We start from the raw sequence: 57,671 nt of genomic DNA, 5'->3' as shown, positions 1-57,671 counted from the left end.
AAAGCAGCCCTGGCCAGGGTGCAGGATCGGCTCAAGGCCACACGAGCCGACGTCGGATGGGTGCGGCCGGAGAACCTCCACCTTACGCTCAAATTTCTGGGGCAGGTCGAGGAGGGTCGTCTCGGTGTCATCGGGGAGGCGATCGCTGTAGCGGCTACCGGGTGTGGTCCGATTCGCCTGGTCTTTGAGGGTCTCGGCGCCTTTCCCCATCCGCGTGCGGCCCGGGTCGTCTGGATCGGGCTCTCCCACGGCGCGGAGGCGCTGGCAAAGCTTCAGACGAGGATTGAGACGGGGCTCGAGTCGCTCGGATTTGCACGGGAGGAGCGACCGTTCACCGCGCATCTTACGCTGGGTCGTGTACGGAGCCCCGCGCACCGAGAGCAGTTGGCTAGCGCGCTCACTGGGGCGCCAACCGAGACGCTGGGCGAGATGGCGCTCGACCGGATCGAGCTGATGAAGAGCGACCTGCACGTGGCGGGCGCACGCTACTCTATCCTGCAAAGCTTTTCGCTCGGCTGAGATCTCTTCCAACAGCGCAGTCCCGTACACGTCCCGTATAAAAGGTGCTTCCCAGTTCTCACCCTGATGGGGTACAATCTAGCGCTTTACCGTCCTTGAAAAGAACGTAACCAATGCTGGGGATAGGGGAAGCAAAGACGATGTCAACACAACCAATGACAGTACAGATCATCGATCAGATCAAGCCGATGATCTTCGATCTCGCCACCCGCTACAGGAAGACCCTTCGCGGCTGCCGCTATGTGGACATTCGCGTACAGGTCGATGAAGGACAATCGGCCGCAGCAGAGAATGGTGGGAGTAAACATAGCACCAGGGACTATGGCTTTGCGGTCGGTATCCGCGCTCTGTCCGGTAACGGGATGGTCGCGCCGGGCTATTTCGGGCAATCGCTCGGAATAGCCGACATAGATCGACTAGCGCAGGTCGTGAAGGGCGGGCTCCGTCATGCGCATCATCGGGCACTGGCCAACGCCGAGCGCAAGAGCGCAACACGGGAGGCGTTCAGTCCTCTGGGGGATACCCTGATCAGCACTACCCTCGCGCCCATCGAGATTCATCAGGATATCGTTCCGGCGCGCTTTGAGGTCGATCCCCTCTCCGTCCCCTTAGACGAGATCGTCGCCATGACGACCGAGATCTCCAAAAGCACGCTTGCGCTCGACCCTCATGTCAAGTATACGTTCATCTCGGCCTTTACCCTGTTGAGCCGGGAGTTGCTGTGTAGCTCTGAGGGTGCCAACATCGACCAGTGCTTTGCTCTGACTCAGGGCACGTGTTTCATCGTGACCGACGGCAAATCCGGCACGCAGGAGCTGTACGATTACATGGGCCACCAGCGCGGGTGGGAGGTGTTAACCAAAGGCGTGCAAGAGGAGTTCATCCAATTTCCGGATTTCCGGACCTTTTGTATGAACCTCACGGGTGACGCGGTGAGCCTGTGCAATGCCAGGCCGCTCAAGGCCACTGACCGCGAGATGGTGGTTGTCACCGACCCCCACTACAACACCCTGACGGTCCACGAGATTGTCGGCCACCCGGCCGAGCTGGATCGCGCGTTGAAGATGGAGGCTTCTTACGCCGGCCGAAGCTGGCTTTTCCGGGACCTCCAGGAACATCAGATGGGCAAACCGATCGCTTCTCCCCTCGTCTCAGCCTTCTCCGACCCCTCTCTTCCCGGGTACGGCCATTATAAGTATGATCACGAAGGTACATCAGGGAGAAAGGTTATGCACATCGACCACGGGATCTTCACCGGCTTCATGAACAGCCGCCAGACCGCTGCCATCCTGGGTATCCCGCCGAACGGGTCGTACACGGCTACTGACGCCTCGATGGTTCCTTTGATCAGGATGTCAAATACGGTGTTCAGTCCTGGCGAACGGGACCCCCATGAGATTATCAGGGAGATCCCCCATGGCTACTACCTCGTAGGGCACCGGACTCCCTCGATCGCTGAATCGCGCGAAAACTTCCGAATCTCCGCGATGAAGGTCTATGAGATCAAGCATGGGCAGATCGGAGAGTTGTTCTGTAACGGCGGGATCATGGCCGATACGAAGGACTACTTGATGAAGGTGGATGCGGTAGGGAACGACTTCCGTCTCTACCCGATCCCCAATTGCGGCAAGGGCCAGCCGATGCAGACCAAGCGGCTCGGTAATGGGGGCCCCACCATGCGCAGCCGCGCCATCCTCACCGGAGCTTGAAAGGGTAGAGGGTATAGGGTAGAGGAAAAGCATGGCCGGTGGGTTCTAACCGCTAAACCGCTAAACCCTTGTTGTGTTCCAGGAGACTTACCGATGATCTCAACCGCTGAACTTGCTAAGGCTGTGACGCAAGCCTTGGAGTATCTAGGGTCAGCCGAGCAGGTGGCCGAGGCCGAGGTCTTTGCGTCAAGTAACGGTAACCTCTTAGCCCGGCTGAACTATACCTCGCACATCCCATGCAATGGCGTCGAAGAGCCGAAATCAAGTGAATCGTACGGCCTTGGAATTGCGGCGGTTTTCAAGACAGAGGCCGGTGTTACGATCGGGTTTGGCAGCGAACCGAGCGATCTAAGCCTCGATGGGGTAAAAAGAGCCCTCGGGAAGGCCAGGCGCGGCGCCGTCGTCGATCCCGAATTCTCGTCGCTGCCGAGAGCCACGGGTGAGCGGCGAAGGCTCCGCCGCTACCACGACCCTAAACTGATGAAGATTCGGGACGAGGATCTGGTTGAGGTCGGCTGGAAGGTTTTGCAGGGGGGACTAAAGACCTTTGCGGCTTCTCCTCAACTTGCCGAACTGGCGGGCGGTAAGGGCCAGATCAGTGCATTAGGCCTCATTGTAGGTGGCGATGTGACCATCCAGCAGGAGCGGATCGCCATCGCCTCGACCGCCATGCCCGAGGTCCAGACCGACGAATCGACCCTGATCATGGCCTTCATCACCGCAATGGTCGAGGCCAAGGCCTCCAAGGGCAGCGGCTGCTCCGCCGGCACCCGCCTGGACCAGTTTACTGACGGCGCCGGTGTAGAAGCCGCACACAACGCTCTCGCGGCGATTGGCGGAGAGCGGATCAAGGGTGGGGAGTATACGGTAATCTTCGGGCGTCAGCCTGTGGCCGACCTCCTGAACAATCTGATCCTGCCTTCTCTCAGCCTCAGCACCTTCTACAGCGATAGCTCTCCGTTCATGGGACGGCTCGGGAAGCGAGTCGCATCGAAGCATCTCACCCTCTACGACCATGGCAATAAGCGTGGGTTGATGGGCAGCAAGGGGATCACCTGCGAAGGACTACCGACCGGGAAAACACGCCTGATCCAGCGGGGCAGATTGGTAGGGCTGCTCACCAACTATTACGAACAGCAGCGTATAGTAAGAGATCCCAGGGGTACAGAGAAGCTGGGGGTGGACCCGAACCAGCACGGCAGCGCAATCGTGCCGCGGAACGGTTTCCGATCCTGGGCTGGTGGCGGTCGACAGTTCGGTGTCCAAACCGCAGTCGCCTCAACCAATGCTGTCGTACAGGGTGGAGACCAAAGCCTCGATGAGCTCATCGCCACCGTAAAGAACGGCCTACTCATCGGGCGGATCTGGTATACGTATCCTATCAACGGGTTACGGGCCGGCGACTTCACCTGCACAGTGGTTGGTGACTCGTACATCATTAAGGACGGACGGATCACGACGCCGCTGAAACCCAATACGGTACGGATCAACGATAATATCCACACGATTCTCTCTAATATCATCGCGATCGGTAAGGATGTAAGGGAAACCTTGGTCTGGGCGGCAGACGAGGTCATCTATACGCCCGAGATCGCCGTTCGAGGCGTCAAGCTCGACGAGATCGCCTCCTTCATGGAGCAGCTCTGAGTACGTCTATAGCGGCTATTGCGTCTATAGCGTCTATAGCGTCTATAGCGTACGACGCAATGACGCAATGAACGCAATGACGCAATGAACGCGATGACGCGAAGCCGGATGGTAAAAGAGTTGCCAAAAGCTATTCTCTTCGATTTCGGGGGAACCCTTGATGCCGACGGAGTCGCCTGGAAAGATAGATTCTATCCGTTCTATCTCGCCGAGCATATGGAGATAGAGCGGGATCGATACGATCAAGCCTACTATGTTGGCGATGATGCTCTGGTGGCGCGGGGATTCTCGGACTACTCGTTTCGAGAGAGCCTCCTGTTCCAGGTCACGGGCGTACTGGAGGCGTTGAATATGGCCGATGCGAGGGTAGCGTCGCGTCTGTGCGACAGGTTTCTTCAGGACTCACTGGATAAGATCCGTTCTAACCTGACGATCCTGCGGGAGCTGTCAGTACGATTTCGACTCGGCATCATCTCGAACTTCTATGGCAATCTCGAACGCGTCTGTCTTGAGAGTGGGCTGACCCCGCTCATGAGTGTAATGGTTGATTCGGCGCGCGTCGGGTTCACCAAGCCGGACCCTAGGATCTTTCAGGCCGCGCTGATGCAGTTACAACTCGATCCACGAGAGGCGGTATTTGTCGGCGACTCATTGCCTCGAGACATGGAAGGGGCGAAAGGTCTCGGGATGCCCCATATCTGGCTGGTATCAGACCACTCCGGTGCTGCCGTACCCTGTTGCCCGGGTGACCCTATGATCAGGTCGCTAGCAGATCTTCGGGAGATACTCCTGTGAACGCGCCCACAACCCTGATAGGGGGCATCATTGCGGCCGGGGAAGGTTCCCGGTTGAAACGGGACGGCTTGAGGATGCCGAAGCCGATGGTGCCGGTCGCAGGTATCCCGTTGATCGAGCGGGTGATGAGCAATTTTGTGAAGGTCGGTATCACGCAGCTACGGATCATCTTCAATGAGGACGACCGGGAGTGCGCCACATTCATTCAGGAGCGTTTCCCGAATCTCGACGTCCAATGCATCGTGAAAACTACACGCTCATCGTACGAAAGCTTCTGGGAGGTTGGTGGGCGATCCGGTCCAGGCCCCATCCTCATGTCTACCGTGGACTGGATCTGTCCGGAACCGGCCTTCCGCCGATTCGTCGATCAGGCCCGGCGCTGCAGTCAGGCTTCCGTCGTTTTGGCCGTGACGCCATTCGTGGCCGACGAGAAGCCTCTCTGGGTGACCCTCGATCCTTCCGGGCGCGTAACGGGAATAGGGGGTGACTCGGGTGACGTCGTAACCGCCGGACTCTACCTTGTGCCCGGCTCAATCTTTGCCGAAGCCCCTCACCCGTCTACACTGGATCGGCTTCGTGACTTCCTGATCTGGATGGTTGATCGCGGGATCCCGGTCTATGGGGTGGTCATTGACCAGGTCATCGACGTCGATCGCGCCGAGGATCTTCACCTGGCCGAAACTCTTGTACAAGAACATGAAAAGACAGGGTCTACCCTACACCCTCTACCCTCTACCCTGTTTTAAAAGCGGAGGCAGTACCTCATGATGCCGTACCTTTGGGGGATTTATCGTGAACAGCAGCACTCGCCGGGTCGGGAATTCGATGATGCTGAGATCCTGAGGCTCGTGGCCAAACATGTCGAAGCGGCCGGCTACCAGGTACACCTCAAGACGCCGGAGGAGCTCGGAGTAGCCGATCCTTCGACTGGGCTTCGGCCAGACCCTTTGCCGTCGCTTGTATTTTTAATGTGCGAGCGGGTCGAAACCCTACGTTCTCTTGAGCCGATTGAGATGCAAGCTATCCCACATGTCAATCCTCTTCAGGCCGTGCTGAACACCTATCGGGACCGAATGATTCCACTTCTCGCCGCCTCAGCGATTCCGATCCCGAGGAGCCAGGTCATATCGAGCAACTCGTTCAACCCTGATCATCCTTCGCCACAGCTTCCGACAGGCTCTTTCCCGATCTGGGTCAAGCGAGCCGATGTCCACAATACCCAATCCGGGGATGTTGAACTCGTATCATCTTTGGAGGATCTCCGGAGGGTTCTGGCAGCGCTCTACGGCAGGGGAATCTCCCACGTGGTGCTGCAGCAGCACATTCCGGGAGATTTGATCAAGTTCTACGGGATCGGAAAGTCTCTTACAGGCCATCGGAAGGACACATGGTTTAAGTGGTTCTATCACCGGGATCAGGATCTGGCTCGGTATCCCTTTTCGGAGGAGGCATTACAGACCGTTACCCAGCAGGCGGCTTCCACCATCGGGCTTGAGGTGTACGGAGGTGATGCCATCATCACGCCTACCGGGGAGTTCTTCCTCATCGACATTAATGCGTGGCCTTCGTTTGCGTTGTTTCGCGAGGAAGCTGCTCCCCAGATCGCTACGTGGTTGCTACGTCGCCTCAGACAAGGAGCGCTCCTATGAAGCGAAATATTCCTGGAAAGCGGTCCAGGGCGATCTTCACCCGTGAGGCGCGCCATATGGCACCGGGTCTACAGTCGATTGCGCTGTATTCCGGGCTGGCGATGGCGAGAGGGGAAGGGTGTACCCTCATCGATGAGGACGGCAATCGATATCTCGATTTCATGGCTGGGATCGGTGTGGGGAGCATCGGGTATACGCACCCGCACTACGTCGAGGCGATGAAGGCCCAGATCGAGCGGCTGACGTTCGGTAGCTTCACCACTGAGAACCGGGCCCGGTTTCTTGCGCTGCTAGCATCGGTCACGCCGAAAGGGCTCAAGCGGATCCAGATGTATTCCAGCGGGGCGGAGGCGGTCGAGGCTGCCTTCCGACTCGCCAAGTCGGCGACTAAGAAGTTTGAGTTTGTCGGGTTCTGGGGCGGGTTCCACGGCAAGACCGGCGGGGTCCTTGGGCTGTTGGGGGATGACTTCAAGAAGCAGATGGGACCCTTCATGCCTGGCCTCTACAGCGCCCCGTACGCCAACTGCTATCGCTGTCCCTTGAAGCTCCGTTATCCCGACTGCGGTATTGCCTGCGCTGATTTCCTGCGCCAAGTGATCCAGTATCAGACCCAGGGCGAGATCGCTGCGATCATCGTGGAACCGATCCAGGGGACTGCCGGAAATGTAATTCCGCCCCAGGGGTTTTTGAGCGCGGTACAGACGATTGCCAAGGAGAATGATGCCCTGCTGATCGCCGACGAGATGCTCACAGGCTTCGGCCGCACCGGATCGATGTGGGGGTGCGATCACGAGCCGATTGTACCGGACGTGATGACGGTCGGCAAGGGGATGGGAGGCGGGTTCCCTGTCAGCGGGGTGATTTCGACACAAGAGCTGATGGCGAGCAAGCCCTTTGGTAATCCGAGCGGAAGCTCCTCAAGCTATGGAGGCAATCCGCTAGCCGCAACAGCGGGGCTGGCTACCCTCGAGGTAATCGTTAAGGATCGGCTTGTGGCGAATGCCAAGCGTGTCGGCGCGGTCATGCTGAAACGGCTGGAAGTGATGAAGGAGAAATACCCGTTTGTGGGCGACGTGCGGGGCAGAGGGCTCTTGCTGGGCATCGAACTGGTCAAGGATAGGCAGACCAAGGAGCCGCTTCCGAAGCCAATGACGCAAAGGTTGTTTCAGGCCTGCCTCCGAAGGGGACTACTCGCGATGTGCTATTCCTACAATATCCGGATCAATCCGCCGCTTCTCGTCACCGAGGCGCAGGCATTGGAAGGCCTGGCTATTCTCGATGAGGCCTTTGCCGAATTAGAAAAGACAGGGTATAGGGGATGAAGACAGGGTATAGGGTGGAGGGTAAAGGGGACAGGGTATAGGGTGTGCGTATAAGGGTATAGGGATGAGGCAAATCATCGACTTTTTCCCTAAACCCTAAACCCTGTACCCTAAACCCTGCTTTAAGAGATGTTGAGAGGCGCCATCATCGGCCTGGGAAATGTAGCGGTAAATGGGCATCTGCCCGGATGGGAGGGGTGCGAGCAGGCCCAGATCGTTGCCGCCGCTGATGCCATCGAGCCGCGGCTCGTCGAGGCCAGAGGGCGTCTTCCAAAGGCGAGGCTCTACACTGAGGTCGAGGCGCTGCTTGCCTCCGAGCCCCTCGATTTTATCGATATCTGCACGCCCCCCGGAACCCACGCATCTATCACCCATCTGGCCCTCCAGCGGGGACTCCATGTCTTATGTGAAAAGCCTCTCGTGCTCTCTCCCGATGAGCTGCGACTCGTGAGGCGTGCGCAAGTAGAAAGCGGGCGAGTCCTGCATACCGTCCATAACTGGCTGTACGCGCCGATCATCAAAAAGGCAACGGACTTAATCCTGGAGGGGCAGATCGGGACAGTGCGGCACATAAGCTGGCAGGTACTCCGTCGTGAACCATCAATCTCGGTTGGGCCTGTCCTGAGCGGTTCGACTGAGCTCACCATAGGCTCCGTCGAGGGCTGTCCTGAGCCCAGTCAAGGTGGAGCAGCGCACGGCAACTGGCGGCTCGATCCGGCTATGGCGGGTGGCGGAATCCTGCTTGACCACGGTTGGCACGCCCTGTACATCATCCTACGCTGGCTTTGTCAAGACCCGAGGACGATATCCGCCACGCTCGAGAAGCGAGTGCATCCAGAATGGCCCGTTGAGGATACGGCGACCGTTCAGGTGAACTTTCCTGAGGCAGTGGCCGATATCTTTCTGACGTGGGCCGCGTCTTCACGTGGCAATAGCGCTGTGATCGAGGGGACCCGTGGGGCCATCCGGATAGAGGATGGCACCCTGATTCTAAAAAGCGACGGGGACGAGCAGGACTGGACATTCGAACAGCCGCTCTCGCAGGGCTCCCACCATCCGGAGTGGTTCTGCCAGGTGAGGGACGAGTTTCTACAGGAGATTTCGGACACTGAGCGGAGCGGAGAGAACCTCGCCATGGCGTCGCACTGCGTACAACTTCTGCACCGTGCCAAGGAATCGCACGCCAGAGGGGGCCAGCATTTGTCCGTGTAGGGGCAGGGCTTGCCCTGCCCAGAGGGCGCAGCAAGCGGCGCCCTTACATTGCAGTGTGATAACTACAAGGTGTTTAGGCTGAAGGCTGAAGGCTGAAGGTTCTAAATTATCTCGCAAGGCACGAATCGAGCCATTCAAGACCTTTTCGGAGTTTTGTATGATCACGCATGACTTTCCCCTAAAAGCCTTCAGCCTTCAGCCTATCTACCTGAGTAGTTACGCAGTGTGAACGTATGGTCATGAAGGGAGCCACGGTCCTGATCATGATGACGAAGGGCTCGGGAGAGATCTCCCCGGATACCGTTGTAGCCGGGATCCCGTTGCTTCGGCGTATGGTGATGGTCGCCTCCCGAGCGGGCTGCCATGAGATTCTAGTGGTGGATACCGGTTGGCCAGGACTCACGAGGCTCTTGACAGGAACGCGGGCAGTACTGCTTCCTCCAGAGAAGCTCACCGACCTGCCTGTGCGTTGCACTCAGACGGGCCACCCGCACTCCAGCCGTATCCTGGTACTCGCCTCTGACCTTCTCCTGCGCCCATCGCTGCTCACGCATCTCACCGAGATGCCGTTACGCGCTGAGACGATGCATGTCCCAGCCAGCGGAATCGCTGCCGTTGAGACGGCTGACCCCAAGGTCCTTCTGTCAATGATTGGGCGTGCTGACGATGATCTGTCTGTGTTCTCCGGACTGGAGCGGACCTACCAAAGAGTGGGCGCTCTCATAGACGGTGCCGGCTGGGTCCGGGTCTCGAACCGGGCGGATCTTCGTAGTGCCGAGCGGTGGCTCCTGCGCGGTCTGGTCAAAGATACGGAAGGCTTCATGTCGAGGCATTTCGAGCGAAAGATTTCACTGGCAGTCACCCGATGCCTCGTACGCACGGACATCACCCCGAACCAGATGACAGCCGTAAGCGTGGCGATAGGTCTATTGGGGGCCCTGTTCTTTCTCTCGTCCATACCAGCGTATCAACTGACCGGCGCGCTCCTGTTCCTCTTGCATTCGATCCTGGACGGCTGCGATGGGGAGATCGCCAGGCTCAAGTATCTGGAGTCTCGCCTGGGCGGCATCCTGGACTTCTGGGGAGATAATGTTGTACACTCGGTAGTCTTTGTCTGCATCGGCTTGGGATGGCAGATGGCCATCAAGGCTCCTGCCCCCTTGGTCTTAGCGGTTTCCGCGGTGATCGGCACCCTCCTGTCAGCCGGTCTCGTCTACCGACAGACCATGCGGAACAAGGTCTCAGAGGGGCCGCTCTTTACCTCCGTCACCAACTCCGAGGCCCCATCCCGCCTTATCACTCTTGCCGATGCCCTCGCAAAGCGGGATTTCATCTACCTTGTCGTCATCCTATCGGCACTAGGAAAGGCTCATTGGTTTTTGGTTCTGGCCGCCTTCGGTGCGCCGCTCTTTTTCTTCATATTGCTGTGGACCTCACGCAGGGAAAGGGTAAAGGCATGAGCGAAAAGAGTTCTCTCTATCCGGAACTGATCAGGGCGATCAAGCCGGCCACAGGTACGCTTGGGGTGCTGCTCCCGGGGTTGGGTGCGGTGGCCACTACCCTTATCGCAGGGGTCCACCTGATCAACAAAGGTCTTGCCCAACCGCACGGTTCCCTCACGCAGATGCAGCGGATGCGCCTGGGCAAGCGGACCAACCCTCGGTTTGCCCTGATCAAGGAGGTGGTCCCCCTCACTAATCTTAACGATCTGGTCTTCGGTGGCTGGGACATCTTTCCTGAGAACGCCTATCAGATCGCATGCCATGCCGGGGTTCTGTCCAGGGAGTTGCTGGACCAGGTCAAAGACCAACTGGAATCCGTCAGGCCGTGGCCAGCGGTCTTCGAGCAGGCCTATGTGCGGAGGTTGTCGGGGCCGCACCTTAAAGCCGGCCCGACCAAGAAACACCTGGCGGATATGCTGATCGAAGATATCGAGGCCTTCCGTCGGAGAGAGGGGGTCCAGCGTGTCGTGATGGTCTGGTGTGGATCAACAGAGGTCTTCATGCAGCCGTCCCCCGTGCACGAGACGATCGAGGCCTTTGAAGCTGGCCTCAAGGCGAACGCCCCGGAAATCTCCCCGTGCATGATCTATACCTATGCCGCTATCTCGGCTGGCGTGCCCTTTGCGAATGGCTCACCCAACCTGGCTGTGGATATCCCGGCGCTGGTAGAGTACGCTCACAAAAGGCACGTCCCGATCGCCGGGAAGGACTTCAAGACGGGCCAGACCTTTCTGAAAACCGTGGTCGCGCCAGGGCTGAAGGCCAAGATGCTGGGGCTGACCGGCTGGTTTTCCACCAACATCCTGGGGAACCGGGACGGCGAGGTGCTGGATGATCAGGGATCGTTCAGAACCAAGGAGGTGAGCAAGAGCTCGGTGCTGGGCGCGATCCTGCAGCCGGAGCTCTATCCGGATCTGTATGGCAAGGTGTTCCACAAGGTCCGCATTGAATATTATCCGCCGCGGGGCGATGCTAAAGAGGGGTGGGATAACATCGACATCTTCGGTTGGCTCGGTCAGCCGATGCAGATCAAGATCAACTTCCTCTGTCGGGACTCCATCCTGGCAGCGCCGGTAGCCCTTGATCTGGCACTGTTTCTGGACCTGGCCCAACGGGCCGGATTATCGGGCATTCAGGAGTGGCTCTCGTTCTACTTCAAGTCTCCGATGGCCCGAGTGGACCTGCAGCCGGAGCATGACCTGTTCATCCAACATCTAAAGCTGACAAATACCTTGCGCATCCTGGTCGGGGAAGAGGTACTTGACCACTCCGGGCTTGATTACTACGAATCCGGAGATGCCTATCGAGCAGGCATGGGCGGGGCTTGAGCCTGTCCTGAGCTTCGTCGAAGGGGGCCGCACTACCTCGATCCCTTCTTTGCCGCCGGCACGACCGTGGAGGTGATCGATGTATCGGAACACCAACCCCGCCGGATCCCCTCGGGAGACATGGCGTGAACTCATCAAGACAGTCTGAGACGCGGATCCTCTTGCTCTGTCCGACGTGTCAGCGGGACAGGCGGCTCGTCTCGCTCAGTGAGGACCGGCAGGTCATCGAGCGCATCCTTCGCCATCTCGGAGTGTGGCAACAGGGTGTGCGCGTCTCTTCAGCAAGAGCATCGCCTGAGATGGCGGACAGGGTCATCGAACCCTGGCTCGATGACCCTGTCCGGATGACGACACTGAACCGGTGATGATGGACGCGAACGGATTAGACCATCGCGACAGGAGCGGTCTGCCGACGTGCGGCCCTGCTCGCAGCACGCCGGGTCCGCGTCGGTATTCAGATCGGCCTCGGCGCCGCAACACGCGTGATCCCACTTTAAGCTTGACTCTCCAACATGATTCCCACACACTTTCCCCCATGAGTGCGCTTCTTCCTGCGGCCTCCACGGGCGCGTGCCCGTACCGCCCGAAAAGCGATTTCTTATCAATTTGTTTTGCGAAACCTTCGGCACGCCGCCGCTATGCAACCGCATGAGCCCGTGAAAAAGAGACAACCATTGATATAGGTCAATATCAGGTCTCCGAAAAAGTGCAGGGTCAAAATAGAAATGCGGAGGAGATGCCACAAGGTGCTCCCCTGTAAGGCGCGCAGCGAAGTCCGACGCAAAGAGTGGACGAGAACCCGTAAAGTGTTCGTACGCAATATGGAAAAAATCTTGCGCAAGCAAGCAAGCAAGCCTGACGTCCGCCGCGTCGGTCGCGGCCTCGCGATGAAGCTGGTGGATGAGCTCGTTCCGCCCACTCGCAACCCGTACGTAAATACGAGCGAAGAAAACAAGAAACGCGCGACGAACGGGCTCGTCCGGGCATGCGCAACGACTGCGGCCGGTTTCGGATTCATCGCCCTGCTTGGCTGGATACTGGAGTTTCCCCTTCTCACCAGCCTGGGGCCGGGCTGGATTCCGATGGCGCCGAGCACCGCGCTGCTGTTCCTGCTTTTTGGCGCCGCGGTGTTCTTCTGCGCCGGCACGCCACTTGGCCGCGGCGCGTATCGTATCGGCATGGCCATTGGCTCGGCCGGCGCGCTGGTCGCCCTGCTGTTGCTGGTCCTGTCTCTGCTCGGCATGGCGCTGCCGGCAGAGCGCCTCGGCTTCGCCATCGCGCAAACCTTGAACGGCGCGCCGGTCGGGCATATGTCGCCGCTGACGGCGCTGTGCTTCGTGCTGGCGGGCGGGTCGCTGCTCGCCTCACTCGGCTCGTCGCCCGATCGGCCGTGGAAGGCGACGACGGGTTTTGTGCTGGCCTGCCTTGTCATTTTGGCCAGCACCGTATTCCTGCTCAGCTATCTCTTCGGGACGCCCGTGCTCTATGGCGGGAAATTCATTCCGCCCGCTCTCACGACCAGTCTGGCTTTCGCGGCGCTCGGCGCGGGGCTGTATTTGCTCACCGCATTGCGAAGCGGGGCCGCCGGCGAGGGCGACGCGGCAAGCCAGCGCGCTTCGCGTTCGGTGGTGCTGGTGATGATGTTCGTCGCCGCAGGACTCATCGCCGCCGGGTATCTGTATTTCCAGCGCCACGATCAGGATGTTCGCAGGGACGCCGAGCAGAAGTTGACCGCCATAGCAGAACTCAAACGCAGCGAACTGGTGGCGTATCGCAAGGAGCGCCTGGCCGATGCTTCCATTTTTAGCCGGAACGCCGACTTCGCGGCGCTCGTGCAGCGCGCCCTCGATCATCCGGGCGACGCGCAAGCCCGGGCTGGATTGCGCGCGTGGCTGGACAAATTCGCGGCGAACCCGCATTACGACCGCGTCGTGCTGCTGGACGCGCAAGGCGCCGTGCGCATGTCCGCGCCGGATTCCAGCGTGCCCATCAGCGCCACGGTAGCGCGGCGCGCGGCCGAACTGCTGCGCTCGGGCGAGGTGGGGTTGCAGGATTTCTACCGCAACGAGCATGACCAGCGGATCTACCTGACGCTGCTGGTGCCGATTGTCGAGGCATCGGCCAGCCGCCGGGCGCTGGGAACCCTGCTGCTGCAAATGGATCCGGCGACGTATCTCTACCCGTACATCAGGCGTTGGCCGGTCCCCGATCGCAGCTCGGAAACCCTGCTGGTACGCCGCGACGGCGACGACGTGCTGTTCCTGAATGAACTGAGGTTCCGCGACAACACCGCGCTGTCGCTGCGCATTCCCGCGTCAAACACCGAAACGCCCTCGGTGATGGCTGTGCTGGGGCGCGAAGGCATCGTCGCGGGCGCGGACTACCGCGGGGTGCCGGTGCTCGCCAGCGTTCTCAAGGTGCCGGACTCGCCCTGGCTGCTGGTTGCCAAAACGGATATCGCGGAGGTGTTGGCGCCGGGGCAGGAAGTGCTGTGGCTGACGACCGGCCTGGTCGCCGTCCTGCTCCTTGGCGGCATTGCAGTGGTGGCGCTGATCTCGCGCCAGCAGCGCGCGCTGGCCGCCGAGGTCGCCGCGCGCAGAAGAGCGCTCGCTATCACAGCCCGCGACCTGGCGCGCTCCAACGCCGACCTGGAGCAGTTCGCCTACGTCGCCTCGCACGACCTGCAGGAGCCGCTGCGCATGGTGGTCGGCTACGTTCAACTTCTGGACAAGCGCCTCGCCGGCAAGCTCGATGCCGACACGCGCGAATTCATGGCCTTCGCGGTGGACGGGGCGCTGCGCATGCAGGCCCTGATCCAGGGCATTCTGGCCTATTCGCGCGTCAGCACCCGGGGCGCGACGCTGGACCCCGTGGATAGCGCGGCTGCGCTCAAGGGGGCGCTCGATCTGCTCGCCACCCGGATCGCCGAAACCGGCGCCGAAATAGATGCGCAGCCGCTGCCCAGGGTGATGGCGGACCGCACGCAACTCGCGCAGTTGTTCCAGAACCTGATCGGCAACGCGCTCAAGTTCTGCAAGGACCGGGCGCCGCGGGTGCGCGTGGCAGCGGCGCGCGAGGCCGGGTGGTGGCGCTTCTCGGTCACGGACAACGGCATCGGTATCGCGCCCGAGTACCGCGCGCAGCTTTTCGTGATTTTCAAACGATTGCACACGCGGCGCGAGTATCCGGGGACCGGCATCGGCCTCGCGATCTGCAAGCGCATCGTCGAGCGCCATGGCGGGGACATCGGCATCGAGTCCGCGCCCGATGGCGGCGCGCTGTTCTGGTTCACGCTTCCTGAGGAGAAAATTCAGGAGGCAGGAGGCAGGAGGCAGTAGTCAGGAGTCAGGAGTCAGGAGGCAGGAGTCAGGAGTCAGGAGTCAGGAGGCAGGAGTCAGGAGTCAGGAGGCTGAATTCTGAATTCTGAATTCTGGATTCAAAATTGAGGAGTCAGCATGAGGTCGCCGGCGACGCGCTTTGAGGACTTGGTGGTGTGGCAAAAGGCCCACCAGTTTGTACTTGCGGCCTATCGTTTGTCCTGGACATTCCCGCGAACTGAGGCCTATGGTCTGTCGTCTCAATTTCGACGCGCGGCCGTCTCCGTTGCGGCAAACATTGCGGAAGGATTCAAGAAACGCGGAACAGAAGACAAACTCCGCTTTTACAACATCGCACAAGGTTCCCTCGAAGAATCCCGATACTATTTGATTCTCACCATGGACCTTGATTACGGCGATGTTTCCAAATTGATACCGTTGCTTGAAGAAGTCAGCAAACTGCTTGAAGCCTATTCGCGCACCATCCGGAATTCTGACTCCTGAATTCAAAATTCAGGAGGCAGGAGGCAGGAGTCAGGAGGCAGGAGTCAGGAGGCAGTAGTCAGGAGGCAGGAGGCAGGAGGCAGTAGTCAGGAGGCAGGAGGCAGGAGTCAGGAGGCAGGAGTCAGGAGGCAGTAGTCAGGAGGCAGGAGGCAGGAGTCAGTAGTAGGATTCTGGATTCTGAATTCTGAATTCTGAATTCTGAATCCGCAACCTGAGGAGAAACTCCCATGAGTTCCAATGAAGTCAACGCCCGTTCGATCGAAATCCTGCTGGTGGAAGACAACCCTGGCGACGCCCGCCTCACCATCGAGGCGATGCGCGAAGCCAAGATGAGCAACCGCATCCACGTCGTCGAGGACGGCGTCGAGGCGATGCAGTTCCTGCGCCGCGAAGGCCGCTTCGGCGATGCGCCGCGGCCGGATCTGATCCTGCTCGACCTGAACCTGCCGAAGAAGGACGGGCGCGCGGTGCTGGCCGAAGTGAAAGCCGATCCCGCGCTCAAGCGCATCCCGGTGGTGGTCCTGACCACTTCGCGCGCCGAGGAAGACGTGCTGCGCGCCTACGACCTGCATGCGAACTGCTACGTGACCAAGCCGGTGGATCTGGCGCAGTTCATGAAGATCGTCGCCCAGATCGAAGAGTTCTGGATCAAGGTCGTGGTCTTGCCCAAAGGATAGAACCATGGATACGCCCCTGCCTGCCTTGCGCGTGCTGCTGATCGAGGACAACCCGGGCGATGCGCTGCTGCTGCGCACCGCGCTCGACGAACAGGCGCCGGGCGCGTTCGCCATTACCAGCGTCGAGCGGCTGGCCGATGCGCTGGCACGCATCGCCGCGGAGCCATTCGACGCCGTACTGTGCGACCTTTGCCTGCCCGACAGCGATGGGCTGGCCACGGCGCAGGCGATCATGGACCGCGCCCCGGCGCTGCCGCTGGTGGTGATGACGGGGTCGCACGAACCGCATGCCGGCTCGAGGGCGATCAAGCTTGGCGCGCAGGATTACCTCGTCAAAGGCGAATCAGGCGGCGCGCTCATCGAGCGCACGCTGCGTTACGCGATCGAGCGCAAACGCCTGGAAATCCAGTTGCGCACGGCAAACGAGACGCTGGAGCACCGCGTCGCCGAGCGCACCGCGGAACTGGAGACGGCAAGCCGATCCCTGCGCGAGAGCGAAGCGCGTTACCGCAGCGTTTTCGCCGAGAGCTGCGTCGTCAAGTTGCTGATCGATCCGGCCGACGGGCGCATCGTGAAAGCCAATAGCGCCGCCTGCGATTACTACGGCTTCGATCCGGCGCGGCTGCAGGCGATGAACATCAAGGACATCAATGTGCTCTCCGTGGACGAGGTGCAGGCGGAAATGGAGCGGGCACGCACGCTGCGCAAAACGCACTTCGACTTCCGCCACCGCCTGGCCAATGGCGAAGTGCGCGACGTCGAGGTATACAGCAGCCCGATTCCGGCGCAGGGAGCGGGCGGCCGCCTGTTGCTGCATTCCATCGTTATTGACGTCACCGAGCGCAAGCAGGCGGAGGAGGCGCTGCGGGCGAGCGCGGCGCGGCACCAGGCCGTTCTCATGACAGCCATGGACGGCTTCTGGATGGTGGACACGCAGGGGCGCCTGCTGGAAGTCAACGAGGCTTATATCCGGATGAGCGGCTACAGCATCGAGGAGCTGCTGAGCCTGCGGATTTCCGACCTGGAGGCCGTCGAAACGGCTAGGGACACCGCCGAACACCTGCAGAAGATCGTGGGGCAGGGTGAGGACCGTTTCGAAACGAAGCATCGCCGCAAGGACGGGAGCGTGTTCGACGTCGAAGTCAGCGTGCAGTTCCGTTCCGGAGAGGACGGGATGTTCGTGTGTTTCCTGTGCGACATCACCGAGCGCAAGCGTGGCGAGGCGGCGCTGCGCGAAAGCGAGGCACGCAGCCTGGCGATCACTCAGTCCGCCTATGAAGCCATCATCACTTCGGACAGCGCGGGCAATATCGCGGGCTGGAACCGCGGCGCCGAGATCATCTTCGGCTATACCGAAGCGCAGGCGATGGGGCAGCCCATGACCCTGCTGATACCGGAGCGCTACCGCGAAGGGCATCTCGCGGGGATGCATCGCATCCGTTCCGGCGCGGAGCCGCGCCTCGCCGGGAAGACGGTCGAATTGCATGGACTGCGCCAGGACGGAAGCGAGTTTCCGCTGGAACTCACGCTCGCCCGATGGGAGAGCGCCGGGGGCTGGTTCGTCACCGGCATCATCGGGGACATCAGCGAGCGCAGGCGGCAGGAGCAGTCCCTTGAGGAGAGTGAGAAGCGCTTTCGCGGCTTGATCGAGCAGTCGCTGACCGGCATCTACATTACCCAGGACGGCGTGTTCCTGTATGCCAATCCGCGGCTGGAGCAGATGCTCGGCTACGGCGCGGGAGAACTGGTCGGCCTGCGCATCGATGACCTCGCCCTTGCGGAAGACCTGCCGATCCTGCAGACGGAGCGGGAGAAGCTGTGTGTCGGCGCGACTTCGATCTCCTACGAGGCGCGCGTGCGGCGCAAGGACGGCGCCGTCATCGAGTTGGGCGTGCAGGGGCGCCTCGCCACATTCGAGGACAGGCCGGCCACCATCGGCATGGCGCAGGACATCACCGAGAAAAAGCGCGCGGCAGCCGAGATCAAACGCTACGTCGCCGAACTCGAAGCCGCGCTCATGGGCACGGTGGATGTGACCATGAGCATGATCGCGTTGCGCGATCCCTACACGGCCGGGCACGAGCAGCGCGTGGCGGAAATCGCCGTCGCCATCGGCGCCGAGCTTGGATTCGACGCGCGCCGGCAGGAGGGCCTGCGCGTGGCCGGTCATCTGCACGACGTCGGCAAGATCACCATTCCGGCGGAGATCCTGTCCAAGCCCGGCAAACTGAGCGCGATCGAGTTTCAGTTGATCCAGGGACATGCGCAATCGGGCTATGACGTGCTAAAGAGCGTGAAGTTTCCCTGGCCGGTGGCCGAGGTCGCGCTGCAGCACCACGAGCGCATCGACGGCGGCGGCTACCCGCAGGGGCTGAAGGGCGAGGCGATCCTGCTCGAGGCGCGCATCATGGCGGTGGCCGACGTAATCGAGGCGATGTCCTCGCACCGGCCGTATCGGCCCGGGCTGGGCATCGACAATGCGCTCGGCGAGATCGAGCGCGGGCGCGGCAGCGCGTACGATCCAATCGTTGCCGATGCCTGTCTGAAGTTATTCCGAGAAAAGGGCTACGCGATTCCGGTATAGCCGGGCAGCAGGTGGCTTGACGCCAATGGCAGGGCCCAATCTCAAGCGTCGTCCGCGTCCGCAGACGTCACCGTACTTCACGTTCAGCCGGGTGCGCATTGCTGCAATCAGGGCGGCAGGCGGGCGAATCCAACTGATTAAAATTCACGTTGGTGGTCGGCTGAACCTGGCCATGAACGGTAATTCGCGAACGCGCTATTCGCAAGCTGCGCTAGAGTACGCGGTATGCGAACGCTCTCCCGCCTTGCGCTGGTGCTAAGAGCAAGAGCTCGGTTCTGGGCGCGATCCTGCAGCCGGAGCTCTATCCGGATCTGTATGGCAAGGTGTTCCACAAGGTCCGCATTGAGTATTATCCGCCGCGGGGCGATGCCAAAGAGGGGTGGGATAACATCGACATCTTCGGTTGGCTCGGTCAGCCGATGCAGATCAAGATCAACTTCCTCTGTCGGGACTCCATCCTGGCAGCGCCGGTAGCCCTTGATCTGGCACTGTTTCTGGACCTGGCCCAACGGGCCGGATTATCGGGCATTCAGGAGTGGCTCTCGTTCTACTTCAAGTCTCCGATGGCCCGAGCGGACCTGAAGCCAGAGCATGACCTGTTCATCCAACATCTGAAGCTGACAAATACCTTGCGCATCCTGGTCGGGGAAGAGGTGCTTGACCACTCCGGGCTTGATTACTACGAATCCGGAGATGCCTATCGAGCCGGCATGGGCGGGGCCTGAGCCGGTCAGACGCTTATAGTTTCGAGTTTCGAGATAGGCCAATAGACGCAACGACGCAGTAAATAGTGCACGCAACAGACGCTATAGACGTCGCACGCAATAGACGCAATAAAGGGCAGCGCGGGGGGCTTACATCGACCCCTTCTTTGCTGTTGATCCTAGCTCCTCCGCCTCCCGCTTGAGGCGCATCTTCTTGACGAGGTCTTCGTACGACTTGTCCCGTATGACCTTATCGAACTGGGTTCGGTAATTTCCCACGATGCTCACCTCGTCGATTACCACATCGTAGGGAACCCAGGCGCTGCCTCGACGAAGGAGGGCGAAGTCAACAAAGGTCGGCTCATTCCGTTTTGAGAGGAACTTTGTGCTGACGATGGTGTCCCGCCCATCGATCTTCTCCGAGAGGTAGGTTACCTGCTGATCGCCGAGATGATCGACCACTAACGTGGTATAAGACTCTACGAACAGGTCCCCGAACAGCTCAACGAAATCCTTTCGCTGCTCAACTGATCTCTTTGCCCAGTGGCTGGCCAGAGAGCGGCGCGCCATCTCCTGCAGGTCGAACCAGCGTACGATCCGCCCCTTGACCATCGACTTCCGCGCCTCTTCCTTTGCCTTCTCCTGTAAGGCCGGGTCCTTCACGATGCCCGTAAGGTGATCCAGCTCGGTCTTCACCTGATCAGTTGTTTCGCTCGCTAAGGCGAAAGCCGCAAAAACCAGCCACACCACGGCTATGGCTCCGCTTAGCACTCCTGTTCGCACAGTCAACCTCATCGCACCTGACATGTCACCTCTCCTTTGTTGAAACCACTGGGGGTTCATTCCCTGCGGCTCGCCGCGAGTTCGTCATACCGGCGGACCCAGGATCGGGGTCCGGGGCAGGCGCCGGTATCCAGAGGGTCCGACTGGATTCCGTGTCAAGCACGGAATGACGGGCTAGAACAGAAGACGATACCCCGCGGCTTGCTGCGGGGTAGTTCATTACTGTTTTTCGTTCGATGTTTCAAGTTCCTGGTTCAACGCGTACATGGGCGCTTTCAACTCGGGACCTGGAAGTCAGGGCTCGGGATGATCGTGCTTTTTGATGGCCGTCTTGCAACAACGGTCAGGAGGGCTGGCAACACGATCACAGAGACGACCAGGACGGCCCCGACGCCCAGCGTCACCAGGAGACCGATGCTGTATGCGCCGCGGTGATGAGCAATCAGCAGGCTACCGAAGCCGATCATGGTCGTCAGGGACGAGAGCACCACGCCCTTCCCGGTGCTCCTTGGCAGCACGGAGGCCTCCGCCTCCTCCCGGAAGCGATGGATGATCAACAGACCGTTTTCCACTCCGGGCGCTACGAGCAGTGGGATGATGATCAAGTTGGCCAGGTTGAACTTCAACTCAAACACGTACATCAGGCCGGCGGTCCAGACAGCTCCAACCAGAAACGGGACCTTGGCCAGCAGGAAGTAGCGCAGGTCGCGCAGGTTCAGTAAGAACAGCACGGCAACTCCGATCAAGGTATAGATCCCCACCTGCTGATACCCTCGCTTCATCGCGGTGATGATCTCGTACCCCTTTACCGGGTCGCCGATGGCGTCAGGATCAACCCTTCTCAGGTCACTCACGAACACGGCCTGAGAGGCGAGTTCCCACGGATCGCCTCGTGGGTATACTCGGAGCAGATACGAACCATCCCGCCCAACGAACTGTTTTTTCAGATCACTTGGCAGATCATCGAGCTCGACCGGACCAGAAGCTATTGCCCTGGCGAGGAGCGACACCTTGCCATGGAAATCCTGAAACAGTTTGGCCTGAAAGGTGGAAAGTCTCTGACGGATCTCTTCATGCTCGTGCCGCTGGAGCAGCCGCTCGAACTGATCGATCAGGCTTCGCACCCGCGTCATCGGCTCCAGGGGCGGCTTGTCCGCTCCGGTCCAGTTCTTGGCGTCATCAGCCGTCAGCATCTTTGCCTTGATCCGCTGCAGCGTGAGAAGCAGCTCATCCAGATCAACCGGGGCCGGTGCGGGAAGTTGCGCGAGATTCACCCCAACCAGGATGGGACTGATCTCGCGAGCCAACTGCAGCTTTCGTTCCTGATCCTTTGGGATGACCATCGCGATGCTCTCCACTTCGCTCACAGAAGGAAGGGCCTCGAGGGCCAAACTCTTCTCTCTTACCTCTTCGAGGCTCTTGGCCAGGATCACCCCGTAGGAGATCGAGCGCTCGGATTGCCGGATGATCTTCAGCTCCCAGGTCACCGACTCGGTTCCTTCCGCCTGAAGGCGGAGGACGTTACCGTCGAATTCCAGACTGTTCACCGCATACAGGGCGGCCAGCGTGCCGATCGTGGACAGCGCAAGGACGGCACGAGGCCACCGATAGCAGAACTCCAGAAAATCTGGAGGTCTAGGTAGCAGCCTGCGCGGCGCGTGCGCTTCGTAGACCATCCCTTCAACAGAGCTCATGGCAGGCCGCTTATCCCATAACATGAGCAATGGTGGGAGGACCACGAAGGTCGAGATCAGCGTAAGTAGCAGGCCGCACCCTGTGATCACGCCCAACTCCTGTAAAACGCCAATCCCCGTGAGGATAAGAGTAAAAAGAGCCACAGAGGTTGTCAACGCAGCATGGAGGATGCCGGGACCAGCGCCCTCGAAGGCCTGCTCCAACGCCTGCTGGATGGAATGGCCCGCGCCTCGCTCCTCTTCGTACCGGGCCAGGAGATGGATCCCGTAGTCCATTCCGATCCCGATCAGCAGTGGCGCCAAGACCATCGACAGCATGTTCAGATGGCCAACCGTGACGGCGGCAAACCCGAACGCCCAGCAGACACCCATGACGAGGGCGAGGATCCCCATCAGGGGTCTTGCCACACTGCGAAAGGCCACCACCACCAGCAGGGCCACGCCGAGGAGTGAGATGGCGGTCATCAGGCCGGAATCGCGCTGAGCGGCGGCGACCTCATCATACTCGAGGGCCGGACTCCCGGTTACGCCGGCCTTGACCTCGGGATACTGTGACTGCAGCAACCGGATCTCTTTGCGGATCCCTTTGATCGGTCGCTCGAACTTGAGCAAGTTCGTGGTGTCCGCCTTCACGTTGGCCAGGACGAACAGGAACTGCTTGTTGCTGGACCACAGGTACCCTTCCCGATCGCCATTCTCGTCGGCCTCTACGAAGAACTGACTCCATGGTGACGTATAGGTCCGTGGAGCAGCGGCCCAGGCGTTCAGTTGCGTGAGCAGCTTCAGGAGCGGGCCCAGTTCAACTGGACGCTTTACCTCACCCTCTTGCTCTTCCAGAAAGCCGGTAAACAGGTGACCCACCAGAGCGGCGCTGATCTCTCGACGGATGATCTGGAACAGGCGGTTTAAGCCCGGATCGGTAGACAGTTCCTCCAGCATTGCGCGATGCGCATGGAGCTTACCCTTCAGATCAATCAGCGCTTCAGGGGAAAGGTACATGAGGAAACGGTCCTCCAATGACCTGAGGTCGAAGCGGTAAGTGACCTCCTCGATATCCGTAGTCATAGCCTTCAGCCGCTTGGCGAGTGCGGTGGCGAAGCGCTTGGCCTGTTCCCGATTCTTGGCCTCGATGACGATGACCGCTCTGTCCGGATCGCCAAATGCCCGGTTATATCGTTCTTGAACCTGACCCATCCTCCCGTTGAGAGAGGACAGCGCATCATGCGTGGATGTGAATCTCAGACGCTGAATCGCTATCAGGACTGACAGGATGGACAAGATCGCCGCCAGGACCAGTGCAGTCCGCGGATAGCTGAGAACCGTGGCAGAGAGCAGTTTTCGGATCGTCATCGATAAGACCTTAAATAGAGTTCAACCATTCGCTTCTTATAGCTACAAGGTGTTTAGACTGCAGGCTGAAGGTTCTAAATTATCTCGCAAGGCACGAATAGAGCCATCCAAGATCTTTTCGGAGTTTTGTATAATCACGCATGATTACCCCTAACAGCCTTCAGTCTATCTACCTGACTCACGATATCCGCTTGGCCATCTCTTCTTCGCGCAAGACGCGCCGGAGCACCTTACCCACGAGTGTTTTTGGTAGCTCCTGCCTGAACTCCACCAGGGTAGGAACCTTGTGCTTTGCCATCCTCTGCTTGCAAAAGTCGGTAATTTCCTGCTCGGTGGCGCGCTCACCCTCTTTCAGAACGATGTAGACCTTCACCGTCTCCCCACGGTATGGGTCAGGCAGGCCCACCGCCACTACCTCTTTGACCTTTGGATGCTCATACAGGGGTTCTTCAACCTCCCGGGGATAGATATTAAAGCCACCCGCGATGATCAGCTCTTTTTTGCGGTCCACAATGGTGAAGTAGCCCTGCTCATCCATATAGCCGATGTCGCCCGTGTACAACCATCCATCCCGTAATACCATGGCGGTCTCGCTCGACTGATTCCAATACCCTGCCATCACCTGGGGGCCCTTGACCACCACCTCACCGATCTCCTTTGGCGGCAGCGTGCGCTCGCCGCTCTCCAGATCGACGATCCTGGCGTCGGTATCTGGGAGCGGCAGCCCGATCGTCCCGACCCTCCTGGCGCCAAAGAGCGGGTTCGCGTGTGTGACCGGAGAGGTCTCGGTCAGGCCGTACCCTTCCACAAGACGAGCGCCGGTCAACGTCTCGAACCTGGTTTGCACCTCGATCGGTAGTGGCGCAGCCCCACTCAAGCAGGCCTTGATCGAACGGAGGTCGTACCTGCCCACCTCCGGGTAATTATTGATGGCGACGTACATCGTTGGAACACCGGGGAAGATGGTGGGACGATATTTGGAGATCGTCTCCAGGACTTCCTGCGCCTTGAACTGCGGCAAGAGTACCATCGTGTGGCCCAGCGAGATGCAGAGATTCATCACCACCGTCATCCCATAGACGTGGAAGAAGGGGATCGCCCCAAGGAAGATCTCGATCCCGTCGTTCTTCCCTTCGACTGGGCTCAGGACAGGCTTCATCAGCCAAGCGCCCGTTTGCATCGTGTTGGCCACCAGATTCCTGTGCGTGAGCACGGCCCCCTTGGACAACCCTGTCGTGCCGCCGGTGTACTGCAGCAGCGCTGGGTCATCCGGGCCGACTGTGGTGGCGGGGGGCTTCGCGGGAGCGGAGGTCAGCATCTCTGAGAACCACTCTGTCCCCGGTCTTCGCTCCACTGCAGGCCGGTGCCCCTGCCGCTTCTCCTTCAGGAGGGTGAAGAGCAACCGGAGCAAGGGCGGGAAGTACTCTTTGATATTCGTGACGATGATCCGCTTGAGGCCGGTCTTTGGGGCGACCTCTTTGACGAGCGGGTAGAGCTTCGACAACACGACGATGGTCTCGGCGCCGGAGTCATTCAGTTGGTGCTCAAGCTCCCGCGTGGAGTAGAGCGGGCTGGTCGAGACCGCGAGACATCCGGCGCGCAGTGTGCCGTAGTAGGCGATAACCATCTGAGGACAGTTCGGGAGAAAGAGCGAGACTCTATCGCCCTTCGCCAGCCCGCGGTCTGCGAGGGCGGCGGCAAACCGTGTGACGGCCTCGTCCAGGGCACGATAGGTGATCCTCTTGCCATAGAAGATGATCGCGTCCCGATCCGGGTACTTCTGGGCGGAGGCGAAGAGGAAGCAGTGGAGCGGGATATCCGGATACTCGAGGCGCGTTGGAACCCATTGGTCATAGTGGGCGAACCAGGGTCGGTCAAGGCCTTGGTTTGTGGCAGTACCTGTACCCGCCATTCCGCGCTCCTTCAACTTCCAGCGACCTCTTCTCCTGCTGACGAGATGGTCGCGCCTACGCCACGACGCCCCTGAATGGCAGGTGCGGTCTTAAAATACTACGCTGCGGGATCAAGGCGAGTTGAGTAGTTACTCACTCTTTAAATCCTGCGGGGACTCGCGCTGTTCGCTCAGGACCTGACGCAACAGGTCTGGGCTGTCGGTGATGATTCCGTCTATCCCGAGATCGATAAAGTGGCGCATCTGAGCAGGCTCATTTACTACCCAGACAACAAGCTGAAGCCCGGCGGCGCGGCAGGCATCGATCTCTGTTTTCGTGACAAGGCTGAACTCGAGGGCCATGGCATCTGCCTTGCTGGGGCCGGCTACTGCGGACATTGATACCGGCCGCCCCACGAGCAAAGCGCCGGTCCGAAGGCAGGGCTCCAGTTCCTTCAGCCGCAGTAGTGCATGATGATCGAAGGACGCGACAGCGACCCGTGAGACGACCCGATGCTCACGCAGGACCGCTACCACCCGCTCCTCAATGCCGCGAAAAAAGGCTGACCCTGCCTTGATCTCAAGCGCGAGCGGGACCTTTCCGGAGAAACGATCCAGGACCTCATCGAGGGTCGGGATACGCTGACCGGCAAAGCTCTCGCCAAACCATCGACCGGCATCCAGTTGCTTGAGCTCCTGCAGGCTACGCGCATGAACCGGTCCCTCACCATCGGTGGTCCGATCGAGCGTGTTATCGTGAATGACGACCAGCTCGCCATCGCGGCTTACGTGAAGGTCCAACTCGATGGCATCGGCCCCCAACTCGACCGCCATTGCAAAGGCCGCCATCGTATTCTCGGGCGCAAGCGCCGCAGCCCCCCGATGCGCGATGTTCAGCGTCATGGTACTCCTCCTGACCTCACGCTCCACCCATCTACCGGTCTGTCTCTTGACTACACTACCAGGACCAGCTTACCGAACAGCTTGCGATCCTCCATCGCGCGTTGCGCCTCTGAGGCGTCTTTGAGCGGGAATACGCGATCCACTACCGGCTTAAGCGTTCCGCGCTCTATCTCCCGCACGATCTGCAGCAGGTCGGCCTTCGGTCCCATGAAGCCGCCCATGATCGACGCCTGCCGCATGAAGAGGTACCGGATATCGGTCTGAGCCAGGTGGCCGGCTGTCGCGCCGCAGGTCACCAGGCGGCCCCCGGTGGCCAGGACTGGAATCAGCTTCTCGAACACAGCGCCCCCCACATGCTCGAAGATCACGTCCGCTCCTCGCTTTGCCGTGAGGCGCCGCACCTCGGCGACCAGATCCTGGCCGGCATAGTTGATCCCGTCATCCGCGCCAAGCGCCCTGGCCTTATCAAGCTTCTCGTCGCCGCCGGCAGCAGCGATAACGTGAGCGCCGAGCAGCTTGGCAATCTGGATAGCGGCGCTTCCAACCCCACTCCCAGCCCCCATCACCAGCACCTCATCACCCCTTTTCACATGCGCGAGATTCACCAGCATGTTCCAGGCGGTGAGAAACGTGAGCGGGAACGCCGCCGCAGCTTCGAAGGACATACCTTCCGGCATGAGCAGGATGTTGACCTCCGGGACCTTCACGTACTCCGCGTATCCACCGTCTATCCGGTAGCCGCCGATAATTTGGTAGGAGTGGCAGAGATTATCGTGGCCGGACAGGCAGTGAACGCACTGGCCACAGCTTACCCCTGGTGATACTACTACCCGTTGACCTGGCGTAATACGGGTCACGATGCTCCCCACCGCCGCCACCTCACCGGCGATGTCGGAACCGCAGATGTGGGGCAGGGGGATCGTGATCCCGAGCATCCCTTTTCGGCACCAGAGATCCAGGTGATTTAAGGCGCAGGCCTTCACCTTCACCAGCACCTCATGCGGGGCAATGGTGGGATCGGGGGCATCTTCGTACCTCAGGACCTCCGGCCCTCCGTGCTCGTGGAATCGAACCGCTTTCATTCAGCGCGCTCCTTCAGACTCTTCTCAATCGATGCGATAGTGGCAGCCCAGGCTTTGGCGGCATTCCATGGCAGCCAGCAGGATGGCCAGCGCGGTCTGAATGCCGTTACGAAGGCCAACCATTGCGTCCGTCACCTCGGCCTTTTCGTAGAACCTCAAGATTTCAAGGTGGAGCTCTCGCAGGATCTCGTGGGCTCGGTTCAGCCGTTTTTCGCTGCGAACGAGGCCCACGTAATTCCACATGGTCTGTTGGATGCTGAGCCAGTCCTGTGCGATCAGCGCCGGATCAACCGGTTCACGCTCATACCGCCAGGGCGCAATCTGGGGAAAATAATACTCCTCACCCCGTGCGATGAACGCTGCGGTCTGTTCGCCTGCCCGGGTTCCCCACACCAGGCATTCCAACAAGGACGTGCTGGCCAGGCGATTGGCACCATGTAGCCCCGAACAGGCGACCTCACCAACGGCGCGAAGACGATGCAGATTTGATCGTCCCCACTCATCAACAGCCACGCCGCCGCAACTGTAGTGCGCGGCCGGGACGACGGGGATGGATTCTTTGGTCATATCAATTCCGCACTTCAGGCAGTGCGCATAAATCCCTGGAAACCGCTCGCGGACCTGATCGGCCGGTTTGTGGGAGATGTCGAGATGTGCGCACGGCTCGCCTGATTCCAACATCATCTGGTGAATCCCGCGTGCGACAACATCCCTAGGGGCCAGTGATCCATCGGGGTGATAATCGTTCATGAATTCCCGGCCCTTACCGTCCACTAGACGGGCCCCTTCCCCCCGCATCGCTTCAGAGATGAGGAATCGGCCGCTGGGATGGAAGAACGTTGTGGGGTGGAACTGGACGTACTGCATATTGATACAACGGGCGCCGGCCCGGTAGGCCATCGCAATGCCATCGCCGCGGGTGCCGGCAGGATTGGTGGTATGCAGAAAGACACGACCCAGCCCTCCCGTCGCCAGGATCGTCTCCTTCGCGAGGATGGGAAAGATCTCGCCGCTCGCTTGGTCCAGTACATACGCCCCAATGCACGTCGGAGGTTTATAGACATCAAGCGGTTCGACCGAATGATGAGAAATCGTAAGCAGATCGACTGCGGTGGCTCCGCAGAGTAACTTCACCCTCGGATACGAGGCCATCTTTTCGATGAACGCGCGCTGGATTGCCGATCCGGTTCGATCTTTCTGATGCAGGATACGTGGGAGTGAATGTGCGGCCTCGGCAGTCAGATCCCATCGGGTTGAATCTTTAGAGGATTCGTCGAACGGAACCCCAAGCTCATCGATGAGGATGTCCTTTACCAGCCTAGGGCCCTCACGACTGACCAGCGACGCTGCCTCTGGCGAACTCAGACCTGCGCCAGCGGCAACAATGTCAGCCACCAGCTTTTGAGGGGAGTCGTCCACTCCCTGATAGATGATCCCCCCTTGAGCCCAGAAGGTACTGCTCTCCTCCGGGTGAGGCGATCTTGTGAGCAGCGTGACCTCAGCACCCTGCTTGGCCGCCGCCAGCGCCGCGGCACATCCTGCGAGGCCACTGCCTATTATCAGAATATCAGTTTTCACGGCTGGCTTATACGGGGTGAATTTTGAAGCTCATGTCAACGGCTGGGGCAGCATGCGTCAATGCTCCGATGGAGATCCAATCGACACCGGCCTCCGCAAATGCTCGAACATTGTCGAGGGTCATTCCGCCTGACGCTTCGACCACGATCTTGCTGCCGCTCTCGTGATCGCGCACGCACGTCACCGCCTCTCGAACCATGTCCGGGTTCATGTTATCAAGGAGAACGGCGTCGAGATCGTACTGGAGGGCCTCCTGTAACTCTGTGAGCGTGGTGACCTCGACCTCAAATCGGTGCGAACGGCTCGCATGCAGCCGTGCTGCTTCAATAGCCGTACAGATACCGCCCGCCAGCCTGATGTGGTTATCTTTGACCAGGACCGCATCGTCAAGCCCAAAGCGGTGGTTGATCCCGCCGCCGACGGTAACCGCGTACTTCTCAAACACCCGTAGCCCTGGCGTAGTTTTTCGTGTGTCGAGAATTTTTGCCTGCGTTCCGCAGACAGCCTCAACGAATCGTCTTGTCAGCGTAGCAATTCCGCAGAGTCGCTGGAGCAGATTTGTGGCCACACGCTCGCCGGTCAGCAGAGCCCTGGCCTGACCACGAACGGATGCTGCCAGATCGCCTTCGCACAGATCATCACCATCACGATGGCGGCTCTTAACGGCTAAGCCTTTATCTAAAAGGGTGAGGGCTTCGATAGCCAGATCGATCCCCGCCAGCACGAGAGGCGCCTTGGCCACAAAATGGCCGATCGCCTGTTGATCGGGCGGTACGATCGCGAGGGTTGTCACATCACCTTGTCCGATATCTTCCTTAAGGAACCTCTTGAGGGCTTCTCGGCGACTGGTCTGAAGGAGGGAGAGGGGCATGGGAGTAAGGAGAGAGTCCTAACTCATGTCCAGCATACGCTGGATTGGCCGTAATGCAAGAAGTCGCAGCTCTTCATCCAGTGTAATTTCTGGCGCACGGTGTTTCATGCACAGGTAGAGCTTCTCCAGGCTGTTGAGTCGCATATGGGGGCACTGGTTACAGGCACAATCCCCATCTGGAGGAGCTGGAATAAATGTCTTGTGCGGACAGGCCTTCTCCATCTGGTGAATGATGCCGGGCTCGGTCGCGATGATGAATTCGGCAGCCTCGCTCTGCTTCACGTAATTCAGGATTCCGCTCGTTGAGCCGATGTAGTCGGCATGCTGAAGCACGCCCGCCTCGCATTCAGGATGCGCGAGTACCTTGGCATGAGGATGGTGCAGCATAAGCAGCACGAGTTTCTTTTCAGAAAACATCTCGTGCACCACACAGGTGCCAGGCCACAGCGTCAGATTACGACCGGTCTTCTTGATAAGATAGCGCCCTAGGTTTTGATCGGGCGCAAAAAGAATCGGCTGCTCCTTCGGGATCTGGTTGATGATCTTTTCTGCGTTGCTAGAGGTGCAGATGATATCACTCATCGCCTTGATCTCAGCAGTGCAATTGATGTAGCTGATGACGATGTGGTCCGGATATGTTTGCCGGAAGCGGCTGAAGAGAGGCGCCGGGCACCCTTCCGCCAGCGAGCAACCGGCCCCTAAGTCGGGAAGCAATACCTGCTTAGAGGGGTTCAAGATTTTTGCCGTTTCCGCCATAAAGTGGACGCCGGCAAAGACAATGACCTCGGCGCTTGTTTTTGCCACTTGTTGGGAGAGTTGCAGGCTATCGCCGACGAAATCGGCGACATCCTGAACCTCAGAGTCCTGGTAGTAATGCGCGAGCACAACTGCATGTAAATCTTCTTTCAGTCGCTCGATCTCTCCTTCGAGATCAAGCAGGGCACTCACCTCAGTTTCTTCAATAAGACCGCCGACTTTCATCTCTTGGCTCCGTGACTGCGATGTTTCGTCTCGTATGGGAGTATACCACAGGTGGGGGACAATACAGGAGGCAAGTTTCGAGCAGTTCTCGTTGGGGAAACAGACCAGCTCCTGGCAATTAACTACCCCGAGGCAGGCCGCGGGGTATCGTCTTCTGTTCTGGACCGTCATTCCGTGCTTGACACGCCTGCCCCGTACTTGATACGGGGGAATCCATTCTGGCCCTCTGGATACCGGTTTCCGCCGGTATGACGAACTCGCGGCAAGCCGCGGGGTATCTACCCTCAACAAAATGAAGGCGAGCATCTTTCTTCGTGATGAGTTGCGGGTTCCGTGCCGTCACGTGACGGACCGCAAAACCGCACTTCTTGCAATACGTATAATAAACCAAGGCCGGTCTCCAGGAGCGATGAGGTGCTAAACCAAATTCGGATGTCAGGTGTCTCACAGGTATTGACAGATTCCAAAGCCGACCGATTAGTACGCAAAAACTTTAAAAAATCCGGCTGTTGCCAGCTAAGCAAAAAATAGGGATCTTCCTTAGATGGTGTCTTCTCGCTGTTAGGTCAGCAGAGGGAGTACATCGAGATGGCTGAACCAATTAAAGGGGAAAAACCAGAAGACGGTTGGGGTGGGATAGGGTAAGAGGAGAGCCCCCCGGGGGGAATCGGTGAGGCTCTCCTCTTTAGCCCAATGGACGCGACGTACATGTTCGGGAATCGGTCGCCAGTTGAACGACCCTGCGACGACGCATTTATCTCAGTTTGCACATCGCAGCAACCGCTACTAACGACCATTGAATCAACGGTGATACCATGATCATTTAAGCAACAAGCGTGCCACATCATATCTCGGCGGCTGAATCTGTTGTGAAAAATAATGAGGCGCTATCTTATTGATTTATTTGCCTAATGTGGGATCTGGTGAGAAGGTGAAATCCGACAGGCTCCAGAGAGGCATCAGTAGATAGTACCCAATCGAATACAACGTAGAATCAAAAGAGGTACGCGGAACGTAACTTTTTGGCTGCGTCAAGAGCGATCTTTCTCGGTGAGGCTCGGGACCACCTTGATCTCAAGCAGCCGGATAAGCTTGGCCAGGTATGTGCGCTGGAGTCCAAGGATCTCTGCCGCCTTCGTCTGATTGCCATGCGAACGCTTGAGGGCATCCTGAATCGCCCACCGCTTGAACTCTTTGACGGCCTCGTGGAACTCCTTTCCTCTAAATGTGTCGCGGCGTGGGCCTGCGGTCACCTGAGGGGGGAGGTCCTCTGGGCCGATCTGCTCCCCCGTACTCAAAACCATGGCCCGTTCGATGACGTTCTCCAGCTCGCGGACGTTTCCCGGCCAGTGATACGCGGTCAAGTCGTCAAGCGTGCCTGGGGCAAGTAGCTTCACAGGCTTCTTCAACTCGCCCGCATACTTTCGCAGGAAGTACTCGATCAAAACCGGGATATCCTCCTTCCGTTCTCTCAGCGGCGGTAGCTTCAGGCTGACGACGTTCAGTCGATAATAGAGATCTTCACGAAAGCTGCCCTCCCGCATAGCTCGTTCGAGGTCGCCATTGGTAGCGGCGATAACACGAATGTCGGTCCTGATCGTACGCGTTCCCCCAACCCGTTCAAACTCATGGTCTTGCAGAACTCGGAGCAGTTTCGTTTGGATGCTTGCCGGGACCTCTACGATTTCGTCGAGAAATACCGTGCCGCGATCCGCAATCTCGAACTTCCCTCTTTTAAGCTGATGGGCGCCCGTGAAGGCTCCTCTTTCGTGGCCGAAGAGCTCACTTTCCAGTAACTGGTCCGGGATGGCCACGCAATTGACGACAGTGAATGGATAGTTGGCCCGAGGACTCCACCGGTGAATGCTTCTGGCCAGGACCTCTTTCCCTGTCCCGCTCTCGCCAAGGACCAGGATGGTTGAACTACTGCTGGCGGCGCGGCGGGCAAGCTGCAGCAGAGTATTTATAGCTGGGTTTTCCGTGACGACCTGGACGAGGCGGCCCTCCATTTCTGTCTGCAAAAAGCGACTTTGTGCTCGTAGGGCCTCCCGCTCGAATGCCTTACCCAGGACGATCTCCAGATGCTTTACATCGACCGGTTTGGTGATAAAGTCGTAGGCGCCCTCTTTCATGGCCTCTACTGCGGCTTCGATGGTTGCGTGCGCGGTTACAACGATCACCGTCGTTTCCAACCCTTCGCGTTTCAATGATCTGAGGACGTCGATCCCTGACATCTGCGGCATCTGCAGATCAAGCAGGACAATCGCGGGTGTCTCTCGCCGGATTTGATCCAGGGCCTCAGAGCCGCTGGACGCGACAAGAACCTGCACGTTCATCGCTCGCAACCGGCTCTGGAGAATCTTCCTGGCCGATGCATCATCGTCGACGATCAGAACTTTTGCGCTATATCCTTCCATCTCTCCTCCAGCAAAGAGTCCCTCCTACACTCACCAACCCCTGCCTGCCGGTTTCGACAGTCTCTTCCCAACCAGCGCTCATGGACCTATGAAGCGTCGAATCATCTCCAAGAGGTCCCGTGGCCGGAAGGGCTTCGCGATATAGGCGTTACACCCCGCCTCGATGGCCAGCCGGTCATCGCCGCTGAGGGCAAATGAGGTGATGGCGATTACCGGGATCTGGGCAAGCAAGGGATCCGCCCTGATCCTGCGAGTCACCTCGAGGCCGGAGAGCTTTGGCAACTGAACATCCATCAGGATAAGATCAGGGCGCTGTCGAGCCAGCGCATCGAGCGCGTCCTCCCCATTATGAGCTTCCACGATCTCGTAGCTGTTTTTGGAGAGAAGGTCTCTGATGATCTTCCGATTGTATTCGTTGTCCTCAACATGTAAGACTAACTTTCCGCTCATGGGCTGTCGTCCCACTGGGTCCGGAGCGGAATCCTGAAGTAAAAGATCGACCCCTTTCCGACCTGGCTTTCCGCCCAGATAGACCCCCCATGCATCTCGACCAACCGCTTGGCGATGCTGAGTCCCAAACCGCTTCCGCCGTATTCCCTGGTAATGGAGCTGTCGACCTGGCTAAATTCGCCGAAAATACTCTTCAGTTCTTCGGTGGGAATACCGATTCCCGTGTCTGCGACCGAAACCTCCAAGAAGTCAGGGATTTTTGATGTTTCGGGTTTCGGGTTTCGGGTTTCGGGTTCCAAGCTCGAAACTCGAAACTCCGAACTCGAAACACGCTTCGCCGTAACGATAACCGACCCCCCCGATGGGGTAAACTTGATGGCATTGCCCACCAGATTCATCAGGATCTGAATGATGCGCTTGCTATCGCTCACCGCCGCCGGCAGACCCTCTTCAACTCGGCTGATCAACTCCAGTCGCTTTTCTACTGCGAGGGATCGCGTTGCTGAGATCACAGAGTCGATAAATGACTGAACAGAGTATTCACCCAGATTCAACTGCATGTGTCCGGCTTCGATCTTCGAGAGATCCAACACATCGTTGATGAGCCTGAGCAAATGCCGGCCGTTTGTGTGGATATCTTCGATCGGCTCTCGCAACTCGTCTGGAACCTTGCCGTAGATCTCATCGATGATCAACTCGGTAAATCCCAGGATCGCGTTCAGAGGCGTCCGTAACTCATGACTCATATTGGCCAGGAACTCTGATTTGTGACGACTCGCCCGCGCGAGCTGACGGTTCGTCTCTTCCACCTCCTGGAAGAGCTGGGCGTTCTCTATAGCCACTGCCGCCTGAGAGGCGAAGATGCGCAGCAGGTCGAGCTGCGGCGCAATCGGCTTTCGGCTAACCGCGTTGTCGGCGGCAAGGACTCCAACAGAACGTCTTCGAGAGATCAGCGGCAAGACTACGAAGCTGCGAGAGCGAAGGGCCGGCACCTTATCGTGCGGGGGCTGCACCCGAAGCTCCGGCGGAACCTCATGCCTCTCCTCAATGACGATCTCGACTCGATCTCGATAGGCCCGCGCTAACGTGGGCACCTCGTCGGAGATTGGAACCTGAACGGTTCCTGGTGCTGATGAAAAACCGACAGCGGCAACCATCTCAAGAGAAAGATCCTCGCGATCCGGTAGCCAGATAATAATTCGATCAAACCCAATAACTTCATGCACCCCCTTCAGAATTAAGTTCAGCCGTTCTGACAGTGGGAGCGGTTCCTGCATGGACACGCCGAGCTGGTGCAGGTGGCGTAGTTGAGAGGTCCGCTCGCGGATCCGATCTTCCAGATTCCGGTTCAAGTCCCGGAGCTCCGTGGCTACCCTCGTCCGCTCATCGAGGGTTCGTTTCAATGCCTTGGCCATTTGGTTGTACGTTGTTGCCAATGTCCCGATCTCATCTCGAGAATCGACCGGGATTTCCTGATCGATCTGCCCCTCGGCCATCCGCGCGGCAGATTCTGTCAATCGGGTGATTGGCCGCGTGATCATCCGGGAGAGGGCGTATGCGGCGATGGCGCCGGCAGCCAAAAAGACAATAGACAGCATGGCCCAGAGTTTGATCAAGTAGGCTGAGTGGGCATCGATGTTTCGCATCGACAGGCCGACCCGTGCAATCCCGATGACTCGAGTCCGATTCTCACCGAGACCTCGATCGGACCTGGGCATCCCGAAGAATTGTTCCTCGATCAGGCGGACTTCAGCAGAGAGGATCGGGGCGTAGAACTCCAGGAACGACTCGCTCCCGGTACCCTTGAGGGTCCTGCTGACAGGTTGGTGGGTGGCGAGGATCCGGGTACGGATATCATCACTCAAGGGTTCGGTGGTCAATGCTGAACCGGGTTGGGTCAGGGTCCTGCCTCCGCCGATCAGACGCTTTCCAGCGTCGTTGTAAATAAAGACGTAGGCAACATCTTCTTCGCCGGTGATCCCGCGCAACGAGGCATTGAGAAACCGCTCGTCCTCACTGAACACGCCCAGTTCGCCGCTGGCGGCCAGATTACTGGCAAGAGCCTTTCCCTGTTTCACAAACTCTCGATGCAGTAATCTGTTGTGCTGATAGAGCGACATCCCGCCAAAGAGGACGCAGAGCGCCAGGATCATCGGCATGATCGACCACAAGACCTTTGTCCTGAATCTGGTCATCCGTCTGATTACCATCTGTTCACCCTTATGCCACCCCTGGTCCCTCTTGAGCTATCGGATCACGACGGCCGCTCGGTCGAGGAGCTCCTTCGGGATATGCACACCGAGCTTAACGGCGGTTTTCAGATTCACCGTTAACCGCACCTTTCTCGCTGTCGTATATGGGATGTCCTCGACGTTTCGACCGGAAAGGATCTCGTCCGCCAACTCAGCGGCCTGGCTCCCGATATCCCATCCACTTTCAAAGGAGAGGCCGAGTAGGGCGCCCATCCGAGCCTGATTTTCTGAGAGACCCAGAACAGGAATCTTATGTCTGAAGGAGAAGAGCAGCATGTACTGGACCGATTCCGGCGCCAGAACGGTCAGATCCGGCAAGATCCAGAGAGCGTCGATCTCATCCTGCATGGCATCGAGGGCAGCGAACGACTCCTTGGGCGAGGTAATGGCCTTTGTGACGAGCCTGAGACCATGATCTTTGGCGATTCGTTCAGCCTGCCTCACCAAAAAGCCGGTCTGAGAGGGATCATAGATGATGCCGATTCTTCTTATCTGGGGCGAGACTTTTTTTAGCAGGGCAAGCTGTTGCTCATTAGGAATATTCATACTGGCCCCGGTGATATTGCGGGTGTCCTGTCTGATCACTGTGGTGGGGTTCAACACCATGGCAAAGACAACTGGGATGTCTTGTATCTCTTCGATCGCAGCCTGTAAGGCCCAGATCCCTACCGCAAGGATGAGATCCGGCTTGGGGCCTGACTTGAGTCGCGCCAGGAACTTCTTACCCTTCTGGAGGTCTCCCTCCATATCGTACTCGACGATAGCCGATCCCTGCAAAACGCTCTTGAATCCCTCCAGCGCTTCATTATAGACATCGACATCGGCGCTCTTGAGCGCAATAATCTTTGCGGCCTCTGCCGGCGTCGAGGAGTGAACAATCGCTCCAACGATGACGCAAGCTACAAAGATGAGGGAAGCGATGCGAGTTGTCAGGAGTGACATTCAGGAGATCCTGGGACCTTAGAAAAGATACTCGACCCCTACTGTGGGAATAAAATCTGCCCGGAGGCCGCTATTTTTGTTCAGGGGAATCTGGACGTTCGTCCGGAAGATCAAGGAATTGAGAGGATTCCATTTCACGCCGAGGGACAGGTCCATGATGTGGTTCCCGGTTCCGTTTCCTTCAGGCTTATGGCGACCGATCACGTCGGCGTCAAACGACAGCTCTGACAGAAGGCGCGCGTCGAAACCGAGGGCATACCTGATGGTGTTCTGCTCAAGATCCTTAGTGTTGATCTCGTAGCCAACGTTGACGTGAGGCGTGAGCCATCGCCCATAGGTTTTGGATGCTATAAGGAGGCCAGCCAGGTTCGTCCCGCCGGTTCCCAGGAGCCGTTTCTCATCTCCTGTCGGAAGCTTCACTTCGAACAGAAATGCCAGGTCCGGGGTCAAGCCGCCGGAGTTGCGCAGGAAGTTGTATTTCGTTCGAAGGATGATATCCCCGAGGCCGGTCTCATCGCCGCCTCCGGAGGCGTCGGGTGGAGTCGAATTGGGTCCGAACTGGTGGATCGGGATGTTGCCTATTTGGGTAGTACCTGGCTTGGTGATACCGAGAGTGTCAACATGGAAGATATCAGCAGAAGTCCTGGCAAAGAGTCGAATATGAGTAAGGGGGACGACGAGCCCCACATCCCATACAGAGGTGAGGCCGTAGGTCGCGATAAATGCAAAAATGTCTTCGCTGAGATCGACCTTGAGCTTGGCGCGGATAGTGTCGCAACGTGCTAGAGATTGTGGAATGCTGGGATCACAGCCCTCGCCCGCATCGTTGCGGCGGAAGGTTAGCTGCAGATTGTTGAGATCTTTTCCATCTAGCCTGGTGAAGCTGACCCGAGTGTAACTGCCTGCCACGTTGAGCTTACTGACCCCCAGGGTGGTCGCGCGCTCCGTGAGCATGGGGCCGAGGCTTTCAGTGGTGCGGACCGGGATTCCGCGTTCAATATCGAAGGTGAACCCGGTCACGGATGAGTTGAACGAGGGAACTCCTATAGCGGAGGTCACCTGATTGTTAAGTTGGTCGAGTCCCTGGAGAGACGATGCCTGAAAACTGGTTTCCACTGGGAAAAAGGGGCTCGGCTCGACGTGAATCCCCTGGATGCCGTAGAGATTCCTGATGGTATTCTTGAGATCCTTAGCCTCGGCGGAACGGACGAACCATCCGACCCAAAGGATCAGCAAAAGAGCTGCGGTGGCTCGGAGGCATGAGGTCATCCACAAACTCCCCGGATAAGCACAACGGCGATCGCCCCATGGCCTTATTTTCGCGTCGGGTGGGGCACACAGACGAACCTGGAAAGAAATCCAGCAGAAACCGTGCAACCGATACCATGCCAGAGAAAATAGAGTCAAGTTATTTCCAGGGGGTGACAGAACAGTCCAAGCTTATGGCCATCAGCCCCGAGGAAATTGGTCTAGATCACCTTCACAGCCGTCCCCACGTAGATCACCTTTGTGGCCGTCCAAGTGGCAGCGGGGAAGACGAGGAACTTCTTCGGTTCTGTGAACTCGAAACTTTCTGTGGTCATGTTCAGATCGATAACCGCGTTGGCCCCCAACTGTAGCGCTTGCTCGATAAGGCTGTACATCGCCTCTCGCTCGGCCAGCTTCCGCTCCTCATCGTTTGAGGCGGGTATTTGCGACGTTCCCGTTATTGAACCCAGCACCTGTTCCGTTACACGCTCCGGGATGGAGTCGGAGGTGACTACAGTGATCCGATTCTGGGAAAGCCGGATCTCCGTATCCAGGTTGATCCGTCTCCTCTTCAGTCGATAAGAGTGAAGAAAAGGCCAAGCAAAACCAAATAAGGCCAACACTACAAAGAGTATAGCGGCTACAGTAACCATTGTAACCTCCGAGGTAACTACTTAGGTGTTTAGGCCGAAGGCTGAAGGCTCTTCAACGCATTGCGATTTCACCATCCAACTCATATGCCCGAAGTGTTGCGTGATCACTGCTTTACCCCTAACAACCTTCAGTCTTTAGCCTATCTACCTTGTAGTTACGCACAGAGAAGCTTCCGGCGTGCCCCTGAGCGGCAGCCGTGGATGGCTTGCGCGCCTTATACAGCGACAACGTACCAAATAGCGTTGCAAGCCGAGCCGTTTCCGAGACTTCCTCAAACCCGGCGTCCCGGAAGAGCGCAGGCAGGAGCCCCTTCATGTTGTCAGCAGTCCTGGCGAAACTGTCACCGAGGCGCACAGAAAAAGCCAGCGCATGCATGAGCAGGGTGTGGGGTCGCCCCCAGTCGGCGACGTGCAGCTCTCCCTCTGGGCGCAGGACGCGAAAGATCTCTTCCAGCGTTCGGACCTTCTCGGATCGCGTCAGATGGTGCAGCATCAGGCTCGAGAGGACTCGATCGAACGCGCCATCGGCAAACGGGATATCAAAGCAGAACGCCTGGACCAGCGCGATTTCTTCGACCTGCCTGTGGGCTTTTGACCTCGCAATACCCAGAACGTTCATATCACCATCCAGGCCAATAGCCAACAGAGATTTTGACCTGCGCTTCGCTAGCAGGAGTAGCGTCCCCGTGCCGCATCCCACGTCGAGAATCCGAGCGGCTTCGTCGATGCCTGCTTCATCCAGGAGGCGACTTTTGAAGCTCATCTCGCGCGTAGTAAGGCGAACCAGGGGATCGTAGAGCGGGGTGAGAAAATCCCAGCCCAGCGCCGGGACATATCCCGCCTTCTTATGACCCATCCTCACTCTCCACGCCCACTCACTGCAAGGCTCAGCCGCGTCCCACGATATGGCCGATGCTCACGACACGATGAAAAGGTAAGCAGCGGCTTCAAGCGCATATCATGTGCAATATCAATGCGGAACGCGGGGGATGTCAAGCGCTTTCTCCGAGCCCAGGAACAGCGAGAGATGTCACTTAAACCATAACATGGCCGCTGCGGCCATGTTATGGTTTCAATCTGGGAGGGTTGATGCCCCGCGGCTCGCTGTGGGGTAGTTCTCTATGGCATGGAAAAGGAGGATCTTAATGATTGGAACGTCATTCTAACTCTTGTCTGGCTTCCTTGAAATATCTAGCGCGAAGATCCCAATCTTTCAGAGAGTCTTTGCTTAGAAGACTCATCACACGTGACCAAGAAGGGAATATACCCTGACGATGAAGCTGCAACACACTATGACGTATTTTTTCACGCAACAATTCTTTCCGCTTTTGTTTAGCTTCTGCCCGATGCTTCACATACCTTGCCGCAACAGCACTCCGTAGATCGGGAAACTTTGAAGAAAAGGTGCCCTGCGATACCCCAACCCGCTGACATGCCTTGACGACAGAGGGCGGTGGATCCTCGGACAACAGGGCCATAAATGCTTTTTGCAGTTCTGCCCCGCGGCTGTCGCGGTATTGTTTGCGTCGGTTCTCAAGGGCGTCGCACAGGACTGGGAAATGCTGTCGCAGGGATTGGAGCCATGAGGGGCCTAGTCGTCTAGTCATCTCGCGCAATGAGGGTGGCGGATCCTCCTCGAGGGCTGCTTGTAGTGCTAGTTCAACTGCGTTTAGACGGGTCTTCCTCAACGCAATGCGCTTAGCACTGATCGCCCGACAGAGATCGGGGTACTTCGAGCGCAGGACAACAGCATTGGCGTATCCGAGGCGCTGGGCAAGACGATGGAGCGCGGTGGGCTGCGCTTGGGCGAGGGATTGCTCGAGAGATTGCTTGATAGTGGCCTCATCACAGATTCTTCCCGCCCCCGGCCTTTTCCGCCCCGGGGAATATCTTGCCCTGCGGTGGTTGGCCGTAATCCGTCTGCACAGATCTTGATCGACTTGGTAGAGGCGGCCTGTCCCACTGTAACCCATGCGGTGGGCAATTGCAGCAACGCTGGGAGTGGGTTCCTCATGAAGGGCCGCTTTGAGCACACGACGTACTTCGTTCGGGCGATGAGGCCACACACGGCCTCTGTTGGGCCGGAAGCGGGCTGACTCCTTCAGAGGCCCGCTGACATCGGGGTCCCACGGATCGCCGGTGACAAGCGTGACCAGTGAGATCCCCAGGTGGTAGCATACCCGCAGTAGGGAATCGAGACGTGGGATACGCTGCCCTGCTAGCCAGGAGCAGATTCGGATCCGAGGGGACTGGACGAGGTCGGCGAAGGCCGTCATGTTGCCCCCGGTGAGGTGATTGACATAGGACCAGAGATTCTGCCTAATATTGGGCCTTGGCAATCGAGACGGCAAGCGTAGCGCCGTCGCGAGGAATTCGCCGAGAGTGTTGGCCACCCAGAACTGATACTCCACTACCTCTTGGCGAGTTGCCCCGTCGGCCCCGCTCGTGTCTTGTTGAAGACCAAGCCAGCGCCGACATCGCGAGCAAGAGCCAGGGTACGAATAGGCGGCCAGGGGGTGTTGCTCTCGATCACAGTGCGGGCACGTGGTTACTAACTGCTGTTGATGCCGCGGGCAGACTGTTACCACGCGGAGAGCCCAGAGCAGGGAGTCATACACGTCGCTGTTCGCCTCTCGTCTCTCCTGATAACAGCGTGGGCACCACGCGCGAACCTTGCGAACAAGGAACGGCGCGGTGACCCCACCTGCAAAGGGTAGGAGGGTTAACGCGGAGAGATCCCGGCGTAGGGTGGCGGCTTCCAACGCCTCGATCCATTTTCCTGATGTGTCTGTCATGCAATTGAGGGTATAACCCATCGGGTTGAAGCCATGCCGAGAGGTCCAATGCGGTGTTCCCCCTTGAGGGCTCAACGGTAGACTCTTCGCCATATCTCCTATAAGCTTCAGCTTAACCAGATCTGCCACCGAAACCGCATGCGCGCATGCCAGCCTGGCAATATAGCCTGTGAGACTCTCTACGAAGGGTGTGCCAATGCCGATGGGCTCCAGGCAGTATAGGGAACTTCGCGGTGGCACGACAGGAGGGGACAGGTCCCAGGGCTCATACATGGCTGGAGACCACGGTGCCAATCTCATCGCGCTTAGGCCGGCGCCGACCAGGTCGGAGCTTCGTGGCCCGCGCCGCAGCGGCCTTGGAGCCGTTCTGGGTGGCCCCCTCCGTTGTCCGCGGTTGTGCGCCAGTGTGATTGGTATCCAGCCCCAGGGTCGTGCGCAGCCGCGCGCGCTCAGCGGCGCTCTCGGCCATCTGGTCCTCACCGTTCAGCGCCTCTGACAAAATCTTCTGGCATTGCGGGACGGAGAGTACATGCCGCTCCAGGTCGCGCAGAGTGAGGGTCGTCTTCCCGGCTTCCAGCGCGGGGGCAAGCGTCCGCAGCAACCAGTTTTTGACCACCCCCACGAGGCCAATGCTGCGTTCGTACAGAAAATCCGCATGCTGGACGAGGTCCGGGCGCTCCCGGAGCGGTAGCTGCGACTCGAAGTCCCGCAGTACATGGAGGAAAATCTCCCATTGCCGGGAGTCGTCGGCCCGATAGCGCGGAAGGTGGATATCCAGGCTGCGGCGGCTCAACTGACCACTTAAGTTGCGGAACGGGAGCAGTCCATAGGTCCCGAACAGGACATGGGGCGTGCTGCTGCGATTCGCAAGCGACTTGATGACATCGAGTTGATCGGACAATTTACGCCCTGAAACCATGATGGCGAGGTGTTGCGCTTCGTCAATCAGGACCGCCTCCGGCCGTCGGCAGCGCAAAAGCTGTTCGACGGCGTGCTGGTATTCCGCTCCGGTCCTTCTCGTACCGGGAATGAGCGGCAGGACAGGCATGCCCTCTTCCTCCGTCAGCGAGCCCTTCCGCTTGTGGTCCACCAGCGGCTCTGCCCCCTGGAGCAGGAGCCGCCGGAAGTAGTCGCGCCAGTTAAAGTTGCCCGACTCGGGCGCGACCGCCTCGACGCTGATGAACGGCATCCTCCCGGGGTCGGTCACCATTGCCTCCTGGAGGCCCTTGGTGAGCTCTTTCTCAATTCCGTTCTTTAACGTCGTCTTGCCGACGCCGGTGGGACCGAGGACCAGAACCAGCGAATTGGGCTCTAGTTCTCGAATGGCTGCCAGCAGTCGATCCTTGGCGGCCACCAGGTGCGGGTGCCCCATGATATAGCCGTGAAAGTGCTTGAGCCGTTCGGGCCACGGCTGAGTCAGGAGGGTGGGGGGGAATGCATGTTCCGCAGAATCCATTAGAATCTCCCATACGGCTTACGATCCGGTGCGGGTGTTTCAGGTTCGGGCGCGTCCCCCGCGGCAGCCCTGCCACTGGTCTGTGGCGAAGCCGCAGGACGGGGCGGCACGGGAGCGCTCACCGCCCCCGTGCTGACGCCCCGTATCCTCAGACTCTCCTGGTCCCGTCGCCGCTGTATGAGCTGCTGTTCTTGGACTTCGACGGATTGCACCAGTTCGGCGAGCCGCTTGGCGGTGATGGCCCGGTCCTGAGCGTATTGACGGCGCATCGCCAGGAGTGTCTTCGTCGCGAGGCGCACTTCTTGCTCCGTCCGGCCTTGGAACACGTGGTAGTACTCCGAATGACACCGCTGCCACCTGCCCCGGACGAAGGCATGCGCGAGCCCCGCGTCAAAGGGGTCGTAGCGCACAGGTACCGACTGCCCTTCGACTTCAGGATCGCGAAAGACCTCAGCCCAATAGTAGAGATGATTGATCTTCACACCGCGCCCCGGCATGACCTTGGCCGTTCCTTTGGCCGTGAGGGGCAACGTGAGAAGCAAGAAGGTCTCGTCGTACGGAATGAGCCGATGGGAGCGCAGCCCACTCTGCGCCTGTCCCGTCGTAAAGGCCTCGCGGGGACTCTGACCCAGTGCCGGATGGGACAGTGTATCGAAAACCTCGTATAGGTACTCATCGAGGCGCTCGTAGAGCTCGCCGAGGGACCAGACGGCGTGCTTCTTAGGATTTGTGGACTTGGTCACCTGCCGAGGGCGTCGGGTGAGCTGGGTATTGCCGGCAAGGTTGTACAAAAATTGTGTATTGGTGGTCCCAAACATCCGCTCACACACCGAGCCGAACCGGGCCTTGCTTGGCGGCCGGACTTTCTTCAGGATTTGAAACATGGTCAGTAGGCCCTCAAAGTAGTTCCCCCCGAACTCGGCACCTCCGTCCACTACCACGATCTGCGGGAGCCGCCTGTGCCGGCGGACACACTCTCGGACGACCATCATACAGGCGCGAGACGAGGGCCGATCGTACGATAAGTAGAAGGCCAAGACCCTACGGGAGTAGGCATCAGTGAAAAGGGTCAGCCATGGACGTCCGAGCCCCGTGCCGTCGTCGGCACTCACACACTCCAAATCCAGTTGGGTATGGTCGATATGCCCGATCTCAAAGGGCCGATCTCCATGACGGGGTGTGGTTTGGTCTAAATACAAATAAGGTACTTCATGCGCGTAGGCGGCCCGACGGCCCTGCCGTTTGCGCGTTTTTAGGAGTTGTGGACGCTTTTTCACCGCCTCGCAGAATGTCGGGTAACTGGGGGCGACAACCTTTTGCGCATTGCATCTCAGCTTAAGCGCCTGCCAACAGGCATACCTAGTCTTTTGCTTGAGCGTTTCGTAGTCCGTCAGGATGGCCTCCTCAAGCAGTGCCTTCACCTCCTCTGACAACCTCGGGGTCCGATTCCCCCGCTGACGGGTGCGCGGCAAGAGCCCGACGAAGCCGTTCCCATAGTGCGCCTCGGCCTGCCGGAACCAGGCCTTCCAACGCCGGAGGGTCCGCTCCGGTACCTGCGGCTCGTTGGGAGGCGGGTCCCCGCCCACCTGGCCGCGGAGAATCCGGTCCCGACGGTTGGCGACTGCGAGCGTTCGGTCATCTGCTGCCTGGAGACGCTGGAGCACCTCCTCGTGGGGTCTCGCGTCCGATGCTTCCGGGACAGGGCTAATCCGACCATCTCGCACCAACGCCTCCAACTGCGCCTCCGAGAGGTCCACCACGTGCGAGTCGTCGCCCAGGAGGCTGATCGTCGTCTGTCCGACATTTACGATCTTGCGGACCCTCCCATCCCACACGAGCGCGCCTCCCACGCGCAGATCCAGGTAGGGGCACCCAGCGGGGGCCGGGCCAGGGTGCGGGCTCACCACCCGCCCATACGCGACTGCGGTCTCCTTCGACACAAAGACCCGCACCGTGTCCGGCTCCCCGAGAAACGCGGCCGATAGGCCCACGTAGATCTCCTCACGGGCGATCAGGAAATGGATGTCGTCTTGCGTCGCGGCCCCCTCAGTCTTGCGCACGAGGGCGGCCAATGTGATCCCCGGCTCAGTCCGGAGCTGGGCCCGCACGGCCTGCTCGGCGTCGGGACTTACGGGGACGCGCTCCCCACGGAAGTAATCGTCCAGGAACTGCAGGTTCCGCTGGAGGCCCCAGTCGATCTTCTGCGATGAGCGGAAGCGGTAGTAGAGGCCGCGTGGCGCGGCATAGGCCTCGCCCGGCGGACAGCGCCAGCGACCATTCTCCGTGTGCTGGTACCGGTGAGGGGCGTCGTCGGCAAGTTTGACCAGCCCCTCTTCAGTCTTGCATTCTTCCCATCCCGCCGCCTCCTTTCGGAGGACGAAGAAATCTGAGGTGTGTGAAACAATCAGCCGCCGCCCCCTCTTGCTCTCGTAGCGCAACTCGATCGGGGGTGGCTGATCGTAGAACTCGAGCACGTCGGGATCGTGCTCCAGTTCATAGATCGTGGGCAACTCCACGCGGTGGCTCTCAAACTGGATCATGGCGCCCATCTTTTTGCTCGGGTACCGCCCGCTGACGTTGTTCCTACCGCCCCCCACGAGGCGAGAAGGAGGGGAGCATCGCACACGATCGATTGCGGCCCGCCCCTCCTCCGAGAGACTCAGACGTTGAGACCACGCACGGAGATCATCGCTGGTTAGCATCTTGTCCTCTTCCTCGAAACCGAGATCCCTTGGTGACAGGTTTTCGTCGATTGACGCTACCGGTCGGAGCGACTGCTACGGATTCTCCAAGTGACGCGTCTGGCAAGAGGTCACCTCCGTCAGCAACTAGTTGATCCGGCGTCCGGTCCTGGGTGTCCACCGGCTCCGTGGCGCTAGCGCGGTGGCCACCTAAACCGAGACACGGCGATTGCCTCGCTGGGCGTCCAGGCCTTTGCGATTGAAGATTCTCGTGTCATGTGAGATGCTTGGTGTCACATACGCCACATCGTCTGACCTATCTTACATAGCTATATTTCTTTTGTCAAATGAAATTCACATGAGAAGAGAGCGATCTAGTCAAGAGCGCCTGCAGCTCCAAGAGGTCGGGCGCCGCCTGGCCCTCGTGCGGGCCGCCCTGGGGCTCACGCAGACCACGATGGCCGCAGCGCTGGGGGTGGGCCTGAATGCGATTTCGTCGGCCGAGACGGGGAAGGTGGAGCTGCGAAGCCCGCACCTTAGCGTGCTGGCTGACCGGTATCAGATTTCCCCCCTCTGGCTGCTGCGGGGCCTCGGTCAGATTTTCGTCATGCCCTGGGCCCCGGAGGAGGTCGATGTGGTTCTCAATGCGGCGCGGCCGAGCCCCGCGGGCGTACGGGCTAGCCTCTCGTTGCTGGCGGAGTCCGGGATGGGGCTGTGGCTACGCGTCCTGCATTTCCGGGTCGCTCGCTGTGGAGTCGATCTGCGCCGCGACCCGGTGGCGACGGCTGCCAGGGCTACCACGCAGGAGACTATCGAGATGGTCGGGCTCGGGGGGGTCGATCAGGCTGGGGCATTCTATTATGTGACGCCCGCGGTCTGCCGGCTCGATCACCTCGCCCCCGAGCTGCTCTGGGTGGCCAATCCTGTCGGCCGCACGCTTTCCGGCCAGGTGCACCTCAGTGGGCAGCTCCAGGCTGGCTTCCAATCCGGGATCAGTTTCACTTCCTCGAAAGGCGCCTCGAGTGGCGGTGAGTTCGTGGCGGGCTCCCTGTCGGCGGTGACGAAGGTGCCCTCCCCGCAGATCTTACTTGGATGGCTTCGCGCGCACCCTGCCCCCCTCACAGAGCTCCTTCCCTTGAAGGACCAGTTAGTGGAGGTGGTTGGTTCGGTCCCCCAGGCGGATGAAATTCTCAGTGCCCCCCGCCCGCCATCCGCTTGGGCTCACTGGGCCTTCGCGTTCGCGCAGCTTCGAATGGACATGCTCTAGTGAGGAACGGCGGGTGGCTGCCCTGCAGGTGCCGTAACCTCGACGATCGCTGGCTGCTTCTCCGCCATCTTTTGCTCAACGTGGCCCAGCGCGTCCTAGCGCCTACTCGCGTGCATCCACGGATACAGGTGGCTGCGGAGCTGAGACGACGATGCAGAGGCTCGCACCCGACGAGCGCCGGTCCCCGTGCGGGGGTCGTCGGAGCGCATGACGTCCCGCCCTCCGCTCTGCCAGGATGCTCGCCGATGAAGGGGAGCACCGTCCGGCCGCACCGCCGCCTCGGCTCGAGAGGCACCCACCAACACCCACACCTGGGACCGCGGCGGTGGAGTAGACTGGAAAGGGCGGCCGCCCAACGCGGTGGAGAGAAATCAGTTCTGCTTTGTTTCTCCGTCTGGCCGCTGAGGACAACTCGATACCCAGCAAGCCGCTGCAGCCGGCGGTTCGACGATGCCTGATGGTGCCCGGCTGAGCGGGCTAGCGCTGGAGGGCAAGGAGTGTACGAGTCGAGTGGCTGACCTTGGCGCTCTGATAGCTCGCGGCTACTTCGCGAGGGAGCTTCCTCCTCCATTTACCACGAAGCCCTTCGCCTCGCTCGCGGCCTCAAGACTGACTGTTTTGCCCGCGGCGTTTCACCCGAACCCGCCGCCTCCATTTTCTTCCCAGATCGCAGTCCACAACCTCGCTCGACCGGGCAGCCTTCGGCGACGGCTGGGCATCCCAAACCCCGTGAGCTTCTCTCAGATTGCCTCACTAGTTGCGGCGCACTGGCAGACGATCGTGGCACACTGCGTCAAATCGCCGATTTCACTAACCAGCCCCCAGGTCGACGCCTCCGGCAAACGGGCCATCGACCGCAAAGCCGCACTCAGCGACCGTCCAATCCACCGCGCCCGGGTCCAATCAACATCACGCGTGATCCTCCGTGCGGACATTTCGCAGTTCTACCCATCTCTCTACACACACAGCGTGCCGTGGGCGCTCCATTTCAAGGCCGTCGCCAAGATCCAGAAGACGTCAACTGCCCTACTCGGCAACATGATCGACCGATGCCTGCGAAACGCGCAAGATCAGCAGACTATCGGAATCCCGATTGGTCCGGACACCTCCCTCGTGATCGCTGAGGTGGTTCTCACTGCGGCCGACGTTCTTCTGGCCAAGCAGGTGGCTCTCAACGGCTTCCGTTACATCGACGATTACGAGTTGGGCTTCGCCAGCTACTCCGATGCAGAAAGGGCGCTCTCAATCCTCCAGGGCGTACTGAACGAGTTCGAGCTTCAGCTCAATCCCACCAAGACCCGCATCATCGATCTGCCGAGTCCAGTGGACAGCCCTTGGTCTTCGGAACTCCGGATCTTCTCCTTCCGCCCCGGGGTTCGCTCACAGCGATACGACCTCATCCGATACTTCGATCGTTCCTTTGAACTCGCGTCGGCAAACCCTGGTGATCCGGTTCTCCGGTACGCAATCAGCCGCGCGTCGTCGCTAATCGTTGCTCCTTCAAACTGGGCTCTCTTTCAGCATCTCCTGCTTCAAGCCGCGTGTTCTGAGCCCGGAACCCTTCCGTTCGCAATCGAGCAACTCAAGCGGTACGTGGACGCAGGCTACAAGCTCGACACGCAGAACCTACATTCGGCGCTGCACAACATCCTTGCTGACCATGCGCCAAGGGGCCACGGAAGCGAGGTGGCGTGGGCTCTCTGGGGCTTGCTCCTGTTTGGTCTCCCTCTCGATGATTACGCGATGAAGGCCGTCTCTACCCTCGAAGACGTGGTCGTAGCCCTCCTTGCGCTCGACCTTCGGAGCAAGGGCCAAGCGTCGCGGACCACATCTCTTGCTCAATGGGAGCAAGCGATGACCGCAGATGAGCTTCGTGGTCGTCTTTGGCTCCTCAGCTATGAAGCCAACCTTAAGGGCTGGCTTCCTTCTGTCGGAGGGGGCGATCACGTCGCAGCAGACCCGAATTTTCAACCCCTCAAGGCAGCCGGAGTCTACTTCTACGACGAGCAGGCACACGCGACATACACGCCGCGCAGACCTATTCCCACCGGCGAAGAGATGATCCCGGTGAGCGGTCCGCCTGAGGAGGTCGAGTACTTCTAATCCCGGAGACGCCGGCTCGCCGTAAAACAAGATGCTGCAACTGCCGCAGCCCAGCTTGCCGCAACAGGGCGTGGTACCGTCTGGTGGCGAACATCGGTGCCTCAGCAGGGGGCATGCGGCCCTGGGCCGCTTCGTATGTGATTCGGATCATCGCCCGGTCAGGGAGGTAGGCTAGGATCCCGTTGAGAGTTCGACCAGCCTTCGCGACGCGATTATCTAAAGGTTCCTTGGGAGCCGTGCATGAGGTGGCAGAGTGTATGTTAGTGATGCCCACAGGGACCGCGTCTGCCACCGAGGGTGGTGCAGATTACACTCCCGTCATGTTGACTTCCCGCAGGGCAGATTCGTGGTGGTAATCGACGCTGCGATGCGGTGGTCATGTCAAGCGAGGTGGACACCGCGATGTCAAGGGTGGCATCCCCGCTGTCATCTGTTCCCCTTCCCCACGCTGTAACGCTACCCGGTCGCCGGATTCCAGAGCATCGGGAGACCAGCAAGCGGATCGTAGACACCGAGCCCGGCCCGGCCGTTGCGCCCCTTGGGGCACCAGCCGTCGCAGGGTACGTCCAACTCAAGGGCGACATCCGGCGCGGCCCGGTCCACGCCAGTCTAGCTGAAGGAGTGGGGGTGGCAATGGGTCGTTCCGGTCTCACGCCACGCCACCGACCGGATCACCAGCGAACAGCGCAGGCACCACCGACACGAGTCCGTCCTGCAGCGGGCCGTGAAGCAGGCGACTCGTGACGCTGGGTGCTCTCAACCTGCAGTGCCCCACCTTCCGTCATTCGTTTGCCACCCACCTGTGTGAAGTGGCTATAACATTCGGACGGTCCAAGAGTTGCTTGGTCATCTGGATGTGAGCACTACGGTGATCTACGCCCACATGTTGAACCGGGGTGGACTGGGGGCCAATAGCTCCGCTGATCGCCTATAGGGCGGCCGAGATAGGCCACCGAAGCTGGCAGCGTTTGTCGGCTAAATAGTCTTGACCGGTTGGGGTAAGTGTGGGAGATTGCGAACAAATTCGTCGTTGAGAAGTGGAGCTTTCTTGGGAGATGGGTCGCCGGCCTTTGTCGACCTCTAACGCGGCTCACTTCATGGTTGGGCGCATCGGCTAGACGAGGGAACTGTGGGGTTGCGAGAGCCCGGAATGACATCGATCACTGAAGTCGTTGCCATGCCGCTAGCCTCGCATACCCTACTGGCCTGGAGCGTGAGCCGCGATCGCAGGAACAATGGATAAGAAGACCCTGACCGAAACGGACATCCGCACGAAGTTCATCACCCCCGCGCTCGTCGGCCCGACCGGCAGCAAGTGGAACGTGATGACGCAGCTGCGCGAGGAGTTCTATTTCACGAAGGGCAGGGTCATCGTTAGGGGTAAGACTGTCAAGCGTGGTGAGGCCAAGAAGGCCGACTATCTCCTCTACTACAAGCCGGGCATCCCGATCGCGGTCATCGAGGCAAAGGACAACACGCACGCGGTGGGGGCAGGTATCCAGCAGGCGCTCGAATACGCAGAGATCCTCGATGTACCCTTCGCCTATAGCTCCAACGGCGACGCGTTCCTGGAACATGACAGGACAGGGTCCGGCGGCACCGTGGAGCGGGAGATCCCGCTAGACCAGTTTCCGTCGCCCGAAGAATTGTGGGCACGCTACCGGGCGGGCAAGGGCTACACCGCCGCGCAGGAGGCGGTGACCACCCAGGACTACAACGACGACGGCTCGGGAAAAACGCCGCGTTACTACCAACTTATCGCCATCAACCGCACGGTCGAGGCCATCGCCCGCGGCGAGAACCGCATCCTGCTCGTCATGGCGACGGGCACCGGCAAGACCTACACGGCGTTCCAGATCATCTGGCGTCTCTGGAAAGCGGGTGCCAAGAAGCGGATCCTCTTCCTCGTCGACCGTAATATTCTCGCCGACCAGACCAAGATTAACGACTTCAAGCCGTTCGGTAAGGCGATGACCAAGATCACTAATCGTACAGTCGACAAGGCGTTCGAGATTTACCTGTCGCTGTACCAAGCGGTTACGGGTACCGACGAAGAGCAGAACATCTACAAGCAGTTCTCGCCTGACTTCTTCGACCTGGTTGTCGTGGATGAGTGTCACCGCGGGAGTGCGGCCGACGACGCGGCCTGGCGCAGGGTACTCGATTACTTCTCGTCGGCCACGCAAATTGGCCTGACCGCTACGCCCAAGGAAACCCGGGACGTCTCCAACATCGAGTACTTCGGCGACCCGATCTACACCTACTCGCTCAAGCAGGGAATCGCAGATGGCTTCCTGGCGCCCTACAAGGTGGTCCGCATCGGTATCGATAAGGATCTCGAAGGGTGGCGTCCGGAGAAAGGCAAGACCGACAAGTACGGTCAGGAGATTGAAGATCGGGAGTACAACGACCTCGATTTCGATCGGCGTCTGGTCCTCGAGAAACGCACTGAGTTGGTGGCCGCCAAGATCACCGAGTTCCTCAAGGCCACCGACCGCTTCGCCAAGACGATCGTCTTCTGCGCGAACGTTGACCACGCCGAGCGCATGCGCCAGGCGCTGGTGAACGCCAACGCCGATCTTGCCGCTGCCAACAGCAGGTACGTCATGCGGATAACCGGGGATAACGAGGAGGGTAAGGCGCAACTCGACAACTTTATCGATCCGGAGTCCACCTTCCCGGTCATCGTCACCACCTCGCAACTGATGTCGACCGGCGTCGACTCGCAGACCTGCCACCTGATCGTGCTCGACAAGCGCATCAACTCCCCGACCGAGTTCAAGCAGATCATCGGCCGCGGTACGCGCATTAACGAGGACTACAACAAGTTCTTCTTCACCATAATGGACTTCAAGCGGGCCACTGCGCTGTTTGCGGACCCGACCTTCGACGGCGATCCCGTCCAGATCTACGAACCGAAGGCAGATCAATCGCCGGTACCGCCCGACGATGCACCCTTGCCGGAGTCGGAGGACATGTACCCGGACCCCACGGCAGAAGGGGGCGTCGAGCCCAAGCCGTTCGGTATCCACGAGACGCCGGTCAAGTACTACGTCAACGACGTTGAAGTCACCGTCGTTACCGAGCGTGTCCAATACCTCGACGTCGACGGCAAGCTCATCACCGAGTCGCTCAAGGACTACACCCGCAAGGCGGTGCGCAAGGCCTACACATCACTCAATGCCTTCCTGAATGCCTGGCACGACGCCGCCCGCAAGCAGGCCATCGTCGAAGAGCTGGCCGGTCAGGGGGTGTTCCTCGACGAGCTGGCTGAACAGGTCGGCCAAGACCTCGACGCCTTCGATCTCATCTGTCACGTCGCCTTCGATCAACCGCCGCTCACGCGCCGCGAACGAGCCGCGAACGTCCGCAAGCGCAACGTGTTCGCCAAGTATGGCGACAGGGCGCGCGCCGTGCTCGATGCTCTGCTCGAAAAGTACGCTGACGCTGGCTTGAAGAGCGTCGAGTCTCTCGAAATCCTCAAGGTCGATCCGCTAACCACGCTTGGCACACCGGTCGAAATCGTGAACTTCTTTGGTGGCAAGCAGAAGTACCTCGCCGCCATCAGAGAACTCGAAACCCATCTCTACCAGGAAGCCGCCTGACCCATGTCCAACGTCTCCAGTATTGTCAAGTCCATCCAGGACATCATGCGCAAGGACGCCGGAACGTACGGCGACGCCCAGCGCCTCGAACAACTCGGCTGGATGTTCTTCCTCAAGATCTTCGACGACCGCGAAAAGGAACTCGAACTTATTCGCGACAACTACAAGTCGCCGCTGCCGCCGCACCTCCGCTGGTCCACCTGGGCCACTGACGCCGAGGGCATTACCGGCGATGCCCTGCTCGACTTCGTCAACAACACCCTTCTGCCCAAACTGAAGTCGCTGACCGGTGGCGCAGACAAGATTGCCGGCCTCATCCGCATGACCTTCGAAGATGCCAACAACTACATGAAGAACGGCACACTCATGCGGCAGGTCATCAACAAGGTCAACGGCATCGACTTCAACGCCTCCGATGACCGCCACATGTTCGGCGACATCTACGAGAAGCTCCTCAAGGACCTGCAGTCGGCCGGTAACGCGGGTGAGTTCTACACCCCGCGCGCCGTCACCCAGTTCATCGTCGAGCAGGTCGACCCCAGGCTCGGCGAGAGCATCCTCGACCCGGCCTGCGGCACCGGAGGCTTCCTCGTCTGCGCCATCGAGCACCTGCGCAAACAGGCGAAGACCGAGGTCGACGAACGCACCATCCAGGACTGCTTCGCCGGCATCGAGAAGAAGCACCTCCCGCACGTCCTGTGCATGACGAATCTCCTCCTGCACGGCATTGATGTCCCCTCAAATGTGCGGCACGACAACACTCTTGCCCGGCCGCTGCGCGACTGGTCGCCCAAGGAGCGCGTGGTCGTCATTGTCACCAACCCGCCCTTCGGCGGCATGGAGGAGGACGGCATCGAGTCCAACTACCCCGCCGAGTTCCGCACCCGCGAGACCGCCGATCTCTTTCTCGTGCTCCTCATGAAGATCCTCAAGCCCGGTGGCCGCGCCGGACTCGTGCTGCCCGACGGCACCCTCTTCGGCGAAGGCGTCAAGACCCGCATCAAGGAAGCCCTCCTCACCGAGTGCAACCTTCACACCATCGTCCGCCTGCCCAACGGCGTCTTCAATCCCTACACCGGCATCCGCACCAATCTCCTCTTCTTCACCAAAGGTGCGCCCACCACCCACGTCTGGTATTACGAGCACCCCTATCCGCCCGGCGCCAAAAGCTACAACAAGGGCAAACCCATCCGCATCGAGGAGTTCGAGGCCGAGCGCGCCTGGTGGGGCGAGGAAAAAGACGGCTTCAAGTCCCGCGTGGAAAACGAGCAAGCCTGGCGCGTCTCCATCGACACCATCAAGGCCGGCAACTTCAACCTCGACCTCAAGAACCCGCACAACCCCGACACCGGCCCCGGCGACGTGGACCACCTCCTGCCCGAATACGAAAAGCTCCTCGCCCAGATCGCCGCCACCCGCGCCGCGCTGAAACAGGAACTCCACCAAGCCCTCACCGCCACCGCCGGGACTGCTGAATGAAGCTGGAAACGTTTTTTGAGAAGTTCGACCAGTTCGCCGACGCGCCCGATGCGGTGGCGAAGATGCGCGAGCTGATTCTCGACTTCGCAATAGGTGGCCGCCTCCTGAGAACCTCCGAAAGTGCGGAGCTCGAGGCCAACGGCGGATGGCCAAAACAAACTCTCGGGAGCATCGCATCGTTGATTACGAAGGGATCAACGCCGACCTCCTACGGTCACCAATATGAGGCATCAGGGATTCCTTTCGTAAAGGTGGAGAACATCGCGGATGGAGTCATCAATCGTTCCTCGATGGAGCAGTTCATCTCAGAAGCCACGCATGAGTTTCTGAAGCGATCCCAATTGGAAAGTGGCGACATCCTTTTTTCCATCGCGGGAACAATCGGGAAGACCTGCGTCGTTGGCTCTGGAGACGTGCCCGCGAACACCAATCAGGCGTTGGCGATAATCCGAGGCTTTAGCGCGTCATTCGAGATCCCGTTTTTAAAAATGCAGTTGGATTCGTTCGTTGCGAACAAGGTGAAGGCAAAAGCTCGGGGAGGCGCGATGCCCAACGTTTCTCTCGGCGACCTTCGCGACCTATTGGTCGTCGTCCCACCGCTCGCCGAGCAGAAGCGAATCGTGGCGAAGGTGGATGAGTTGATGGCGTTGTGTGATCGGCTGGTCTTGCAGCAGCAGGAACGGGAGACGCGGCACGCCGCGCTCGCCCGCGCGTCGCTGGCCCGCTTTGCCGACGCGCCCACCCCGGCCAACCTCCCGTTCCTCTTCCACCCGTCCTACGCCATCCCCCCCGCCGACCTCCGCAAATCCATCCTCACCCTCGCCGTCCAAGGTTTGCTTGTGCCGCATGATCCTGAATCGGCCGACTGGGAAACACGAAAGCTGAAGGAACTGACCACGAAGATCGGAAGCGGCTCCACTCCGTCGGGCGGGAAGGAATCCTACCAAGAATCCGGAGTGCCATTGATTCGGTCGATGAATGTCCACTTCGGCGGATTTGTGCGGCATGGCCTCGCGTTCTTGAACGCTGAGCAGGCCGAAAAGCTCAAAAACGTGACCGTCAAAGCTGACGATGTATTGCTGAACATCACAGGTGCCTCGATTGGCCGTGTAGCCACTGCGCCGAAAGACATGGAAGGCGCGAGAGTCAACCAGCACGTCTGCATCCTTCGACCGAGTGCAGAAATCATTCCCCCATTCCTGGAATTGTTTCTCGCGAGTCCGGTTGTCCAAAACTTGATTGACGATGTTCAAGTCGGAGCAACGCGCGAGGCGTTAACCAAAGCGATGATCGAACAATTCGAGATTCCAGTCCCTTCCCTCGCCGAACAACGCCGGATCGTGGCCAAAGTGGAGCAACTGATGGCCTTGGTGGACGCGTTGGAAACGCAGCTCGCCTCCTCCCGCGCCACCGCCGCGAACCTCCTCTCTGCCCTCGTCGCCGAACTCACCACCCAAACATAACACCGGAGAACCATTGCCATGCCGCTCTACGAAATGACTCCAGACGCCTTCCACCCGCTCAGCCAATCGTCGTTTGCCGACCTCAAGGTGCGCGAGCGCGATGACCTCCAGCGATTGTTGCGCACGCAAATCGACGTGCTGGGCGATGATCTCTATGTGCTCTCGGAGGAGTTCGGCGATTGGGACGACAGCCGCCGCCGCATCGACCTGCTCGCCATCGATCCGCAGGCGAATCTCGTCGTGATTGAATTGAAGCGCACCAACGACGGCGGGCACATGGAACTCCAAGCCATCCGCTACGCCAGCATGGTGTCAGCGATGACGTTTTCGAGGGCAGAGCAGATCCATGGCGAATTTCTGACCCGTATCGGCGTACCGGCTGAAGAAGCCCGCACCCGTATGCTCACCTTTCTGGGCTGGGAAGAGCCAGACGAGGAAGCCTTCGCCCCCGATGTGCGCATTGTGCTGGTTTCTGAAGATTTCGGAAAGGAGCTCACCACCGCCGTGCTCTGGCTGCGCGAGCGAGACATCGACATCCGCTGCGTTCGCCTGCGCCCCTACCAAGACGGCGAGAAACGGTTGATCGACGTGCAGCAGATCATCCCTCTCCCCGAGGCCAACGAGTATCAAGTGCAGCATAGGGAAAAAGAGCAGGTGGGCCGTAAGAAGCGGGCGGAACGCTACGACGTGCGGTTGAAATTCTGGGCGGGATTGATCGCCATTGCCCGCAGCCGCAAGACGCGGCACGCCAACATAAAGCCTGGCTCTCACAGTTGGCTGGGGGCAAGCTCTGGCATTCGCGGCCTCGGACTCAACTACGCCATCGTCCAGGAATACGGCATCGCTGAACTCTACATTGACCGGGGCGAGGCCACTGAAAACAAACGTATTTTCGACCAGCTCCACGCCCACAAAGACGAAATCGAAAAGGCGTTCGGCGGGCCGCTTTCATGGGAACGTCTCGACACCAAGCGCGCCTGCCGCATCAAACACGTGATTGAGCGAGGCGGCTACCGCAGTCCGGAGTCGCAATGGCCGGAGATTCAGTCGGAGATGGTCGAGACAATGACCAAGCTGGAGGCAGCGCTGAAACCGGGATTGGCATCCCTCGGATTTTAACGATGGCATAAGCCGTGTAAATAGGGACAGCGACGAATGGCGCTAGTTTAAGCTGTCGCCGCACAATAGCTGTTCCGGTTTAGTCAATGTTTTCACCTATTTTTTTCATGCAAATAATCCTTAAACTAGCGCCATTCGGGACAGCGACCATTTAAGTTCATGCTTATTGAGTTAACTCCGAAACGATTCGTTCGCGTAAATCTGCGTCCTGGTCTCCTCTGACGCCGCAAGAGTCGCCGTGAGATGAAACAAGAGAACGCAGCTCTCTGGGAGCCCAGGGGCCTTCCCTGGCCATGGGAATGCCCCTCAGGCCCATTGCAGGGGCCGGTGAAGCGTTCGGAGTCAACCGGATAAGCATGTTTAAGTTTGATACACAAAGAGGATGTGCCTAGCAAATCGTTCCAGCGTATGGGGTGCACGACATAAAAGTGAGGCTGCTTAGGGAGTTGCAGTGGGCGCGGGCTTGGGGTATAATTCTGACAGTCTTATTAACTGTCAGAAAGGAGGCCCCATGGGACCATCTACTCCGCCGATTGATGCACTCTCAAGGCAACGTGATGCACTGCGGGCGCAACTCGTCTCCGTAGGGGATATGCGGCCCGGCTCTCTGGTGGCGCGCTATCGCAAGTGTGGCAAGCCCTCCTGCCGATGTGCGGGTCAGGGCGAGCGAGGGCATGGCCCCAGCTGGTCCTTGACCCATGCGGTGGAGGGCAAGACCCGGACCAAGATTATCCCGGCCGCGGCGGTGTCGCAGACCCTGGAGCAGATTACAGCATATCGTCGGTTTCGTCGCCTGATCCGTGAGTTGGTCGATGTCAGCGAAAAACTGTGTAACGATCAGCTTAAAGCCCCCCAGGCGGCCGAACCCTCGGCGGCCAAAAAGGGGGCTTCAAAAGCGCCTTCGTTGCCGAGATCGAAGCCGAGGTCGACGCGCTGATCGGTCCGGGCACGGCCGAGGGGATCGACTTCGAGGCGATCGAGACGGCGGTACGCCGACAGGCGCTCGGGGTCGCCTGTCGCGCGGTGGAGGGGCGCCTCAACGCCGACGAATCCGACCACGCCGGCCCGCAGCTTGCGTGTGGGTGTGGTGCAGCGGCCCGCTATGCCGGCCGCCACGCCAAGACGATCACCACGGCGCT

The 57,671-nt window shown here is 59.4% G+C and carries 41 protein-coding genes and 1 pseudogene (1 of these 42 running past the window's edge); 24 read left to right on the top strand and 18 right to left on the bottom strand.

Translation table 11 applies throughout. The features are described 5' to 3' along the window. From thpR to CLG94_RS10450, 16 genes and pseudogenes are all read left to right on the top strand, one after another. Positions 1 to 519 carry the 3' portion of an RNA 2',3'-cyclic phosphodiesterase gene (gene thpR, locus CLG94_RS10520; protein ID WP_107563342.1) on the top strand. It extends 75 nt beyond the left edge of the window, so the window shows 519 of its 594 coding nt (coding positions 76–594); the start codon falls outside the window, past its left edge; its stop codon occupies positions 517 to 519. Between the two features lie 140 nt (positions 520 to 659). After that, complete coding sequence (locus CLG94_RS10515; protein WP_107563356.1) at positions 660 to 2,228, top strand: TldD/PmbA family protein; 1,569 nt, start codon at positions 660 to 662, stop codon at positions 2,226 to 2,228. A 93-nt stretch (positions 2,229 to 2,321) separates the two neighbouring features. Continuing rightward, positions 2,322 to 3,875, top strand: coding sequence for a TldD/PmbA family protein (locus CLG94_RS10510; protein ID WP_107563340.1), 1,554 nt, complete (start codon positions 2,322 to 2,324; stop codon positions 3,873 to 3,875). Between the two features lie 84 nt (positions 3,876 to 3,959). Next, the gene (locus tag CLG94_RS10505; protein ID WP_107563338.1) at positions 3,960 to 4,670 is read left to right on the top strand and encodes an HAD family hydrolase; all 711 of its coding nucleotides are present in this window, start codon (positions 3,960 to 3,962) and stop codon (positions 4,668 to 4,670) included. Further along, positions 4,667 to 5,416, top strand: a complete 750-nt coding sequence (locus tag CLG94_RS10500) for a nucleotidyltransferase family protein (RefSeq protein ID WP_107563336.1) — start codon at positions 4,667 to 4,669, stop codon at positions 5,414 to 5,416. Before CLG94_RS10505 ends, CLG94_RS10500 begins: the two co-directional genes overlap by 4 nt. 18 nt (positions 5,417 to 5,434) lie before the next feature. After that, on the top strand, positions 5,435 to 6,319 hold the full coding sequence (locus CLG94_RS10495) for an ATP-grasp domain-containing protein (RefSeq protein WP_107563334.1): 885 nt from the start codon (positions 5,435 to 5,437) through the stop codon (positions 6,317 to 6,319). Further along, complete coding sequence (locus tag CLG94_RS10490; RefSeq protein WP_107563333.1) at positions 6,316 to 7,641, top strand: aspartate aminotransferase family protein; 1,326 nt, start codon at positions 6,316 to 6,318, stop codon at positions 7,639 to 7,641. The genes CLG94_RS10495 and CLG94_RS10490 overlap by 4 nt, the downstream gene beginning before the upstream one ends. A gap of 129 nt (positions 7,642 to 7,770) precedes the next feature. Further along, positions 7,771 to 8,853: a Gfo/Idh/MocA family protein gene (locus tag CLG94_RS10485; protein ID WP_107563331.1), complete on the top strand. Its 1,083-nt coding sequence runs from the start codon at positions 7,771 to 7,773 to the stop codon at positions 8,851 to 8,853. 233 nt (positions 8,854 to 9,086) lie between these two features. Further along, positions 9,087 to 10,313, top strand: a complete 1,227-nt coding sequence (locus tag CLG94_RS10480; RefSeq protein ID WP_107563329.1) for a CDP-alcohol phosphatidyltransferase family protein — start codon at positions 9,087 to 9,089, stop codon at positions 10,311 to 10,313. After that, positions 10,310 to 11,683, top strand: coding sequence for an inositol-3-phosphate synthase (locus CLG94_RS10475; protein WP_107563327.1), 1,374 nt, complete (start codon positions 10,310 to 10,312; stop codon positions 11,681 to 11,683). The genes CLG94_RS10480 and CLG94_RS10475 overlap by 4 nt, the downstream gene beginning before the upstream one ends. A 125-nt stretch (positions 11,684 to 11,808) precedes the next feature. After that, positions 11,809 to 12,048, top strand: coding sequence for a lysophospholipid acyltransferase family protein (locus CLG94_RS13065; protein WP_133174699.1), 240 nt, complete (start codon positions 11,809 to 11,811; stop codon positions 12,046 to 12,048). Between the two features lie 456 nt (positions 12,049 to 12,504). Next, complete coding sequence (locus tag CLG94_RS10470; protein WP_107563325.1) at positions 12,505 to 15,021, top strand: sensor histidine kinase; 2,517 nt, start codon at positions 12,505 to 12,507, stop codon at positions 15,019 to 15,021. A 117-nt stretch (positions 15,022 to 15,138) separates the two neighbouring features. Next, positions 15,139 to 15,504, top strand: a complete 366-nt coding sequence (locus tag CLG94_RS10465; RefSeq protein ID WP_107563323.1) for a four helix bundle protein — start codon at positions 15,139 to 15,141, stop codon at positions 15,502 to 15,504. A gap of 227 nt (positions 15,505 to 15,731) precedes the next feature. Continuing rightward, positions 15,732 to 16,181, top strand: coding sequence for a response regulator (locus CLG94_RS10460; protein WP_107563321.1), 450 nt, complete (start codon positions 15,732 to 15,734; stop codon positions 16,179 to 16,181). 4 nt (positions 16,182 to 16,185) lie between these two features. Then, positions 16,186 to 18,765 (top strand): PAS domain S-box protein, encoded by a 2,580-nt coding sequence (locus CLG94_RS10455; RefSeq protein ID WP_107563319.1) that lies wholly within the window; start codon positions 16,186 to 16,188, stop codon positions 18,763 to 18,765. 260 nt (positions 18,766 to 19,025) lie between these two features. Beyond that, positions 19,026 to 19,490 (top strand): annotated as a pseudogene (locus CLG94_RS10450) (inositol-3-phosphate synthase); the annotation flags it as partial. Between the two features lie 129 nt (positions 19,491 to 19,619). On the opposite strand, the gene CLG94_RS10445 reads toward CLG94_RS10450, so the two are convergent. The 18 genes from CLG94_RS10445 to CLG94_RS10360 form a co-directional block, all read right to left on the bottom strand. After that, positions 19,620 to 20,276, bottom strand: coding sequence for an MlaC/ttg2D family ABC transporter substrate-binding protein (locus CLG94_RS10445; RefSeq protein ID WP_161954142.1), 657 nt, complete (start codon positions 20,274 to 20,276; stop codon positions 19,620 to 19,622). A 251-nt stretch (positions 20,277 to 20,527) separates the two neighbouring features. Then, a complete protein-coding gene (locus CLG94_RS10440; protein ID WP_107563316.1) occupies positions 20,528 to 23,296 on the bottom strand; it encodes an MMPL family transporter in 2,769 nt (922 codons plus the stop codon). 178 nt (positions 23,297 to 23,474) lie between these two features. Beyond that, positions 23,475 to 25,208 (bottom strand): long-chain-fatty-acid--CoA ligase, encoded by a 1,734-nt coding sequence (locus tag CLG94_RS10435; protein WP_107563314.1) that lies wholly within the window; start codon positions 25,206 to 25,208, stop codon positions 23,475 to 23,477. Between the two features lie 129 nt (positions 25,209 to 25,337). Further along, on the bottom strand, positions 25,338 to 26,090 hold the full coding sequence (locus CLG94_RS10430) for a glycerophosphodiester phosphodiesterase (RefSeq protein WP_107563312.1): 753 nt from the start codon (positions 26,088 to 26,090) through the stop codon (positions 25,338 to 25,340). A 50-nt stretch (positions 26,091 to 26,140) separates the two neighbouring features. After that, positions 26,141 to 27,172 carry a zinc-binding dehydrogenase gene (locus CLG94_RS10425; RefSeq protein ID WP_107563310.1) on the bottom strand — a complete coding sequence of 344 codons (1,032 nt, stop codon included), beginning with the start codon at positions 27,170 to 27,172 and terminating at the stop codon, positions 26,141 to 26,143. Positions 27,173 to 27,196: 24 nt separating this feature from the next. Then, entirely contained in the window at positions 27,197 to 28,750 is a 1,554-nt protein-coding gene (gene nadB, locus CLG94_RS10420; RefSeq protein ID WP_107563308.1) for an L-aspartate oxidase, read from the bottom strand. A 7-nt stretch (positions 28,751 to 28,757) separates the two neighbouring features. Further along, entirely contained in the window at positions 28,758 to 29,621 is an 864-nt protein-coding gene (gene nadC / locus CLG94_RS10415) for a carboxylating nicotinate-nucleotide diphosphorylase (RefSeq protein ID WP_107563307.1), read from the bottom strand. 18 nt (positions 29,622 to 29,639) lie between these two features. Continuing rightward, positions 29,640 to 30,602: a quinolinate synthase NadA gene (gene nadA, locus CLG94_RS10410; protein ID WP_107563305.1), complete on the bottom strand. Its 963-nt coding sequence runs from the start codon at positions 30,600 to 30,602 to the stop codon at positions 29,640 to 29,642. Between the two features lie 1,031 nt (positions 30,603 to 31,633). Further along, on the bottom strand, positions 31,634 to 33,019 hold the full coding sequence (locus CLG94_RS10405) for a sigma-54-dependent transcriptional regulator (RefSeq protein WP_107563303.1): 1,386 nt from the start codon (positions 33,017 to 33,019) through the stop codon (positions 31,634 to 31,636). A gap of 78 nt (positions 33,020 to 33,097) precedes the next feature. Then, positions 33,098 to 33,469 (bottom strand): response regulator, encoded by a 372-nt coding sequence (locus CLG94_RS10400; protein WP_107563301.1) that lies wholly within the window; start codon positions 33,467 to 33,469, stop codon positions 33,098 to 33,100. Beyond that, the gene (locus tag CLG94_RS10395; RefSeq protein WP_107563300.1) at positions 33,466 to 35,679 is read right to left on the bottom strand and encodes an ATP-binding protein; all 2,214 of its coding nucleotides are present in this window, start codon (positions 35,677 to 35,679) and stop codon (positions 33,466 to 33,468) included. Before CLG94_RS10395 ends, CLG94_RS10400 begins: the two co-directional genes overlap by 4 nt. Positions 35,680 to 35,715: 36 nt before the next feature. Next, a complete protein-coding gene (locus tag CLG94_RS10390) occupies positions 35,716 to 36,663 on the bottom strand; it encodes an ABC transporter substrate-binding protein (protein WP_107563298.1) in 948 nt (315 codons plus the stop codon). Positions 36,664 to 36,681: 18 nt separating this feature from the next. Further along, positions 36,682 to 37,932 (bottom strand): transporter, encoded by a 1,251-nt coding sequence (locus CLG94_RS10385; RefSeq protein ID WP_107563296.1) that lies wholly within the window; start codon positions 37,930 to 37,932, stop codon positions 36,682 to 36,684. Positions 37,933 to 38,132: 200 nt separating this feature from the next. Continuing rightward, the gene (locus CLG94_RS10380) at positions 38,133 to 38,564 is read right to left on the bottom strand and encodes a heavy metal-binding domain-containing protein (protein WP_107563295.1); all 432 of its coding nucleotides are present in this window, start codon (positions 38,562 to 38,564) and stop codon (positions 38,133 to 38,135) included. Between the two features lie 118 nt (positions 38,565 to 38,682). Then, complete coding sequence (locus CLG94_RS10375) at positions 38,683 to 39,420, bottom strand: class I SAM-dependent methyltransferase (RefSeq protein WP_107563293.1); 738 nt, start codon at positions 39,418 to 39,420, stop codon at positions 38,683 to 38,685. A gap of 301 nt (positions 39,421 to 39,721) precedes the next feature. Further along, positions 39,722 to 41,632 (bottom strand): TniQ family protein, encoded by a 1,911-nt coding sequence (locus CLG94_RS14035; RefSeq protein WP_432264763.1) that lies wholly within the window; start codon positions 41,630 to 41,632, stop codon positions 39,722 to 39,724. After that, positions 41,625 to 42,815 carry an AAA family ATPase gene (locus CLG94_RS10365; protein ID WP_107563290.1) on the bottom strand — a complete coding sequence of 397 codons (1,191 nt, stop codon included), beginning with the start codon at positions 42,813 to 42,815 and terminating at the stop codon, positions 41,625 to 41,627. Before CLG94_RS10365 ends, CLG94_RS14035 begins: the two co-directional genes overlap by 8 nt. Next, positions 42,815 to 45,517, bottom strand: a complete 2,703-nt coding sequence (locus CLG94_RS10360) for a TnsB C-terminal domain-containing protein (RefSeq protein ID WP_107563288.1) — start codon at positions 45,515 to 45,517, stop codon at positions 42,815 to 42,817. The genes CLG94_RS10365 and CLG94_RS10360 overlap by 1 nt, the downstream gene beginning before the upstream one ends. A 337-nt stretch (positions 45,518 to 45,854) precedes the next feature. Here CLG94_RS10360 and CLG94_RS10355 point away from each other — a divergent pair, with 337 nt between their 5' ends. The 8 genes from CLG94_RS10355 to CLG94_RS13060 all read left to right on the top strand — a co-directional run bounded on the left by CLG94_RS10355 (position 45,855) and on the right by CLG94_RS13060 (position 57,469). Next, complete coding sequence (locus CLG94_RS10355) at positions 45,855 to 46,763, top strand: helix-turn-helix domain-containing protein (RefSeq protein ID WP_161954140.1); 909 nt, start codon at positions 45,855 to 45,857, stop codon at positions 46,761 to 46,763. A 450-nt stretch (positions 46,764 to 47,213) separates the two neighbouring features. After that, complete coding sequence (locus tag CLG94_RS10350; RefSeq protein WP_107563285.1) at positions 47,214 to 48,866, top strand: RNA-directed DNA polymerase; 1,653 nt, start codon at positions 47,214 to 47,216, stop codon at positions 48,864 to 48,866. A gap of 378 nt (positions 48,867 to 49,244) precedes the next feature. Then, positions 49,245 to 49,610, top strand: coding sequence for a hypothetical protein (locus CLG94_RS13655; protein ID WP_239993215.1), 366 nt, complete (start codon positions 49,245 to 49,247; stop codon positions 49,608 to 49,610). 491 nt (positions 49,611 to 50,101) lie between these two features. After that, a complete protein-coding gene (hsdR, locus tag CLG94_RS10335) occupies positions 50,102 to 52,471 on the top strand; it encodes an EcoAI/FtnUII family type I restriction enzme subunit R (protein ID WP_107563281.1) in 2,370 nt (789 codons plus the stop codon). Between the two features lie 3 nt (positions 52,472 to 52,474). Continuing rightward, positions 52,475 to 53,950 (top strand): type I restriction-modification system subunit M, encoded by a 1,476-nt coding sequence (locus CLG94_RS10330; protein ID WP_107563280.1) that lies wholly within the window; start codon positions 52,475 to 52,477, stop codon positions 53,948 to 53,950. Continuing rightward, a complete protein-coding gene (locus tag CLG94_RS10325) occupies positions 53,947 to 55,413 on the top strand; it encodes a restriction endonuclease subunit S (RefSeq protein WP_107563278.1) in 1,467 nt (488 codons plus the stop codon). The genes CLG94_RS10330 and CLG94_RS10325 overlap by 4 nt, the downstream gene beginning before the upstream one ends. A gap of 18 nt (positions 55,414 to 55,431) precedes the next feature. Further along, positions 55,432 to 56,532 carry a DUF4268 domain-containing protein gene (locus CLG94_RS10320; protein WP_107563276.1) on the top strand — a complete coding sequence of 367 codons (1,101 nt, stop codon included), beginning with the start codon at positions 55,432 to 55,434 and terminating at the stop codon, positions 56,530 to 56,532. Between the two features lie 511 nt (positions 56,533 to 57,043). Further along, positions 57,044 to 57,469: a DUF6788 family protein gene (locus tag CLG94_RS13060; RefSeq protein WP_133174698.1), complete on the top strand. Its 426-nt coding sequence runs from the start codon at positions 57,044 to 57,046 to the stop codon at positions 57,467 to 57,469. Positions 57,470 to 57,671 lie beyond the last annotated feature (202 nt).

Origin of the sequence: Candidatus Methylomirabilis limnetica (assembly GCF_003044035.1) — a bacterium.
Lineage (GTDB): Bacteria > Methylomirabilota > Methylomirabilia > Methylomirabilales > Methylomirabilaceae > Methylomirabilis > Methylomirabilis limnetica.
This window is presented reverse-complemented; position numbering and strand designations above follow the sequence as displayed.

Bases quoted from the DNA above. Each gene is read 5' to 3' on its own strand.
- CLG94_RS10515 (WP_107563356.1), top strand. From the start codon at position 660: ATGTCAACACAACCAATGACAGTACAGATCATCGATCAGATCAAGCCG.
- CLG94_RS10510 (WP_107563340.1), top strand. From the start codon at position 2,322: ATGATCTCAACCGCTGAACTTGCTAAGGCTGTGACGCAAGCCTTGGAG.
- CLG94_RS10505 (WP_107563338.1), top strand. From the start codon at position 3,960: ATGAACGCGATGACGCGAAGCCGGATGGTAAAAGAGTTGCCAAAAGCT.
- CLG94_RS10495 (WP_107563334.1), top strand. From the start codon at position 5,435: ATGATGCCGTACCTTTGGGGGATTTATCGTGAACAGCAGCACTCGCCG.
- CLG94_RS10490 (WP_107563333.1), top strand. From the start codon at position 6,316: ATGAAGCGAAATATTCCTGGAAAGCGGTCCAGGGCGATCTTCACCCGT.
- CLG94_RS10485 (WP_107563331.1), top strand. From the start codon at position 7,771: ATGTTGAGAGGCGCCATCATCGGCCTGGGAAATGTAGCGGTAAATGGG.
- CLG94_RS10480 (WP_107563329.1), top strand. From the start codon at position 9,087: ATGGTCATGAAGGGAGCCACGGTCCTGATCATGATGACGAAGGGCTCG.
- CLG94_RS10475 (WP_107563327.1), top strand. From the start codon at position 10,310: ATGAGCGAAAAGAGTTCTCTCTATCCGGAACTGATCAGGGCGATCAAG.
- CLG94_RS10470 (WP_107563325.1), top strand. From the start codon at position 12,505: ATGGAAAAAATCTTGCGCAAGCAAGCAAGCAAGCCTGACGTCCGCCGC.
- CLG94_RS10465 (WP_107563323.1), top strand. From the start codon at position 15,139: ATGAGGTCGCCGGCGACGCGCTTTGAGGACTTGGTGGTGTGGCAAAAG.
- CLG94_RS10460 (WP_107563321.1), top strand. From the start codon at position 15,732: ATGAGTTCCAATGAAGTCAACGCCCGTTCGATCGAAATCCTGCTGGTG.
- CLG94_RS10455 (WP_107563319.1), top strand. From the start codon at position 16,186: ATGGATACGCCCCTGCCTGCCTTGCGCGTGCTGCTGATCGAGGACAAC.
- CLG94_RS10445 (WP_161954142.1), bottom strand. From the start codon at position 20,276: ATGTCAGGTGCGATGAGGTTGACTGTGCGAACAGGAGTGCTAAGCGGA.
- CLG94_RS10440 (WP_107563316.1), bottom strand. From the start codon at position 23,296: ATGACGATCCGAAAACTGCTCTCTGCCACGGTTCTCAGCTATCCGCGG.
- CLG94_RS10435 (WP_107563314.1), bottom strand. From the start codon at position 25,208: ATGGCGGGTACAGGTACTGCCACAAACCAAGGCCTTGACCGACCCTGG.
- CLG94_RS10430 (WP_107563312.1), bottom strand. From the start codon at position 26,090: ATGACGCTGAACATCGCGCATCGGGGGGCTGCGGCGCTTGCGCCCGAG.
- CLG94_RS10425 (WP_107563310.1), bottom strand. From the start codon at position 27,172: ATGAAAGCGGTTCGATTCCACGAGCACGGAGGGCCGGAGGTCCTGAGG.
- nadC (WP_107563307.1), bottom strand. From the start codon at position 29,621: ATGCCCCTCTCCCTCCTTCAGACCAGTCGCCGAGAAGCCCTCAAGAGG.
- nadA (WP_107563305.1), bottom strand. From the start codon at position 30,602: ATGAAAGTCGGCGGTCTTATTGAAGAAACTGAGGTGAGTGCCCTGCTT.
- CLG94_RS10405 (WP_107563303.1), bottom strand. From the start codon at position 33,019: ATGGAAGGATATAGCGCAAAAGTTCTGATCGTCGACGATGATGCATCG.
- CLG94_RS10400 (WP_107563301.1), bottom strand. From the start codon at position 33,469: ATGAGCGGAAAGTTAGTCTTACATGTTGAGGACAACGAATACAATCGG.
- CLG94_RS10395 (WP_107563300.1), bottom strand. From the start codon at position 35,679: ATGGTAATCAGACGGATGACCAGATTCAGGACAAAGGTCTTGTGGTCG.
- CLG94_RS10390 (WP_107563298.1), bottom strand. From the start codon at position 36,663: ATGTCACTCCTGACAACTCGCATCGCTTCCCTCATCTTTGTAGCTTGC.
- CLG94_RS10385 (WP_107563296.1), bottom strand. From the start codon at position 37,932: ATGACCTCATGCCTCCGAGCCACCGCAGCTCTTTTGCTGATCCTTTGG.
- CLG94_RS10380 (WP_107563295.1), bottom strand. From the start codon at position 38,564: ATGGTTACTGTAGCCGCTATACTCTTTGTAGTGTTGGCCTTATTTGGT.
- CLG94_RS10375 (WP_107563293.1), bottom strand. From the start codon at position 39,420: ATGGGTCATAAGAAGGCGGGATATGTCCCGGCGCTGGGCTGGGATTTT.
- CLG94_RS14035 (WP_432264763.1), bottom strand. From the start codon at position 41,632: ATGTATGAGCCCTGGGACCTGTCCCCTCCTGTCGTGCCACCGCGAAGT.
- CLG94_RS10365 (WP_107563290.1), bottom strand. From the start codon at position 42,815: ATGGATTCTGCGGAACATGCATTCCCCCCCACCCTCCTGACTCAGCCG.
- CLG94_RS10360 (WP_107563288.1), bottom strand. From the start codon at position 45,517: ATGCTAACCAGCGATGATCTCCGTGCGTGGTCTCAACGTCTGAGTCTC.
- CLG94_RS10355 (WP_161954140.1), top strand. From the start codon at position 45,855: ATGAGAAGAGAGCGATCTAGTCAAGAGCGCCTGCAGCTCCAAGAGGTC.
- CLG94_RS10350 (WP_107563285.1), top strand. From the start codon at position 47,214: ATGCCTGATGGTGCCCGGCTGAGCGGGCTAGCGCTGGAGGGCAAGGAG.
- CLG94_RS13655 (WP_239993215.1), top strand. From the start codon at position 49,245: ATGTCAAGCGAGGTGGACACCGCGATGTCAAGGGTGGCATCCCCGCTG.
- hsdR (WP_107563281.1), top strand. From the start codon at position 50,102: ATGGATAAGAAGACCCTGACCGAAACGGACATCCGCACGAAGTTCATC.
- CLG94_RS10330 (WP_107563280.1), top strand. From the start codon at position 52,475: ATGTCCAACGTCTCCAGTATTGTCAAGTCCATCCAGGACATCATGCGC.
- CLG94_RS10325 (WP_107563278.1), top strand. From the start codon at position 53,947: ATGAAGCTGGAAACGTTTTTTGAGAAGTTCGACCAGTTCGCCGACGCG.
- CLG94_RS10320 (WP_107563276.1), top strand. From the start codon at position 55,432: ATGCCGCTCTACGAAATGACTCCAGACGCCTTCCACCCGCTCAGCCAA.
- CLG94_RS13060 (WP_133174698.1), top strand. From the start codon at position 57,044: ATGGGACCATCTACTCCGCCGATTGATGCACTCTCAAGGCAACGTGAT.